Consider the following 56364-nt stretch of genomic DNA (forward strand, 5'->3'; position numbering starts at 1 on the left):
GTCAGCTGGGGATGTTTTTTTTTATTATGCGCATGGGGTAGCTGCGTTGGGGTGCGGTTGTACGGGGCGATCACCGGACGGAGTGGGGGCGCCCGGTGAGCACCGGGCGCCCCTTCGCGTGTCTCCGCACCTGCTGCCGGTTCCTACTCCCGGTCCCGGTCGGGGAAGAGCGGGTTCTCCGGCTCCGTCGTCCCGCCGCCGCCCGTGGGCGGTTCGGTGGACGGGCTGTTCGACGGCGACTGCGACGGCGACTGGGAGGGCTCCTCGGTCGTCGGCGTCCCGGAGGACGGCTCCTCGGTCGTCGGCTCCTGGGTGGGCGACTCCTCCTGTGTCTCCTCCTGCGTCGGCGACTGGCTCGGCGACTGGCTGACCGACGGCGACCTGCTCGGCTTCACCGCGGCGCCCTGCTTGGTGTCGAGCTTGAACTTGGTGACCTCGTCCATGACGCCGAAGGTGTACGCCGCCCAGATCTCCGCGGGGAAGCCACCGCCGTTGACGCGGTAGTCGACGCCGCCGGCCTTGTACATCGGGACCTGCGGGTGCGGCGCCTTGTCGTCCTCGCCGAAGAGGCCGACCGAGGTGACCAGGTTGGGGGTGTAGCCGGTGAACCAGGCCGACTTGTTGTCGTCGGACGTGCCGGTCTTGCCGGCGACCACCTGGCCGTCGCGCAGCGGGTTCTCCCGTACGGACTTCCTGGCCGTACCGTCGTCGACCACGCCGGTGAGCACGGAGGTCACCGTGTCGGCGGCCTCCTTACTGATGATCTGCTCGCCGATGGCCTCGGGCATCTCGATGGTACGGTCCTTGTGCTCGACCGACTTGACGATCTGCGGGGTGACCTTCTTGCCGTGGTTGTCGAGGGTGGCGTAGACGCCGGCCATCTCCAGGGGGCTGGCCCCCATACTGCCCAGGGTCTGGGCGGGTACGGCCTGCTCGCCCTCAGTGTCCATGCCGAGTTCGCCCGCGACCTTCATGACCTCGGTCATGCCCACGTCGATGCCCATCTGGGCGAAGACGGAGTTGACGGACTTGTTCATCGCCTCCTGGACGTCGATGTCGCCGTAGCTCCTGTCGTCCTCGTTCGGGGGCGCGAAGCCGACCTTCTGGTCGCCGTCCATCACGGGGCGCCTGCTCGTGCCGTCGTACATGGTGTTGGCGGTGATCGGCACGCCGTCCTGGGTCTCGGCGTCCTGGTCGACGGCGGCGGCGAGGATCACCGGCTTGAAGGTGGAGGCGGGCTGGTAGTCGTCGCGGGTGGCGTTGTTCGTGTAGTGCTTCACGTAGTCCACGCCGCCGTACATCGCCAGGACCCCGCCCGTCTTCGGGTTGACGGACACGGCGCCGGCCTGGACATCGGCGTCGACGTCGCGCTTCTTCGGGTCGAGCTTGCTGGTGAGCTTGGCCTTGACCGACTTCTCCAGCGCGGCCTGCTTCTTCTTGTCGATGTTGAGGGTGACCGTGTAACCGCCGAGGTCCACCAGGGCCTTGGCCTGTTCCATGTCCTCGGCGGCGCCCTGGGCGACGAGCTGCTTCTTGAGCGAGTAGTTGGCGGCGTCCACCAGATATCCGGTCTGGCCCTCCATCCCGGCGGCGGCCTTGGGCTCCTTGGGCACCGGGAAGGTCATGCCCTTCCGCTCGCTCGCGCTCAGCCACTTCTGCTCGACCATGTTGTCCAGCACGTAGTTCCAGCGCTCCTGGGCCAGCTTCTTGCCGGTCTCGCTGGCGATCGCCCAGTCGTACTGGTTCGGGGCCTGGAGCAGCGCGGAGAGGTAGGCGCCCTGTTCGACCGTCAGGTCCTCGGCGTCGACGCGGTAGTACGCCTGGGCGGCGGCCTGGATGCCGTAGGCGCCGCGGCCGTAGTAGCTGGTGTTCATGTAGCCGGCGAGGATGTAGTCCTTGGACTTCTCCCGGTCCAGCTTCAGGGAGATGACCAGCTCCTTGAGCTTGCGGGAGACGGTCTGCTCCTGGGACAGGTAGTAGTTCTTGACGTACTGCTGGGTGATCGTCGAGCCGCCCTGCGCGCCCTTGCCGGAGAGCGTGTTGAGCACGCCGCGCGTGGTCCCCTTGAGGTCGACGCCCGCGTCCTCGTAGAAGGTCTTGTTCTCGGCGGCGACGAAGCTGCGCTGGACGTCCTTGGGCACCTTGGCCAGGTCGACGATCTCGCGGTTGCGCTCGCCCGTGCGGGCCATGACGCTGCCGTCGCTGTACTTGTAGACGTTGCTCTGGAGATCGGCCTCGGGGTTGCCCTCGGGGATGTCGATCACCATGTACAGCACGATGAAGGCGCCCATGCCGAGCAGGCAGAGGCCGAAGAACGTGCCGACGATCTTCTTCCAGGTGAACAGGCGGCGTATGCGGCCCTTCCCGCCGGCGCCCCCGCCCGCGCCCGACGAACGGCGGCGTTTGGGCGCCGCGCGGCGGCCACCGCGCTGTCGCGCTTTTCTCTCTTCCGCTCGTCCCATGGGTCCGATCCGCTCCGCTTCGGTCATCCGTGTGCACGTCTCGCTCACGCGTCACACAGGTTCGTCGCTCAGGTCAGCTCAGAAAGCTAACACCGGGAGATATGACAAACGGCTACCGATCCGGCCTTGTACGGACGTGAGAATCAGCACCCGTTCCCTAGGAACCGACGTACGAAGGGGGTTCAAGGTTGCTGTTCTCGGGTAAAGTGATATCACTTAGCTAGATCGAAGATAAGGGGGACCACCCATGTCCACGCACGATGCCCCGCAGGTCACCGCGGATGTGCCCGAGATGCCGGCACCTCGCGTCCGGGAGACCCAGGCCCACAGCATCGGCGGCGGCTTCGCGCTGCTGCTGGGGCTGGTCGGACTGCTCGTCGGCGCCGGCCTGATCGCCTCCGCCACGGCGGTCGGCTCCGCCGGCGGGAAGGCCGCCCTCATCATCGGGGGCGTCGTGATCGCCCTGGCGGCCTTCCTCGCGATGTGCGGACTGAACATGGTCGCGCCGGGCGAGGCCCGCGTGGTGCAGCTCTTCGGCCGGTACCGGGGGACGATCCGGCAGGACGGCCTGCGCTGGGTGAACCCCTTCACCTCGCGCACCAAGATCTCGACCCGGGTGCGCAACCACGAGACGGCCGTGCTGAAGGTCAACGACGCCTACGGCAACCCGATCGAGCTGGCCGCGGTCGTGGTGTGGCGGGTGGAGGACACCGCGCAGGCCACCTTCGAGGTGGACGACTACATCGAGTTCGTCTCCACCCAGACCGAGGCGGCCGTGCGGCACATCGCCATCGAGTACCCGTACGACGCCCACGAGGAGGACGGCCTCTCGCTGCGCGGCAACGCGGAGGAAATCACCGAGAAGCTCGCCGTCGAACTGCACGCGCGCGTGGAGGCGGCCGGCGTGCAGATCATCGAGTCCCGCTTCACGCACCTCGCGTACGCGCCGGAGATCGCCTCGGCGATGCTCCAGCGGCAGCAGGCCGGCGCGGTGGTCGCGGCGCGGCGGCAGATCGTGGACGGCGCCGTCGGCATGGTCGAGGCCGCGCTGGCCCGGATCAGCGAGCAGGACATCGTGGAACTGGACGACGAGCGGAAGGCGGCGATGGTGTCCAACCTGATGGTCGTGCTCTGCGGGGACCGCGCCGCCCAGCCGGTCCTGAACACGGGGACGCTCTACCAGTGACGGCCCCGTCCGAGGGCTCGCCGCCCGAGGGCCCCCCGTCCGGGGGCCCCCCGTCCGGGGGCCCCGCCCCGAAGCGCCGGCCGCAGCAGCGCAAGCAGGTACTGCTGCGGCTGGACCCCCAGGTGTACGAGGCACTCGCCCGCTGGGCGGGCGAGGACCTGCGCTCGGCCAACGCCCAGATCGAGTTCCTGCTCCGCAGGGCACTGGCGGAGGCCGGCCGGCTGCCCGGCGACGCGGGGCCGCTGCCCCGCAGGGGCCGCCCGCCGAGAGGCGGCCCGGGGGCGGCGCCACCGCCGTGACCGACCCCGACGCCCTGTGACAGACGCCCTGTGACAGACGCCGGGAAGCCGCGCCGCCGCACCTCGCGGAGGCGCGGCTTCCGTCGTTTCGGAACCGTGACAAACGGCTCCGACCTGCGGCCCCGTACCCCCGGGCACGAACTCTCCACAGGGCGTATACATGCGGCGTATACACCGTGTGTAGAGTGCTCCGCATGTCCATCGGTCACACCCTCCTGGGGCTCCTGGAGTCGGGGCCGCGCCACGGTTACGACCTGAAGCGCGCCTTCGACGAGAAGTTCGGTCACGACCGGCCGCTCCACTACGGCCAGGTCTATTCGACGATGTCCCGCCTGCTGAAGAACGGCCTCGTCGTCGTCGACGGCATAGAGGCGGGCGACGGTCCCGAGCGCAAGCGGTACGCCATCACCGACGCGGGGATCACCGACGTACAGCGGTGGCTCGCCACGCCGGAGAAGCCCGAGCCGTACCTCCAGTCGACGCTGTACACCAAGGTCGTCCTCGCGCTGCTCACCCACCGCGACGCCGCCGACATCCTCGACACCCAGCGGTCGGAGCACCTGCGCAGCATGCGCATCCTCACCGACCGCAAGCGCAAGGGCGACCTCGCCGACCAGCTCGTCTGCGACCACGCCCTGTTCCATCTGGAGGCCGACCTGCGGTGGCTGGAGCTGACCGCGGCGCGTCTCGACAAGCTCCGTGAGGCGGTGGCCCGATGACTCCCCCCGCAGGTTCCCTGCTCTCGGCCGAACAGCTGCGCAAGGCGTACGGCCCCACCCTCGCCCTCGACGGCGCGGAGTTCTCCATCCACCCCGGCGAGGTCGTCGCCGTCATGGGCCCCTCCGGCTCCGGCAAGTCGACGCTGCTGCACTGCCTCGCCGGCATCGTGCCGCCCGACTCGGGGACGATCACGTACAACGCGCGTGAGCTGTCCGCGATGAGCGACTCCGAGCGCAGCGCCCTGCGCCGCTCCGACTTCGGGTTCGTGTTCCAGTTCGGCCAGCTCGTGCCGGAGCTGACCTGCGTCGAGAACGTCGCCCTCCCGCTCCGCCTGAACGGCACCTCCCGCAAGGAGGCCGAGCGGGCCGCGCTGTCCTGGATGGAGCGGCTGGAGGTCGACGACCTGCGCAAGAAGCGGCCCGGCGAGGTCTCCGGCGGCCAGGGCCAGCGGGTCGCGGTGGCGCGGTCCCTGGTCACCAACCCCCGCGTGCTCTTCGCCGACGAGCCGACCGGCGCGCTGGACTCCCTCAACGGCGAGCGCGTGATGGAGCTCCTCACGGACGCCGCGCGCTCCACCAACGCGGCCGTGGTCCTGGTCACGCACGAGGCGCGGGTGGCGGCCTACTCCGACCGCGAGATCGTCGTACGGGACGGCAAGTCCCGGGACATGGAGCGCGTCGTATGAACCTGCGCCAGTGGGCCGCGGACCTGATGCTGGGCGTCCGCTTCGCCTTCACCGGCGGCCGCGAGGGGTGGACCCGGGCCGCGCTGACGGCCGTCGGCGTCGGCCTCGGCGTGGCGCTGCTCCTGCTGACGACGGCCGTCCCGAACGCGCTCGAGGTCCGGCACGAACGGGAGAGCGCCCGTACCGACTTCAACTTCTCCCTGGAGCGGATACCGAAGGCCGACGACACCCTCGTGGTCGCCGACGTCGACACCGACTTCCGGAACGACGACGTGCGGGGCCGGGCGCTGGAGCCCGAGGGTCCGCGGGCACCGCTGCCGCCGGGTCTGGAGGAGTTCCCGGCCGTCGGCGAGATGGTGGTCTCCCCCGCGCTGAAGGAGCTGCTGGAGTCGGACTCGGGCGCGCTGCTGCGTGAGCGGCTGCCGGACCGGATCGTCGGCACCATCGGGGAGAGCGGGCTGATCGGCTCGAGTGAACTCGCCTTCTACCGGGGCGGCGACGAGCTGGCTCCGCGGATCGACGGCAGCATGGTCACCCGTATCGACCGGTTCGGGGACCCGGATCCGACCGAGGAGGAGTCCGACCCGGTGCTCCTCCTGCTGATCCTGGTCGTCTTCGTGGTGCTGCTGATGCCGGTCGCGGTGTTCATCGCCGCGGCCGTGCGGTTCGGCGGCGAGCGGCGGGACCGGCGCCTTGCGGCGCTCAGGCTGGTGGGTTCCGACAGCCGCATGACCCGGCGGATCGCCGCCGGTGAGGCACTGGCGGGCGCGGTGCTCGGGCTGGTCTTCGGCGCCGGGTTCTTCCTGGTCGGGCGCCAGCTCGCGGGCTCGGCCGAGGTGTTCGACATCAGCGTGTTCCCGAGCTATCTGAACCCGTCTCCGCTGCTGGCGCTGCTGGTCGCGGTGGCGGTGCCGGCGGCGGCGGTGCTGGTGACGCTGCTCGCGCTGCGCGGGGTGGTCATCGAACCGCTCGGCGTGGTCCGCTCGGGGCGGCCGGCCCGGCGCCGGCTGTGGTGGCGGCTGCTGCTGCCGCTGGCCGGACTGGCGCTGCTCTACCCGATGATCGGCAACGGGCGCGAAGGCGGTGACTTCAACCAGTACATGGTCACCGGCGGTGTGGTCCTGCTGCTGGTCGGCGTGACCGCGCTGCTGCCGTGGATCGTGGAGACGGTCGTGGCGCGGCTCGGCTCCGGCGGGGTGGCCTGGCAACTGGCCGTGCGCAGGCTGCAGATGAGCAGCGGTACGGCGGCCCGCATGGTCAACGGCATCGCGGTGGCCGTCGCCGGGGCGATCGCGCTGCAGATGCTCTTCACCGGCGTGGACGGCGACTACACCAAGCCCACCGGGCAGGACGTGTCGCAGGCGCAGATGGAGGTGCAGCTGCCGAGCGACGTGCCGGTGGCCCCGGCCGCCGAGAAGCTGCGGGACACCAAGGGCGTGAAGGCGGTCTACGACTACTCCGAGGGCTGGATCGGCGACCGTGCCCGGGAACCGGAGAACGGCACCACGCTGACCGTGGGCAACTGCGCGTCGCTGCGGGAGATCGCCCACGTGGGCTCGTGCGCGGACGGGGACGTGTTCGTCGTCCAGGGTGCCGAGTGGGACGGCGACGTGGACCCCACGAAAATGGCCGTGGCGGGCCGGAAGCTGTACGTCGACCCGTCCTACGAGGGCGGCCCGAAGAGCAAGGAGGTCCCCTGGACGGTGCCGCAGGGCGTGAAGACGGCGAAGCCGCGGGTCGGGCTGCTGGCCGGGATCGACCGGGGCGGGTTGCTGCTCACGCCGAAGGCGATGACGGCCGCGATGGCTCCCGCCCTCAGCGGGCACGCCTATCTCCGGCTCGACGAGTCGGTGCCGGACGTGAAGGACTACGTCCGGAACACCACGGAGGCCGTCCATCCGCTGGCCGACGCCGTGACGTGGTCCGCGACGGAGCGCACCGACCGGTTCGACGCCATCCGCACCGGGCTGTTCGTCGGGGCGAGCTGTGTGCTGGCGCTGATCGGTGCCAGTCTGCTGATCTCGCAGCTGGAGCAGTTGCGCGAGCGCAAGAGGCTCCTGTCGGCCCTGGTCGCCTTCGGCACCCGGCGCCGCACACTGAGCCTGTCGGTGCTGTGGCAGACGGCGATCCCCATCGCGCTGGGCCTGCTGCTGGCCTCGGTGGTCGGCCTGACCCTGGGCACCGTCCTCCTGAAGATGACGGACACCCCGGTCCGCGTCGACTGGACCGGCGTCCTCTCCATGACCGGCATCGGCGCGGCGGTCGTCCTGGCGGTGACCCTGTGCAGCCTGCCTCCGCTGCTGCGGCTGATGCGGCCGGAGGGGTTGCGCACGGAGTAGCTGCGCGGGCTGGGCGGGGGGTCCGTGTCCACGGGGCACGGACCTCACGCGTGCCCGGGCCCGCACGACGTACGGGATGCGCGGGGCCTCAGGCGGCGACCGTCCGTACCGGCAAGTCCCCCATCGCCTCCCTCAGTGCCGCGGCCAGCTCCTCGTACTCCGCGCTGCGGGCCGCGCCCGTGCGCATGGTGAGGGCGATGCGGCGGGTCGGGGCCGGGGCGGTGAAGGAGGCGGTGAGGAGCTGGGTGGAGCGGGAGGTCTCCACGCGGACCGCGGTGCGGGGCAGCAGGGTGACTCCGAGGCCGCCCGCCACCAGCTGGACCAGGGTGGACAGACCGGCGGCCGTGGTCGTCGCGGGGACACCCGCGCGGCCCGCCTCCCGGCAGATGTCCAGCGCCTGGTCGCGCAGGCAGTGGCCCTCGTCGAGCAGCAGCAGGTTCAGCTCGCGCAGCACCGAGCGGTCGATGCCCTCCCGGCCGCCGAGCCGGTGGTCGAGCGGGGTGACGAGGACGAAGTCCTCGTCGAAGAGGGGGAGTTCCGTGACGCCGGGCACGCCGAGCGGGACGGCGAGCAGCAGCAGGTCGAGGCGGCCGGTGGTGAGGCCGTCCAGGAGGCTCGCGGTCTGCTCCTCGTGGACCTGGAGGTCGAGGTCGGGGTAGCGGTCGTGGACGAGGCGCAGCACCGTCGGCAGCAGGTACGGCGCCACGGTCGGGATGACGCCGAGCCGCAGCGCGCCGGTGAACGGCGCCCGTACCGCCTCCGCCTCCTCCAGCAGCGCGCCGACCTCCGCCAGTACCGCCTTCGCCCGCACCGCGAGCCGTGCGCCGGCCGGCGAGAGCAGCACCTTGCGCGTCGTACGCTCCAGGAGCGTGACACCCAGTGCCTCCTCCAGCGCGGAGACGGCGCCCGAGAGCGCGGGCTGGCTCATCCCGATCGCCGCGGCGGCGTCGCGGAAATGCAGGTGCTCCGCGACCGCGTCGAAAGCCCGCAGCTGGGCGAGGCTGGGCTGCCTCTTCTTACCGGACACTAATAGCCACCTCCGATCAACTCGACCGAGTGTAGCTATTTCACTAATCAATGCACCCTGTGCCAACATCAAGAACGTCCAACCCATGGGAAACACCAGTAAAACGGGTGTTTCCTCGCTGCAAGGAGAGCGCGTGCTCACTGTCGGTGACAAGTTCCCCGAGTTCGATCTGACCGCCTGCGTCTCGCTGGAGAAGGGCGAGGAGTTCCAGCAGATCCACCACAAGACCTACGAGGGTCAGTGGAAGGTCATCTTCGCGTGGCCCAAGGACTTCACCTTCGTGTGCCCGACCGAGATCGCCGCCTTCGGCAAGCTGAACGACGAGTTCGCCGACCGCGACGCCCAGGTCCTCGGCTTCTCCGGCGACTCCGAGTTCGTCCACCACGCCTGGCGCAAGGACCACGACGACCTGCGTGACCTGCCCTTCCCGATGATGGCGGACTCCAAGCACGAGCTGATGCGCGACCTCGGCATCGAGGGCGAGGACGGCTTCGCCAAGCGCGCCGTGTTCATCGTGGACCAGAACAACGAGATCCAGTTCTCCATGGTGACCGCCGGCTCGGTCGGCCGTAACCCCAAGGAGGTCCTGCGGGTCCTCGACGCCCTGCAGACCGACGAGCTCTGCCCGTGCAACTGGAGCAAGGGCGACGAGACCCTCGACCCGGTCGCGCTGCTCTCGGGAGAGTGAGCTGACATGTCCCTCGACTCCCTGAAGTCCGCCGTCCCGGACTACGCCAAGGACCTGAAGCTCAACCTGGGCTCGGTCATCGGCAACTCCGACCTCCCGGCGCAGCAGCTGTGGGGCACCGTGCTGGCGACCGCCATCGCCTCGCGCTCCCCCATCGTGCTGCGCGAGCTGGAGCCGGAGGCGAAGGCCAACCTCACGCCGGAGGCGTACAAGGCCGCCAAGTCGGCCGCCGCCGTGATGGCGATGAACAACGTCTTCTACCGCACCCGGCACCTGCTGTCGGACCACGAGTACGGCACCCTGCGCGCCGGTCTGCGGATGAACGTCATCGGCAACCCGGGCGTCGACAAGGTCGACTTCGAGCTGTGGTCCTTCGCGGTGTCCGCCATCAACGGCTGCGGCATGTGCCTGGACTCGCACGAGCAGGTGCTCCGCAAGGCCGGTGTGGACCGCGAGACGGTCCAGGAGGCGTTCAAGATCGCCGCCGTGGTCGAGGCCGTCGGCGTCACGCTGGACGCCGAGGCGGTCCTGGCCGACCAGTAGTCCCGCCACGCGGCACACACGCGACGGGCCCCGTCCACCTTCCGGTGGGCGGGGCCCGTCGCGTCGTCGGGACCGTCGTGCCGCCGGGACCTACGCCGGGGAGGCGTCCGACTGCGGCTCCACCTCCGGCGGCGGCGGCTTCGGCGGCGGATCCGTCGCCGGTGAGGCGTCCATGGCGGTCGCCCCGCGCGGCTTGGGCGCCTGCCGTACGGCGGCCTCGCGGGAGTACGCCCGCAGGTAGCCCACGACGGTGTTCGTCACCGCCACCAGCGGTACGGCGACCACCGCGCCGCCGATGCCGGCCACCATGCCGCCGGCGGCCACGGACAGCACCACGGCCAGCGGGTGGACCCGCACCGCGCGCCCGAGGATGAACGGCTGGAGGATGTGCCCCTCGATCTGCTGCACCGCCAGCACCACCACGAGGGTCATGACCGCCGCGAACACGCCCTGCGTCACGAGCGCCACGACGACCGCGAGCGCCCCCGAGATCACCGCGCCGACGAGCGGGATGAAGGCGAACAGGAAGATGAACACGGCCAGCGGCACGGCCATCGGCACGTCGAGGAAGTAGATGCCGAGGCCGATGAAGATGGCGTCGATCAGCGCCACGATCACCGTGCCCCGCACGTACGCCGTCAGCGTCCGCCAGGCGCGCGGGCCGGCCCCGGCCACGCCCGGCCGGGCCGCCGCGGGCACCAGCTTCAGCGTCCACTGCCAGATGCGCTTGCCGTCGTAGAGCAGGAAGAGCGTCGAGAAGGCGGCCAGCAGGATGCCGGTGAGCGCCTCGACGACGACCGTGACGCCCTCCAGACCGGCGGACGTTATCTGGTCGGTGTTGGCGCCGACCGCCTCGCGCAGGTTCGCGGCGATCTCGTTGATCTGCTTGTCGGTGACGTGGAAGGGGCTGTTCAGCAGCCAGTTGCGCAGTTCGTCGATGCCGTCCTGGACCTGGTCGGAGAGGTTGTCGATGTTCTCCATGACCTGCCAGGTGACGAACCAGCCGATCAGACCCATCACCACGAACCCGAGGATCGCGGTGAGGGCGGTGGCCGGCCCGCGCGGCACCCCGTGGCGGCGCAGCCACGCCACGGCCGGCTGGAGCAGCGCCGTGATCAGCAGGGCGGCGACGAACGCCAGCACCACCAGCTGTACGGCGCTGATGACCCGCATGAGCACCCACACGGTGCCGGCCAGGACCAGCAGCCGCCACCCGGCCTCCGCGGCGACCCGTACGCCCCAGGGCACGGCCTGCGCGGGGTCGGGGCGGTCACGGACCACGACCGCGTGGTGCGTGGCGGCGTACTCCTGCGCCGCGTCCTCGAGGGACGGGGACTCCTGGTCGGAGGCCGCCGCCCGCCGGTCGTCGGCGGCGTCCCGCCGCGCTTCCTGGCGGCGCTGCTCCAACCGCCCGCTCATCTGCGTCAGTCCGGCCCCGAGCCGGCCGAGCCACCCTGGCACTCGCGACATGATCCGTCCTCTTCCCCCGTCTTTCCCCACCACTCCCCCCTGGAGTCGTCCGGTCCGACCGTACAGGGCGGCAACGCGAAAGCCCCTCACCGTAGGACGGGGAGGGGCTGCGCGAGGTTGAGCGGTGTCCGCGCCGGGCGGACGGCGGGCTCAGTACCAGTGGTTGGCCTGCCAGAAGGCCCAGGCCTCACACGGGCTGCCGTAGCGGTTGTCCATGTAGCTGAGGCCCCACTTGATCTGGGTGGCCGGGTTGGTGCGCCAGTCGGCGCCCGCGGAGGCGTACTTGCCCGCGGGGAGCGCCTGGAAGAGACCGTAGGCACCGGATGAGGGGTTGACGGCCTGGTAGTTCCAGCTGGACTCGTGGTCCACGATGTTGCTGAAGCACTGGAACTGGCCGCTGGGCACCATCTGACGGGCCATCGCCTGGATCTGGCCGGTGCTGTAGGAGCTCTGGACGGCGAAGCTGCTGGAGTCGCGCTGGGCGTCGCGACTGGCCGCCTCCTTCTCCTCCTCGCGCTTCTTGGCGGCTTCCTCGGCCGCCTGCTTGGCCTTCTCCTGCTTGGCCACGGCGGTCTTGGCGGCTGCCTTGCGGGCGGCTTCCTCGGCGCCCTTCTTGGCGCTCGCGTCCGCGGCGATGGCCTGCACGTCGGCCTGCTGAGTCAGGGACGCGGTCTGCACCTGCGCCTGCTCACCCATGGGGATGTCCGCGAGCAGCGTCGTGCCGGCTGCCGTCGCCTCCGCGTCGTTGTTCTGCGCGGTGCTGCCCGAGGCAACTCCGACGACGCTTCCGACAGCGGTGACCGCCGTGGCCGAGGCCACTGCGAATCCCCGGACCGAGATCCGGCTCACACGGTTTCCTTCCAGCATCGCCCGCTTCGGTGACCCTCGCGGACGCAATCGTGCCCCTGGCGCTGGCCTCCTCAACTACTGGTCACGGGAGGCACGGGCCCGGTGGACAACTCCCCTCGCGGAGAGCGCCGTGTGGTGCTCGGGCGGCATACGACGCTGCTATGGAGTTGAGGCTGGTGCTTCTGTGGTGCCGTACCGCTGGGGGTACAGGTGTGTCGTATGCGGGGCCTGACAGGAATGAGACTCTGCCGTAACCCGACGGGGTGAGGCAATTCTGCGTTGCGTGTGAAAGCTCACATCCCGTTTGGCTCAAGGGATTTTCGGAAACGCACACACGCCACGGCGCCGCCCGGCTAGGCTCTTGGCCTTTCCGGACGGCGCCGACTGTCGGGTAACCGGCCCGTGTCGGGTCGGAGTTCTCGGATGGGTCAGATGTGACCGTCCTCCAGCATTTCGGTCACAAGCGCCGCGATCTGGGACCTCTCGGAACGCGTCAGGGTGATGTGCGCGAAGAGCGGATGCCCCTTCAGCTTCTCGACCACGGCGACGACTCCGTCGTACCTCCCCACCCGCAGGTTGTCCCGCTGGGCCACGTCGTGGGTCAGTACGACCCGTGAGTTGGCGCCGACCCGGGACAGCACGGTCAGCAGGACGTTCCGCTCCAGGGACTGGGCCTCGTCCACGATGACGAACGCGTCGTGCAGCGAGCGCCCGCGGATGTGGGTGAGCGGCAGGACCTCCAGCATCCCGCGCGCGGTGACCTCCTCGATGACCTCGCGGCTGGTGACCGCCGACAGCGTGTCGAAGACCGCCTGTGCCCAGGGGCTCATCTTCTCGGCCTCGGACCCCGGCAGATAGCCGAGCTCCTGCCCGCCGACCGCGTAGAGGGGACGGAAGACCATCACCTTCTGGTGCTGCCGGCGCTCCAGGACCGCTTCCAGCCCCGCGCACAGCGCCAGCGCCGACTTGCCGGTGCCGGCCCGGCCGCCCATCGACACGATGCCGACGTCCGGGTCGAGGAGCAGGTCGAGCGCGATCCGCTGCTCGGCGCTGCGGCCCTTGATGCCGAACGCCTCCCGGTCGCCGCGCACCAGCCGGACGTTCCCGTCGGGCGCGACCCGGCCGAGGGCCTTGCCGCGCTCCGACTGGATGGTCAGACCGGTGTGCACGGGCATCTCGGCGGCCTCGGGGACGTAGACGTGCCCCTCCTCGAAGAGGATGTCCACCTGCTCGCCGGGCAGCGTCAGTTCGGACATTCCGGTCCAGCCGGAGGCGTCCGTGATGGCCAGCTCGGCGCGGTACTCCTCGGCGAGCAGACCGACGGAGGACGCCTTGATCCTGAGCGGGAGATCCTTGGACACGACGGTGACGTCGAACCCCTCCGCCTGCAGATTGCGGGCGACCGCGAGGATGCGGGAGTCGTTGTCCCCCAGGCGGTAGCCGGTGGGCAGCACGCTGGGGTCCGAGTGGTTGAGCTCGACACGGACGGTGCCGCCGAGGTCCCCGATCGGAATGGGGGCGTCGAGACGACCGTGCCGGACCCGGAACTCGTCGAGCAGGCGCAGGGCCTGCCGGGCGAAGTAGCCGAGTTCGGGATGGTGCCGTTTGGCCTCCAGCTCCGTGACCACGACGATGGGGAGCACGACCTCGTGCTCGTCGAAGCGGTGCAGAGCGTTCGGGTCGGCCAGCAGGACGCTGGTGTCGAGAACGTAGGTGCGCCGATCTGGCTTGTGGCGCTTTGTGCTGGTCACCACGGAAGGACGTACCCCCTCGGATGAGGTCGGGGAGCGACGGAGTGGACGCTGGGCCGGGAGGGCGGTAACGAGCCGACCGGTCGAGGGCCTGCGTCCGGCAGGCCCTTGGGGCCGCCCTGCACTGGCGCGGACCGTGGGCCGGTCCTCCGCCGCGTCTTCCGTGCCGTGACCGCACGGTGGGGCTGGTGCAAAGGGCCTCCCGGGCGGACGGCTCCGTGCCGTCCGCTGAGGATCCGACACCCGTGGTTCGGGCGTCGACCTGCTTGCCTTATGCCCTGGAAAGAGCGCCGCCATGCCACGACCCAGGAGGGCGCACCGGTGAACTCCTCGTTACGGGAGTCCCGCAGGGAGCGCGCAGGGAGCCCGCGACGGGAGCGCGGCCGACGGGCAGAAAAAAACGGGCCGGTCCGTGGGGGGGATACGGACCGGCCCGAGGGGGGGTTTCCACCATAACCCTTTGTAAGTGATGCTGCGTGCATCGGCGTGCCACAACTACTCTCCGGAGTCGGCCAGCGACGCCAAGATGCCCCCGGAAGCGCTCATTCCGCCCTGAATCATGGCCAAAACACAGCCGCCCCCCGGGCGCACACCGGATACACAGCGCATACACCACGGATTCACAGGTGAGCGGAGTGACGAGAGGGCCGACCCCAGGGCCGCCCCCCCCATCCCCCGACCGGGTGACGCGCGGGGCGCGCGCCCGCTTGACCCGGCACCGCGCAGCCCCCTCCTCTGCGCGGTGCCACACGCGCAGCTTTGCTCACGCGAATTACCTGGCTCGAATTTACGTGACCCGGCCGTGCGGAACGGACCCGAGGAGGACAACGATGAATAACGATGTGGACACCCTGTGGGGATCGGCGGGCGATTTCGTACCCTCGCTCCGGCCACCGCGACCTTTGCGAAGGCACGCCCCATACGCCCGGATAGCTCCCACCCCACCCCGACCCACTGGGACGAGAACCGTCCTACTACTCCCCTAACGTCACCTCATGACGAAGACGACGCGGATCACTTGGGCCGCCGCGAGCGCACGGCGCCTCGAACGACAGTTCCTGGCCAAGTCCGCCCGGACGGGCACCCCGGCCGCCGACGTGGCCGCCGCGATGCTCGGCGTCCACGCCCAGGTCCTGTCCGCGGCCGAACTGTCGGTCGGTCTGCGGACCGAGGACATCACCCGAGTGGACGTACGGAACGCCTTGTGGCCGGCCGCCCCGCCCACCACGCCCGGCCCGGCGGCCCCGTCACTGATCAAGACGCACGGCCCGCGCGGCACGGTGCACCTGCTCCCGGCCCGCGACCTCCCGATGTGGTGCGCCGCGCTGCCCGCGATCCCCGACGGCTCGGGTTCCTTCGCGCCCGACGTACGCCTCACCGACGACCAGGCCGAGCAGGTCGTGACGGCGATCGGCGACGCGCTCGACGGCAGGTTCCTGACCATCGACGAACTCGGCGAGGAGGTCGTCGCCCGCACCGGTCCCTGGGCCGGCGACCTGGTGATGCCGGCGTTCCAGACCATGTGGCCGCGCTGGCGCCAGGTCCTGCACCGGGCGGGCCACTGCGGCGCCCTCTCCTTCGGCCCCAACCGCGGCCGCAAGGTGACGTACACCCGCCCACCGCACTTCACCCCGCTCCCGCCCGAGGAGGCGACGCGCCTCCTGGTCCGCCGCTACCTGCGGGCGTACGGCCCCGCCACACCCCAGTACTTCGCCCGCTGGCTGGCCGCGCCGCCCGCCTGGGCGAGGGGCCTGTACGACGAGCTGGCCGGCGCGGGCGAGATCGAGGAGGTCGACTTCGAGGGAACGCCGGCGTGGGTCGCGGCCGGCGACACCGACTTCCCGGCCGCCCCGGAGCGGGACGACCTGGTACGCGGGGTACGCCTGCTCCCGTACTTCGACGCGTACGTCATCGCCGCCCAGCCACGGGAGCTGCTCTTCCCCGGCGCGGCCTACGAGCGGGCGCTCGCGGGCGGGCAGGCCGGCAACTTCCCCGTACTGCTGGTCGACGGCGTCGCTGCGGGCGTCTGGCACCAGCTGCGCCGGGGCCGCCGGACGACGGTCACGGTGGAACCGCTCGGCCGCCTGACGGCACGGCAGGAACGGGAACTGGCGGTGCGGGCGGAACGGGTGGGGGCGGTCCTGGAGGCGCGTGCGGAGCTGGTGATCGGAGAGGTACGGGTGGGAGCGCACGCATGAAGGCGGGCGCAACGGCCGTCGAAGATGAACTCACTCGAAGATGAACTCAACTGGCGTGCGGCTTGCGCAGGTCGAAGAGGTGCCGGGCGCTGTGCGCCACGAAGGGCCCCTCGGCCTCGATGCGCTCGTGCAGGTCGCGCAGCCGGTCGCGGTACTCCTCGACGGTGAAGCCGGGGACCATCCAGACGACCTTGCGCAGGAAGTGGACGACGGCGCCGACATCGAGGAACTCCATCCGCAGCCGCTCGGCCCGCAGACCGACGACCTCGAGCCCGGCGGCCTCGGCGTCGGCACGCTCGCGCTCGGGGTCGCGGTGGCCGTAGCTCTCCTGGGGCAGCGGCCCCAGAAAGTACTCGATCAGCTCGAAGACACTGGCGGGACCGACGTGCTGGGCGAAGTACGTACCGCCGGGCGCGAGTACGCGGGCGATCTCGTCCCAGTGCGGCTGGACCGGGTGCCTGCTGACGACGAGATCGAAGGCGCTGTCGGCGAAGGGCAGGGGCGCGTCGTCGGGCGAGGCGACGACGGGGACACCGCGCGGCCGGAGCAGCCGGGTGGCCTTGGCGACGTTGGGCGCCCAGCCCTCGGTGACGACGACGAGCGGGGGCCGGCGCTCGGCACCGCTCTGCTGGAGGGCGAAGTCCAGTACCTCCCCTCCCCCGGTCTGCACGTCCAGCACCGCGGTGGCCTCGGCCAGCCGCCCCGCCATGGACGACGCGTACCCCCACGACGGCCGCGCCTCGGTGGCCCGCCCCTCGAACCAGGAGAAGTCCCACCCTTCGGTGGACACGGAGGCGCCTTCGTCGAGCAGCTCGTCGAAGGTACGGGGGTGAGGCTGGGAGGACATGCGGGCGAATCCGTTCAATGAGCTGGGGACAATTACGAAGATTGGGCGGAGAAGGCGGGCTACTTCACCAGGGGCCGGACATCCTCGGCGGCGAACCGCACGAACGCCTCCGGGTCGGGCTCGTCCCCGGTCGGCTGGAGGATCACGGTGTCGGCCCCGGCCTCGGCCAACCGCCGCACGGCCTCGGCAACGGCCTCCGCGTCCCCCGCGACCCCGAGACCGGGCACGTCGACGTCGCCCTCGGCGACCAGTTCGGCCCGCAGCCGCTCGGCCGCGCCGGACCCGGTGGCGGTGAGGAGATAGACGACGACCGTGTGCGCGTCCGTCCGCCCGGCGGCCTCCCGCCCCTCGTCGATGAGCCGCCGGGCCCGTCGGACTCCGTCGGGCGGGGTGGACGCCGTGAGCACGGTCCCGTCGGCGGCCTCACCGGCCAGCCGCAGCGAACGGGGCCCGGTGGCGCCGGCGAACACGTCGACGGTTCCGGCGGGCGGCCAGTCGAGCGCGACGTCGTCGAGCCGGACGTAGCGCCCTTCGGTCGTCAGCCGCTGTCCGTCCAACAGGCCCCGAAGAGCGAGCAGATACTCGCGCAGCAGAGTCACGGGCGACTCGACCCGCGCCCCCACCTGCCCCATCCAGTCCTGCACCCCGTGCCCGACGCCGAGAACGGCCCGGCCGGGGAACATCCGGTGCAGGGTGGCGGCCTCCATCGCGGTGATGGCCACGTTGCGCAGGGGCACGGGGAGCAGTCCGACCCCGACCCGGACCCGCTCGGTCCACGCGAGCGCGGCGGCGACGGTGGAGATCCCGCCCTCCCGGAAGCAGTCCTCCCAGAGCCACAGCTCCTCCAGCCCGGCCTCATCGGCGACACGCGCCACGGAACGCAGCCGCTCGGGGGCGAGCTGGGGGCGGAATACGGCACCGAGTCCAGTCATGCCCCTCTTCCTACCTGTGCCCCGCCCCACCGGACAACAGCATTACGCCTCCGCCGCCAGCGGGTCCGCAAACCTGACGGTCTCGACAACCTGCCGCAGAATCGCCCGGTACTCGCCCCGACGCGCCGACACGGTGGTACTCAACGTGAACACGGCCACGCGTTTGCAGTCGGGGTGGGGGATGTGGGCGTGGACTTGGAGGAGGGGGAGCTGGGGGAGGCCGCTGCCGGGGGTGGGGCCCGCCGTGGTCTCGCTGAGGGTGGCGGGACCGCTGGGCAGGTCGACGTACTCGATGCGGCTGTGCCCGACGGCTGCGGTCACGGCACGGGCCGCGGTCGCCGCTCGGGGGGCGGCCGCGGTGGCGTGCCAGGTGATGGTGAGGAAGGAGAGCAGAGGGCGGGGCCTGCCACCGATGTCGTCGCGGTGCAGACCGACGGAACAGTGAACAGTTCCGAACTCGCGTAGGGCCGCGAGCATCTGCTGGCCTGAGGCGACCAGCGCGATGAACTCCTGCCGAGCCATCTCGCTGGATGCTGATGCGAGCAACCGTGCCATCGCCTCGCGCAGGCTGTCCGCGCCCGGTGTGCCCGGCTCGGCAAGCAAGGCTTCCCACGGCAGAGCCGTGAAGCCGGCCGGTTCGGCGAACCAGAGTTCCGCGTGTGGGTCGTGGACGGATTCGTGAACAATGATCGCTGCGGGAGTCACCACGCGCCTCAGGAATTGACGGGATGGACGCCGACTCGGCGTCCGCGCTCGATGTCATCGTGTGTGGCCCCCCAGTCGGCGAAGCTCCAACCGCTCCGAGCGTCGATTCGCTGCTCAATGACATGCAGGCGACGGGGGGCAGTTCCTTTGCGATTAGGTGCGGCGATCACCCCGATGAAGCGCGGATCACCGGCGAACCAGACGGTTTCGATATCAGCCTTCAGATGCGCCCGAGCACGAGGAGCCATTCGGCGGGCCCACCACTCCATGCGGAGATGCCGAGAGAAGACGAGCGGCAATTTCTGATCCTGTTTTGCCGGATTAGGGAACTCGAACCACCCGTAATGCTTGCTCATCACTTCGGGGCGCTTCGTCAATCCGCGAGGAGCGCCCTGCTCCACTTGCCAGGGATACGTGCGGAGAATACGCAACATCAAAAAGGCCGCCGGAAAGTACTTCAACTGCGTCAGGACGCGATAGGGGCCATAGATGAAGTACGGCATGAACACCCACACCACCCAATTCGGCGTGTAAGTCGAAATTCCCAGGAGGGCGACCCACCCGCCGGCCCAGCAAACAAGGCCGAGGACGTTCATGACCATGTGTGAGAACCATGACCATCGCGTGGCCGGATGCGCCCAAGCCCTACTGCAGGAGACAGGGTCCATAATTCGCACCTTCCTGTGTGACGTCAAAAGACATGACGAACAAGACCGATGATTGCCCCGTTGTCCAGAATCAAGCGAGAGCCGTCGATGGCCGCCACCGCACCATCCTTGATGCCATCGTCTTCTGCGTCCACGGCTTTGCTATAGAGCGCGAATCCGCCCGTCGCAGTCCCTGTCAAACCTGATGCTGCGGCCGCAACCTTCGCAGCCTTCTCTGGATTGCCGAAACCGCGCACAGCCCGCGCGACCAGACTGTTCTCCAGCCCGGAGATATGACCGGCTTCATCGAGCGACCTCGAGCCGAAGGTGGCTGCCTTCTGCCAGAAGCTGAGCGACGACGTACTCGTCCGAGTAGCGTGCAACGCTTCGATACTTCCTTTGGCGACGGCCCCCACTCCGGGCAATGCACCGGCGAAATCCGCCCCCACTGAAACGGCGTTGCTCCAGAAGTCGGCATCGAGTTCACCCTTGGTGATGCCGTCAAAAATGGATGCCCGCACCTCCGGGTCCATGAGTCGCAGCGCAAGCGCGCCCGAGCTCAGACCCGAGGCAGTCAACAGCAGCGCGGCCAAGGTCGCGACCCCCCACCCCATCGGCCCCGCCAGAAGCAGCGCCGCCACCCCCACCAGCCCCGCCGTGAAGCTGAGGATGTCCGGCAGGTTGTCGCCCAGCCAGTCGAGGGCCTCGTCGAACCACCCCGGCTCATGCGGCACCAGCTTCTTCGTGGCGTCACGAATTTTGCGCGCCCGGTACCCGGCCTTCTCCTCATGCTCGCCGGCCAGCCTCTTCGCCTTGCCGATGACCTTGTTCAGCTCGGCCTGGGCATCGTCCAGGTCACCGTTCGCACGCGTGAGGACCTTCTGGTCGGGGTCGTCGCCCACCTTGTCCACGCGCCCCTGCGCCCGCTCCACCGCGGCCCGCGCGTCCCTCGCGTCCTCCTCCAGCTTCCTGGCCCGCCGCTGGAAGTCACCGAGTTCGCCCTCCCAGCGGTCGAGTTGCCGGGCCGCCTTGCGGATGGAGTGCGCCGCGTTCTTGAGGTTCAGCGGCAAGGGCCCGCCGTCGAGCTGCTCCCGGAAGGCGACGGCGGCGTCGCCCTTCCAGTAGCTGCCGTCGAGCAGCTTGGTGACGAGGTCGTACGCCTCTTGGAGAACCTTGGCGCACCCGCTGAGCTTCTTCTCCAGCCCCCGCACGGCCTCCGTTTCACCCGGCACCGGATCGAACCCGAGATGCGGATAGCTCGGGTTCGGCATGCGCGGCGCGGACTTCAGCCCCTGCGGCTTGTCCAGATCCGCCCGGGACCGCGGATCGAGCGCGGCACCGTATGGGTCGTTCTCGGCCGTGACGGTCACTTCGCGCCGCCGCCCTTGCCGTCGCGCGACGCCCGCACCGCCTCCTCGAGCGCCTTGTCGACCTCGAGGTAGCTGTCCCTGCTCTTGCCGATGATCTCGGCGAGGTCCTCCGTCTGCTTGCCGATCTCCTCGGAGCCGTACTTCCAGTCCTCCTGGAAGGACTCGCACGCGGAGTCGAGATCATCCGTACCGAGCCCGACGATCGTGGCATCGGACAACGCCTTGCGCACACCCCTGAGCGAGCTCGATGACCGCTTCAGCGACTTCATGAACCGCCCGAGCTCGTCCCCATCGACAACCAGCCGCTCCGCCACGTACCCCGTCCCCTCTCACCGGCCCACCCGCATCGATGTGAGGAACGACGTCATCCGAGTTTCGTGGCGCGGTTACGCCCGTCGCCCCTCGCCGGGGGACCACATTGCGCACTGACGGTTGTCGACGCGGGTGCGCGGTTGACGGTGGGGGGCGTGCGTGAACGGCGTGGCACCTACCGGCTTCCGAGGTCCGGCAGGGCCGCGCTCACCGCCGACGCCCCGCGTCGAGAGGATCTGGGAGGTCTGACAGACACCGTCGGAGTTCTTGTCGCCCCGCGCTTGAGCTGACCATCCGATCGAAGCACTGCACCTCAGGCGAAGGGCGGGGAGACACCGACGCGCCGTTGCCCGTGTCAGCCCCCGCCTTCTCGCCCTTCTCATGCGATGCACTGTCGCCGACGTTGCTTCGAATCAGCGGTTGACGGCCTGGATCTCCTGGACGACGACGTCCTGCGTCGCGCCGAACGATCCGTCGGGGAGATCGCCTCCCGCGCCGTCGCTGCCGGTCCAGTGGATTTCCCACGTGACCGTCGCCTGAAGCGGGAATGTGCCGTCGCCCGAGGAACGCAGGTACTTCACTCCGCACGGTGGCGCGGCGTCCGCCTTGCCCTTCGCGTACGGCTCACCGATACGACCGTTGTTGATTTCGCATACGCCCGAAGCCGGGTAGGTTTCGGCATCCGGGGTGCCCGGCTTGATCTCCAGTGAGACCGGCTCCGCCGTGGCCGTCGCATTGATACCGAGGACCTCCACGGACGCGGTGACCGAAACGGGCTTGAACTCGGCAGCGTCCAGCCACGCCCACGTCGGCAGGTTCACCTTGGTCGCCTCCGCGGGCGCCAGTGTCACCTCGGTGCCCGGGACGCGGATCTCCGCGTAGGCGAGTTCGGCGAGGACCTCCGGGGTTACGGCGTTCTCGATGTCGGCGGGCGGGGGATCGCCGACATCCACCCAGAAGTAGTCTTTTTTACACGAGTCCCAGCCCGGCGGGTAGCTCTTGTCCACGTACGAAGCCCACCAGTAGCCCTTGCCGGTCTTGTCCTTGTTGAAGCCCTTCTTCTCGTCCTTGGCGTTGTACTTCTCCCGCTGCTTGGCGTCCCACTCGTACCCCGTAGAGCCGACCTCCCAGATCGGTTCCAGGTAATCTTGGAGCTGCTTCGGCGTGTACTTGGGCGCGTACCAGCATGCCGGCGGGGTCCAAGACGTGGACGAGGTCAACGCCCCAGCAGAACCGCCGCTGCCGTTCTTCGAACGGTCGAAAACGACGCCAGCGACCGATACCCCGACTGTGCCGTCAGGGCCAGTCTCCGCGCTCTGTTCCGTTTCCCCGTCCGTTCCGCCGAAGCCCTTCTGCGCGTGGGCTGGGCCAACAGCGCAAAGGATCAGGGTGGCCAGGCCAACAGGCAGGACCAGGAATTTACTTCGGTTCATGGCTGGCACTTTGAGCTCCCCCGCTCCGAAACCAATCGCTCGGTAACCCAGACACCGCTGCCATTCTTGCGCAGAGTGCCTGCATATAGGACGTAGCTGTCTTTCGTCGCCGAGGTGACGTCAGTCTTCCCCGTCTTGAGGAACTTGTTGAACGCCTTGCTCTGGTCCTCGCAGTACACAAGTGAAGCGGTGCCGTCATCCTTGGCGTTCACGCTTTCACCGTAGTAGCGAGTCACGCCGGTCGTACGCGCCTTGTGATCAACGAACTCCTGGATGTACTTCTGGCTCCCGGCGGCGGCTTCGCCTTCGGAGTAGAAGCGATAGGCCGCGTGAAGCGCGTCCTGCTCCGCAATGGCCATGTCCACGGCCCTGATGCGCTGTTCGGCATCATGCAGCACGGCATCCTTGACTGGATCGCCGGTCTTGCCCCACTCGAACTTGTACGTCACATCGGTCGGCAACTCGATCTTCGGTCGGTCCGCCGTCGACGGTTCGGACGTGGTCGGTGAGGCCGACGGGGTCGAACTGCCCGTGTCCGCCCCCGCGATCTTGTCCTTCTCGTCGGAGGAGCTGTCGTCGCCTCCGCATGCGGACAGCGTCAGGGCCGCAGCGGCGGTCAGCGTGAGCGCTGCGAGTAGGGAGGGGCGGCGGCGAGTCACGGTGGGCTCCTGGGTGGGACGAGGGTTCTCTTCAGCGAAGCAACGCTATCCACCGGGCTCCGGTGGCACCAGGGTGAAACCGGTATGCCCACGGTGCCCTATGGGTCCAAATCAGCCTTACGTGTGGCTTCTTCGGCCATAACGGTTCCGTAACACGAGAGGGTCCGCACTCCGGTTGCAGGGTCCCCGTGTTGTTCCAGAACATTTCGTAGAGGAAGCAGCAAAGACTCAGGACGTGGCGGCGGGGAGGCGTGTCGGGATGGGGCGGCGGCTATGGCGGGACGGGGCGGGTGTGTTGGTGGTGGAGGGGGTGGACGGGAGACCTGGCGTGCGGGTGCCGCTGGAGGTTGCCCGGTCGTACCGTGCGCGTGCCCGCGGGCTGCTGGGGCGGGACTCCCTTGACGGGGCGATGCTGCTCACTCCCGCCAACAGCGTGCACACCTTCCGGATGCGGATGCCCATCGACGTGGCCTACCTCGACCGGCGGTTCCGCGTCATCGCCGTACTCACCATGCGGCCGGGCCGGCTGGGGTTGCCCCGGGTGCGTTCCCGGCATGTGCTGGAGGCCGAGGCCGGGGTGATGGCCGGGTGGGGGGTGCGGGCGGGGGCGCGGGTGGAGGTCCTGGGGGGTGTGGTGGGGTAGGTAGGGGCTGGTTCAGGGGGTCACCACGTGGAGGGTCGCCGTGCCGTCCGCGCTCGTCGTTGCCTGGATGACCACCGCGTCCTGCTGTGCGGCCGGGCGGGTGTCCCTCAGGGGGCCGCAGGAGTTGCCGCTGCCGTTCGCTCGCAGGACCGTGAGGCAGCCCTGGCCCTTTCCGCTCGCGCCGCCCTTCGACTGGCCGTTGCCCGACTTCACCTCGTACTCGATCTTGTTCGGGCCTACCTCGGTGACCGACAGCGTTGTCGGGCTGCCGTCCGGGCCTTCAAGGCGGATCGTCACGGGCTTGGTCACCGTGATCTCGCAGTTGCCGTCGGTGCAGGCCGCGACGTCGGCGGCGGAGGCGGAAGCGGAGGGTGTCTCGGGGGCCGGGTGGGAGCGGGTCGACGTGGGCGGTGCGGCGGAGGGCTCCTCGGACGAGTTGCAGGCGGGCAGAGTCAGGATCGTCAGGGTCGTGAGGGCTAGTGGCCATCCCCTGCCCAGGTACTTCTTGGTGCGGTTCGGCATCGGGCTCTCAGCCCTCCGTGCGGGGGAAGGAGACCTCTACCCTGCGGTTCTTCTTGCGGCCGGCCTCGGTCGCGTTGTCGGCGATGGGGTACTGCTCGCCGTAGCCGCGGACCTCGTAGGTGATGCCGGCGTCGTTCAGGGTCTGGGACAGGACGTCGTGTACGGCGTTGGCCCGCTTCTTGGAGAGGACGTCGCCGTGGGCGGAGGAGCCGAGGTTGTCGGTGAAGCCGAAGACTCGGACGCGGGTCGCGTTCTGGGTCTTGATCTCCTCGGCGATTCCAGTGATGCGGGACTTCGACTGGGCGCCGAGTTTCGCGCTGTCCTTGCCGAAGAGGACCTCCGCCTGGAGCGCGAGGGTCACGCTGGTGTTGGTGTCCTCGCGGCGTTCGTCGCCGCTCTGCTCCTCCACGACGGATTTGATGTCCAGCACCTTCGCCTGCGCGAGCGTGGCGCCGTCGGGGATCTTGAGGTCCGGGTCGGCGGGGTCGACCTCCACGGGGGCGGAGGGGGAGGCTTCCGTGCCTGGAGGATCGTTCGGGTCGTCATCGGCGGATGCCGCATTGGTGGCGTAGATGGTCGTGGCGAACATGAGGGTGACCGTGGCCAAGGTGCGGGTGATGCGCGGGGTTGGGGTCATGGTGCACCTCACCCGGAGATGGGGATGGTCGCGCTGGCGAAGGTGGGGAGTTGGAACGTCACCTCGGTGATGCTCGCGGGCGGAGAGGGAAACTGCATGAAGACAGGAACAGAGTCGCCGGCCTTGATCCTCGGCATGTTCGTAGTGGTGAGGGGACGGCCATCCGTGTCACGAAGCACGTAGTAGCGCTTCTTGCCCGTCGAATCCACGAGTGTCGCGCCACCCAACGATGACCCGTGCCTGATGATCTCCGTTTCGTCGCCCGCGGTGCGTACGGATACACGGGCCGGCTCGTCACCGTCATTCTTCAACTCACCGCTGACGGTGACAAACCCCCCAGCGTCTCTCTGGGCCGAAGTGAGCTTCAGGATGAGCCCCTCCTCCCCCTTGAGCTCAGCCAGCGGTTCGTCCGATCCCTCCTGAGCACTTGGATCCGAGCCACCGTCCTTGGAAGCAGACGCCGAGCTTTCCGACTTTCCGTCTTCGCCGTCGCCACCGCTGCAGCCGGCCACGCTCAGGGCAAGGCCAGCCCCGACGACCACTGCGATCACCCCTCTGCGGGCCTTCATGGTGAACCGCATGTTCATGCCCCTGCTTTCCTCGTCCTTGTCGATAGCTAGTCAGTCGGCCAGATGGACGTCAAACAGTTCCGCTGCTGTCGGCAGGTCTTCCAGATTCTCCGGATCCAGGTCCCATTGCTTGTCCTGGCAGGTGAGCTGGGGCAGCACGTCGTCCTCTGCGCCTTCCATGGGAGGTTCAAAAGTGCACGCGGGTTCGATCACGGCAGTCGCAGATTCGCGGGACTTCTTGTCCTCTGTGCCGGGCACAATGGAGTCCCCGACAGGCCTGTTCGTCTCCACGTCTACCGTGAAGCCGAGCCGTCCTTCCGGATGGCAACTCAACACACGGGCGTTGTTCTGCGCGGCGAGCTGCTCGCCGCGCCAGCACGAAGGCAGGAGGCCCGCCACATCACCATCGAAAATGCCTCGCCACCTGGCCGGATCCCGGACGTCGTCGATCCACATGGCCGCGAGTTGATCGCGCGTGTCCTGCGCTGCCGCGAGGGCCGCCGCGTCGGCGGCCGTCTGGGCGCCGTTCCGATTTGCCGAGGCCTGGCCGACCGCGAAGTACGCGAACGCCAGAAAGAGCAGGCCCCCCACCACCGTGATGTAGATGGGGAACGCCTGCCCCGCGTCTCCGCACGTCGGACGGCGCATCAGCCGCCGGTGACCTCGTCGATCTTGTCCACGATCGCGTCGTAGATCGACTGCCCGATATCCGTCCCCGTGATCGCCAGCACGATCGCCACCACCACCGCGATGATCCCCAGGTACTCCACAGCCGTCTGGCCCCTGTCGTTGCGGGCGGCGGCGCGGGAGTGCAAGTAGGCGGCTGTGGTGTGGAGCCAGTTGGTCATGGTGTTCCCCTCCAGGGTGGACGGCTGCTGTGGGTCGGTCCATCGAGGTCGCCCCGGGTGCGCGGCTGATGTGGGGAGCGGGCCGCCGGCCGGTCGTGCCGGGTGTCGTGTTGTCCACGAACTCCACCCCCCTCGCGCTCCGTTGGGACCCCGACCTGTCGGGAGTACCAGACAACGACTCTCCCACAGCAGATTGCAAGTGCGAAAGGTATTGCACGGAAGTAGCCCGACTGGGCCATAGATCATTGGTTGTTGACGTCATCGCTTCGTGTGCAGTCGCACCGTGATGGTTTACGCCGCCCCCTTTCACCGGCTGCGTGTTCGACATGACGTCCTCCTCCCTCCCTACTCGCCCGTGATCGTTCCGAAGTCCGTCCCCGAGCCCAGGATCAGACCCGCGCCGAGGAGGATCATCGTGGCCGGGACCATGAAGGTCGTGATCATCATCGTGGCCTTGGGAACCGCTCGCGCGGCCTTGCGGCGGGCGTTCTGGGCGTCGGTGCGGCGCATGTCCTTGGCCAGGGAGACCAGGGTCTCGACGATGGGGGCGCCCAGTTCCTCGCCCTGCTGGAGCGCGGTCACGAACATCGCCACCTGTTCGGAGTCGTTGCGCCGGCGCAGCTCCGCGAAGGCCTGGCGGCGGCTCATGCCGAGGTCCATCTGGCGGAGCGTGATGCGGAGTTCGTCCGCCCAGGGGCCCTCGTAGCGCATCGCCACGCGGTCCAGGGCCTGGCGGAAGCCAAGGCCCGCGCTCACCACGACCGCCAGTACGTCCAGGAAGTCCGGGAGCGTGCGCTCGATGACGTCCTTGCGGATGCGGATCGCCGACCAGATGCCGACCTCCGTCCAGAACGCGCCGAAGGCCAGCAGGAGGAGGGCGACCACGAACTGACCGCGCAGGAGGAAGACCAGGAATCCCAGCGCGCCGAGGAAGCCGTAGACCGCGCGGCGGGCGGCGTAGCGGTCGATGGTCAGGCCGCCGGGGTTGCCGGCCAGGTCGATCCTGCGGCGGTACTTGGCCACCAGGGCCGGGCCCATCAGGCGCAGGACGGCGGGGGCGTAGCGCATGCCCATGCGGTCGATGAGGGAGTCCACCGGGCCGGTGCGGGTGGAGCCGACCTCCAGGGCGAGGGCGAGGTCGTCGGGGAGTTTGGCCTCGGCCCGGTACATGCGGATCCCCGCGAAGACGCCCCACACGGCCACGCCCATGAGGAGGGCGAGGAGCAGTTCGATTCCCGGTCCCGTATCCGGTCCCATATCCGGTCCCATTCCCAATCCCGGCCCCGATCCCGATCCCATTCCAGCCCCTCAGACGTCGATGCGAGAGAGGCGGCGGATGAGGACGAAGCCCACCGCGTAGAGGGCGAAAGCGGTGATCACCGCCGCCTGGCCGATCGAGGAGCCCGTCATGCGTTCCAGGGCGCCGTCCTTCACGCCGTTCATCAGGAACAACGAGCCGACGCCCAGGACGGGGACGGCGTACGAGGTCATGTTGACCTGGGAGAGTTGCGTACGGACCTCCCGCCGGGTCTCTTTGCGCTCCTCCAGCGTCTCCGTGAGGTTGCGCAGCGCGCTGACCACTTGGCCGCCCGCGCGGTTGGAGAGGACGAGGGTGGTGACCAGGACGACGAGTTCGCGGGACGGGAGGCGCTCGGCGAGTTCGCCCAGGGCGTCGTCCATCGAGGCGCCGATGGCGAGTTGGTCGGCGACCTTGCCGAGTTCCTCACCGGCCGGGGCCTCCAGTTCCTCCGCCGCCATGCCGATCGCGGTGCGCAGGGCGAGGCCGGCCTGGGTGGCGTTGGCGAGGATGCGGGCGAGTTCGGGGAGCTGGTTGATGAACTTCTCGATGCGTTTCTGGCGTTGCCAGTTGAGGAACTGGACGGCGGCGCCGATGCCCAGGAGTCCCGCGAGCGGGCCGAAGAAGGGGGCCAGGACGGCCTGGCCCACCAGCCACAGGCCGGCGACCGCCGCGACCATGTAGGCGAAGAACTCGCCGGGCGTGACGTCCAGGCCGGTGGCGGCCAGGCGCAGTTCCAGCTTCCTGCCGAGCTTGGTACGGCGCAGGCGGCGGTCCAGGGTGGGGAAGCGGCGCCGTCGGCCGGTGACGGGTATCTGCCCGGTGGCCGCGAGGCGGTCGACCAGGGCGGCGCGCTGGGCCCGGCCGGCGGCGTAGGAGTGCAGGCCGACGACCGCCAGGACGCAGGTCAGCAGTGTGATGCCGGTGGTGAGCGTGACGAGCGTTTCCAGTTTCATCGGGCGGTCCTACCTGGGTCCATCGGGCGGTCCTGTCCGGCTTCCGACCGGCGGTCGTGTCCGGCTTCCGTTCGGCGGTCGTGTCCTGCTTCCATTCGGCGGTCCTACCTGGCCTCTCGGGTCGTGAGCTGGTCCAGGGAGTGGGCGACGCCGAAGGCCTGCGGGACGGGCTGGTTGGCCATGTAGAGGCGCTCGGCGGTGCGGTGCGGGAGGGGGAAGTACTCGTACGCGCCGTGCACGCGACCGTCGGCGGTCATCGGGCGGGCGTTGAAGCGGGCGACCGTGGCCAGGCGGTACGGCTCGCCCCCGTGGCTGGCCAGCAGGGCGATCTCGGTGATGCGGCGGGCGCCGTCGGCGAAGCGGGTGAGCTGGACGACGACGTCGACGGAGCTGTTGATCTGGTCGTGCAGGGCGACGAACGGGATCTCCACGTCCGACATTGAGGCCAGGGTCTGGAGGCGCATCAGGGCGTCCTCCGCGCTGTTGGCGTGGACCGTTGCGAGCGAGCCGTCGTGACCCGTCGACATGGCCTGGAGCATGTCCAGGGACTCGCCGCCTCGGACCTCGCCCACGACGATGCGGTCGGGGCGCATACGGAGGGAGTTGCGGACCAGGTCGCGGATGGTGACGCGGCCCTGGCCCTCGACGTTGGGCGGGCGCGACTCCAGGCGGATGACGTGGGCCTGCTGGAGCTGGAGTTCCGCCGAGTCCTCGATGGTGATGATGCGGTCGGACTCGGGGATGAGGCCGGAGAGGGCGTTGAGGAGGGTGGTCTTTCCGGTGCCCGTCGCGCCGGAGACGATGATGTTGAAGCGGGCCTGCACGAGGCCGGCCAGCAAGTACAGCATGTGTTCGTCGAGCGAGCCGAGGCCGATCAGCTCGTGCAGGGTGAAGGAGCGCGGGAAGCGGCGGATGGTGAGGGTCGCGCCGGTGAGGGAGAGCGGGGGGATGATGACGTTGACGCGCTCGCCGGAGGGGAGGCGGGCGTCGACCATGGGGTTCGACTCGTCCACGCGGCGGTTGACCGTGGAGACGATCCGCTCGATGGTCTGCATCAGCTGGTCGTGGGAGGCGAAGCGGAGCGGGAGCTGTTCGACGCGGCCGCCGCGCTCGACGAAGATCGCGTCGGGGCCGTTCACCATGATCTCCGTGACGGACGCGTCCTCGAGCAGCGGTTCCAGGATGCCGAGGCCGAGGGCCTCGTCCACCACCCGGCGGATGAGCTGGGAACGTTCAACCGTGGACAGGACCGGGCCCTCACGGCTGATGATGTGGCCGAGGACCCGTTCCAGCCGGGCCCGGCGTTCGGCCATCGCGAGGGAACTCATCTCCGCGAGGTCGATCTCCTCCAGGAGCTTGGCCCGGTAGGAGGCGACCAGGTGTCCGTCCTCGCCCCGGCCGCCGTGCTCCTCGGGCGAGTGGATGCGTGCGCGCAGGCTCATGCGTCCTCGGCTCCTCGGTCAGTGGTCCAGCGGCATGGTGGCCGTCCGGGTGGCGGGGTCGAAGTCCCAACCGGGGACGATCGAGGGGATGTCGACGGTGGCGGTGACCGTCACCTCGTCGCCGCCGTACGAGGGCGGACAGTCGGTACCGTCCGCCAGCCAGCTGCTGACGGCCGCCGCGCAGGCGCCCTGGGCGCTCTCCTGGAGCGAGGCGCTGCGGGCCCCGGCGCGGGCCGCGGTGCCGGCCTGCTGGGCGGTGTAGGCGATCAGGCCCAGCTGTACGACGGCCATGCCGACGATGATCAGGATCGGGACGAAGCCGAGGTACTCGATGGCCGCCTGGCCCCGGTCCCTGCCCCAGCCCCGGTTCCGGTCCCGGCCCCTCGCTCGCCCGCCGCCCGAGCCCCTGGAGCACGCCATCTCAGTCGTCCTCCTCCTCGACCGCCCCCGCGTGCCCGTGCACGGTGAACGGGAAGCTGACGGTGCCCGGGAAGAGGATGGGGACCTCGATGCGCACGTCGGCGGTGACGTAGCCGCCCGCGGTGCCGCAGTCCACTCCGGCGCCCCCCTCCCACGCGCCCGGCAGCTTGTCCCGGCCCGCGTCCTGGCAGGCTCCCTGCCTCGCCCCCCGGTCGGCCGCCGTGGCCGCCCGTACCGCTTCGTCCGCAGCATTCCCCGCGAGCGTGTACGTGTATCCCACGAGGACTAGCTGCCACAGCACCACCAGCGTGGCGACGATCGCCGGGATCATGCCGAGGAACTCGATGGTCACCTGACCGGAGTCCCGGGATCCGCACGATCCGCACGATCCGTCTGATCTATCCGATCCGCCCCGTAACCCGCTCATCCCGCACCGTCCTTCCGGCGCCGGAAGCTCGCCGCACCCCGGTCGCCGCGGAAGCGGCCGTGGCCCTTGCGGGCTTCCTCGGGTGCGCTGACCAGGCCCAGTTCGCCGGCGAGGGCCCACAGGGCCTGTTTCACCGTGCTCCGGGAGTCGAGTTCGTGGACGCGGCCGGCGTCCACGGCGCCCTGGAGTTCCTTGAAGTTGGCGGGGACGGCGGTGCCCGCGATCGCGGTGCCGGTGATCCGCTGGATCAGCTGGGGCTGGATCTCCGTACCCCGCGTGTGCCGGTTGACGACCACGGTCGTCTCCTCCGCCTTGCGGATCTGGAGCCGGTCCCACATCCGCACCGCCCGTTTGGCGCCCCGTACGGCGACCACGTCCGGGGTGGTGACCAGGAGCGCGGTGTCGGCCATCTCCACGGCGGCCGCGCCGGCCCCGCCGAGCTGGGCGCCGCAGTCGATGACGACGACCTCGTAGCGCTGGCGCAGGGCGCCGACGATCTGGCGGGCGGCGCGGTCGGTGACCTCCTCGCCGCGTTCTCCCTCGCCGGGGGCCAGCAGCAGGGCGAGGCCGCTGTCGTGCCGGAAGACGGCGTCGGCCAGGACACGCGGGGAGAGGTCGGTGATGGCGGCGAGGTCGGCCACGGAGCGGCGGAACTGGACGTCCAGGAAGGAGGCGACGTCGCCGGCCTGGAGGTCCATGTCGAGCAGTGCGGTGGGGCGGCCCGACGCCTGTGCGGCCAGGGCCAGTTGGATGGCGGTGAGAGTGGTGCCCACGCCGCCCTTGGCGCCGCTGACGGTGACGACGGTGCCGCCGGCGCCGGTGAACACGTCGCCGCCGCTGCCGAGGTGCCGGCGTACGCCCACCGACCACTGGGCCACCGCCTGGACGCGGCTGGCGAGTTCCTCGTAGCCGAGCGGGAGGGCGACCAGGCCGCGGGCGCCGTAGTCCATGGCGGCCTGGAAGAGGCCGGGGCCGGGGTCGGAGGTGACGAGGATGACGCCGACGGCGGGGAAGCGGAGGGCGACCTCGCGGATCAGTTCCAGGGCCGGCACCGGGCCGATGCGCTCGTGGACGATCACGACCTCGGGCAGTTCGTCGACCGACTCGGCGGCGAGGCGGGCGAGGGTGTCGACGAGCTGGGTGGAGTCGGCCACCGGGGCGACCGGTTCGGCGTCCGGGAGCTGGCTGAGCAGGGTGGTGAGGGACCGTACGGCGTCCACGTCGCCGACTGCGGGGAGGATCCTCGTGGCCATACGGGCTCTCACTTGTCCTTCGCGAGTTCGTACGTCCGGTCCTTGTCCGGGACCGTGGTGTCGCTGCCGGGCGCGACCAGCGCGAGCCGGACGCGCTGGGCGAACGACTCGGCGTAGGTGATGCGCTGGGCGTCGATGGTGGACAGTGCGAAGGTGATGGGGACGGCGTCGGTGGGCTCCCGGTCGCGGCTGTTCTCGTCGGGCTCCAGTGAGGTGAGTTCGCCGACGTCGATGACCCGGGCGTTGGTGACGATGATCTTCGACTGGTCGGGGGCGCCCTCGCGCTCGCCCTCGAAGGTGGCGTACACGTTGACGGCCGAGCCCGGCGTGATCTTGCCGGCCACGCCGGTGGCCGCGTCGATCATGATGGCGACCTCCTGCTGCCCGGGCCGCAGGGCGGGCTGGTCGACGATCATGTCGGTCTGGAGCAGCGAGCCCGCCTTCAGTCTCGTCACGGCGATCTTGCCGCGGACCTGGTCGAGGTCGGTGACGGCGTTCTTCGACAGCCAGCGCTCCGGCATCTCGATCTCCTCGAACTGCCCCTCGCTCAGCGGCGTGTAGGGCTCCACGTCCGACTTGAGCCGGTACGCGGCGACCTCCGGTCCGACCTTGGACTTCACGTCGTTCACGACGGACAGCACGCCGGCGAACGCGCCGAGGGCGCAGAGGACGGAAAGGATCAGCAGGATGATGCCGCGGCGCTGACGGGAGTTCATGAGCCGTGCAACCTCATTGGGGGAATCGGTCGGACCGGATCGGATGGCGGGGCGGACGGGGCGCTGGGGACCTACCCGGTGAGAGCCCGTCTCTCACGGCGGCGGCCGAGGGCGGGATCGCGGCGGTGGCCGAGGGCGGGATCGGCGCCGCGGCCCAGAGCCTTGCCGCCGGGGGCGTCGTAGACGGGCGGGGTGGCCGAGCAGAACACGCAGCGGTCGCCGATGACGTCGATGCCGCACCAGTGGCAGACGCTCTGCCGCACCGAGGTGACCAGCTGGTAGAGGACCGAGAGGTCGGGCAGGTAGGCGCAGAACTCGGTCAGCCGGCCGGTCCCCCACCAGCCGGGCGACTCGGCGGGCAGCGGCATCTCGCGCAGTCCCTGCACGCGCCAGGACGGGGCGAGGGTGCCGGTGACCCAGTCGGCGGGGTGCTGCCCCTTGGCGACCAGCAGCCAGGTGCCGAACTCGGGTCCGTCCAGGCCCGCTTCGGGTCCGATCCTCACGAGCTGCGGCACGGGGTGGGCCACGACCCCGAACTGGCTGCCGGGCATCCAGGACCTGGCGTGCGTCTTCAGGCCCACCGGGACGCGGTCGAGCCGGGCGACGGAGCCGAGCAGGGCGCCGGCGTGGATGTAGTGGGTGAGGAGGCGGCCGGCCGAGGCGAGCACGCCGGGACTGAGGTCGCAGGAGGCCAGTTGGCGCAACTGCCGGGCCAGCACGGCGAGTCCGAGCGGTGGCAGGGACGGCCGGAACAGGGCGATGCGGTCGCTCTCCAGGAGGCCGCGGACGGTGTGCAGCCGTCGCTCCACGCTCGCCGGGGCGGCCTGCGAGCACACCACGATGACGTGCCCGTACTGGTCGAGGAGGGACTGGAACTCGGCCAGCACGTGCTCCAGGGGGCGCTGGTCGACGTCCTGGAGCACGACCGCGGGCAGGGTCCGTTCGTCCTGCGGCGGCAGTGCCATGTCGGCACTGGTCACGGCGATGGCAGTTGGCACGCCCGGCTCCCCGTCTCCCATGCCCGTCGGGCCGCCGGCGTTGCCCCGGCACACCCGGATGACTTCACTGCGTGACTACGTGAGCACTGTATCCACGCGTCTGTGACCGGAGAACAGCGTTTCCGTTGCTCTGGAACAACTTATGTTGCACAAGGTGCAGTAAACCGGGGCAGGTTGAGCATTTCCACAGGGCGGCGAGGCTGGTCCGGACCTACCTCTTGACACCTCAATTGGTCTGGACCAACTTGTACGTCAACGTCCCCACTCCCCCACCGGAGGCCCCAGTGGAGCCCGTACGCAGACCGCTCGGCAGACGGCTCGGCAGACGGACGAAGTTCTGGGCGGGAGCCGTCACCGCCGCGCTCGCCCTCTCGGTCACGGCCGTCGGCCAGGCGTCCGCCGCCGACGTCAACAACGCGAAGAACGCCGGTTTCGAGGCCGGCCTTTCCAACTGGACCTGCTCCGCGAACAGCGGTACGACCGTCTCCTCCCCCGCCCGCACGGGCTCCGCCGCGCTGAAGGCCACGCCGGCCGGGCAGGACAACGCACGCTGTTCGCAGAGCGTCGCGGTCAAGCCCAACTCGACGTACAAGCTGAGCGCGTGGGTGCAGGGCGGGTACTCCTACCTCGGCGTGACCGGCACGGGCACGACGGACGTGTCCACCTGGACCCCGGACTCGGCCTCCTGGAAGCAGCTGACGACGACCTTCACCACCGGCTCCTCGACGACCTCGGTCTCGGTGTACACGCACGGCTGGTACGGGCAGTCGGCCTACCACGTGGACGACCTGTCCGTCTTCGGCCCCGACGGAGGCGGCGGCACGGACCCCGACCCCACGGTCCCGTCGGCCCCGGCGGGCCTGAGCGTCTCCGGTACGACGTCCTCGACGGCGTCGCTGGCCTGGAACGCGGTGTCGGGCGCCACCGGGTACAACATCTACCGCGGCGGTACGAAGGTGACGGCGGTGACCGGCACGTCGGCGACGGTGACCGGCCTCGCGGCGTCGACGTCGTACTCCTTCCAGGTCACGGCGGTCAACGCGGCCGGTGAGTCCGCGAAGTCGGCGGCGGTGACGGCCCGGACCACGGAGCAGGGCGGCGGGGGCGGCGACCTGCCCAAGCACGCGGTGACCGGCTACTGGCAGAACTTCAACAACGGGGCGACGGTCCAGAAGATCTCCGACGTGCCGGCCGCGTACGACATCATCGCGGTGGCCTTCGCCGACGCGACCACGACGCCGGGCGCGGTGACCTTCAACCTCGACTCGGCCGGGCTCGGCGGCTACACGGTCGACCAGTTCAAGGCGGACGTCCGCGCGAAGCAGGCCGCGGGGAAGAAGGTCATCATCTCGGTGGGCGGCGAGAAGGGCACCGTCTCGGTGAACGACTCGGCCTCCGCGACCAACTTCGCGAACTCGGTGTACGCCGTGATGCAGGAGTACGGCTTCGACGGCGTCGACATCGACCTGGAGAACGGCCTCAACGCGACCTACATGACGCAGGCCCTGCGCGCGCTGTCGGCGAAGGCGGGCCCGGACATGATCCTCACGATGGCCCCGCAGACGATCGACATGCAGTCCACCTCGGGCTCCTACTTCCGGACGGCGCTGAACGTGAAGGACATCCTCACGGTCGTCAACATGCAGTACTACAACAGCGGCACGATGCTGGGCTGCGACGGCAAGGTCTACGCCCAGGGCACGGTGGACTTCCTCACCGCGCTGGCCTGCATCCAGCTGGAGAACGGCCTCGACCCGTCCCAGGTCGGCCTCGGCCTCCCGGCCTCCACCCGCGCGGCGGGCGGCGGCTACGTCGCCCCGTCGGTGGTCAACGCCGCCCTGGACTGCCTCACGAAGGCGACCAACTGCGGCTCCTTCAAGCCGTCGAAGACGTACCCCGCCCTGCGCGGCGCGATGACCTGGTCCACGAACTGGGACGCGACGGCGGGCAACGCGTGGTCGAACACGGTGGGGCCGCATGTGCATGGGCTGCCCTAGGGGCGGCTGACCTCTCACCCTCGCCCGCCGGGAGGTGGGCGAGGGTGAGACACAGGGCCGTCGCAGAGCACCCTCGAGCCGCCTTCTTTGTCAGACGGGTACGTTTCCCATGGTCAGATGCCCGTCGTGGAGGTACTCGATCAGCACACCCTCGTCAGCGGCGAACAGCCACACGTCGTCGCTGGTGTACAGGATCTCTTCGGCGTGTGCGGCTGCGCTTGCCGAAGTCATGGCAACAGCGGGCACCGCGAGATTCCCCCACAACGCCACCACCAGAGACCTCTGTGCCGACACCCGGGACAGCCAGGTCGCGATCAGTTCCGCAGCTTCCGATTCTCCCGAAGTGAAGGCCTCCTCCACATTCCCGCAACGCCCCCAGTCGATTCCAGCCCAGGCCGAACGCGGGAACCTGCGCAGACTCAGGCCCTCAAATACTTCGTTCTCTGCTTCGTCGAGCACCATGAACGCACGGCGCTCGTCGGGGTCCAGGCTTTCCAGCAGGTCTGCCAGACGAGCCTTCCCCGTTCCGTACACCGTGGACATCCCCACTAGGAGTTTTCCTTCAGGATGCGCTGGCCCCTTCACCGGATCGTAGTCCACACGGAACTGCTTCCACTCCCCGCCGACCCGCGTCTCGAACCCGACCACTCGACCATGGGCTGCGGAATTCCCGAGACGACTGACATAAGGAACGCGTGTGTGCGGATCTATGTCACCGAGAATGTCCAGGGCCCTGTTTCTGGCTTGCTCGTAGGAATCGAAGGGTACTTTGCCGTCCTTGTCCTTCCCCACGTTGATCTCAGGAAGGCGCTTCCCAGCTTCATAGGCCGGCGCGAGACCCAGAGGATCGACCCACGTATGTGGGTTGTGGACGTAAGTAGCCGGGTTGGGGGCAGGTTCGAGACCCAGGGGGTCGAAAGTGACGTATCGAGCCGTCTCCGGATCGTAGTGCCGCAAGAAGTTGTAATGGAGCCCGGTCTCCGGGTCGTAGTACTGACCAGGAAATCGCAGGGGCGTGTAAGCGGTACTGTTCACGGGCCAAGCGGTTGTCCCCCAGAGCGTGCTACGTGCGCGCCAAGCGACCTCGCCCTGCTCATCGATGAGTTCGGCGGGAGTACCGATCAGATCGGTGATCACTGCATAGAAGCGTTTGTCAATCTCCTCTTGCGGTGCGTCCGCCGCTGTGATGCGCTCGGCCTGGGCCACGGGGTGCAGCCCCTGGTGCATCCAGGTGAGCGTGACGGGATTCGGCGCCTCGGCGGATGTCGTCGTCTGCTCGCACAGCGTCGTACCGTCCCATGCGAAATCGACGCGCTCCACGACCGTCGCGCCGTCATCGGAGAGTCGGATTTTGGCCGTACGGCGGCCCAGTGGATCGTACGTGTACTGCCAGCGGGTACCGTCAGGAGTGACCACCGACGTCAAGCGGTCCTCTGCGTCCCATTCGTAGCGCCAAGTGTCCGGTCGGCGCGACAATCGGGCCTTCTGGCGGAGCACGATGCGGCCAAGGGCGTCGTGCGGGTTGAGTCTCAGGCGTTCGAACGCGGCGCAGTTCAGCTTGAGGCCCTTGCTGAGCTTGGCCAGGTCGGCGGGCTTGAGGGCCTTCAGGCCCTTGCCGAGAGCCTCGCCCCGCTCAGCCCTTCTTCGCCCGCGCCGCGGCCGTCAGTAGCACGTCCAGCAGATCGAAGGCGTCGGAGACGTCGCCCATGAACTTCGCCTCCGTCTCCCACTCCTCGTCCAGCTGTTTCGTCAGCTCCGCCAGGGTGGTCATGCCCTCCTCGATGTCGCCCTTCGCGCCCAGGAGCGAACCCAGGGCGCCGAGGGCGGACAGGTCGTGCGACGCCGACTCGAACTCCTGCAACGGTTTCGCCGTGTGGTGCCCCACCGCACGCAGCCCCGACGCCGCCTTGTGCAGCGACGCGGCCTCTTTCGCCAGGTCCGCCATGCGGGCCCCTCCCCCGTGATTCACCCTGTGCAGATGCCAACTCGTCGACCGTAGTGAGGGCGGGTCTGCGGAAGGTATGGGCATCCTCAAGGGCGAGTAAAGATCGACTGTGACCTACGTCGTCAAGGCGCCCCGTACGCCGCCGGGCTCCCTCGCCTCGCCGAAGCCCCATGTGCCGTCGCAGGCGCGGCAGACGCAGGCCAGGAGGCGGAGGGCGGCGCGGCGGCGGGTGTCGCAGGCGGTGGCCAGGTGGGGGGCTGGTGTGGCGGGGGGTGGAGTTCGCCGACCGTTTGCAGTGCCGGGTTCAGCATGTCCGCCAGGCCGTGCGCCCGCAGGACCTCCCGCGTCGTCGCCCGCGCCAAGGCGGGGCTCGCCAGTGCGGCGGGGAGCGTGAAGCTGTAGGCCAGGGTTTCGGGGATCGGGGGTGTCGGATCCGCCGGATAGGCGGGGGCGGCGGGGCAGCGGTGTGCGGGCATGGTGAGGCCTTCGTCGGGCGGGCGGTCGGTGGCTCCGTGCCTAATTTGGCACCCGTCGGTAAAAATTGCGCTCGTTCGTGGGTAGCGGGTCGGCCCGGCGGCAGACTTGCCCACTGCGAAGTGGAGGGAGCGGCATGGGAGCGAGGGCGTCTGCCACAGCACGTCAGAAGCGGCTGGGGATCGAGGTCCGTCGCGTGCGCACGTCGGCGGGCATGTCCGCGGAGTTCGCCGCAGGGCTGCTGGGAGTGGACCGGGGCACGATCTCGCACATCGAGTCAGGAGTACGGGCGATCAGCCCGGAGGGGGTGCGCACCCTGGCCTGCAACTGTGACTGCCCGGACGCGGAGTACGTCGAGGCCCTGGTGAACATGGCCGCACCCGGCCGGCGGGGGTGGTGGGAAAGGTATCGCGGGTCCCTGCCCCAGGGGATGCTGGACATCGCGGAGTTGGAGGCGCACACCGTGCGCATGCGTGCTGCCTACTCCATGCACATTCCGGGGCTGTTGCAGACCTCTGACCACGCCATGGCCGTCTTCCGCGTCGTCATCCCGCAGTTGCCCGAGCACGAGGCTGCCCTGCGTCTGGCCCACCGCGTCGCGCGTCAGCGCGTGTTGGAGGGCGCCGACGCGACGCCGTTCGTCGCCATCGTGCACGAGGCGGCACTCCGGATGCAGTTCGGTGGGCGCGAAGTTGCCAAGGCGCAGTTGCGTCACGTGCTGGGGGTGTCTGAGCAGGACCACGTGACCCTCCTGGTCATCCCTTTCGCCGCCGGTGCCTTCCCCGGCGCAGGACAGACCGTGTTGTACGCGGAAGGGCCGGTGACACAGCTGGACACGGTGCAGGTCGACAGCTCGCACGGGCCGGACTTCCTCCACGCCGAGGCTCAGTTGGCGAAGTACCGTGCCCACCTGGACTGGATGGACCGCATCGCCCTGTCGCCGGCGGCGTCGCGCGACTTCATCCGCGCAATCGCCAACGATCTGTGAGGAGATGCTCGATGAGCAACGCCATCTGGGAAGAGCCCTTCTGCGGCGAAGGAAATTCCTGCTTCCGCCTCGGTACCGACGCCACCGGCAACGCCTACATCGCCATAGCCGGTGAAGAGGACGCCGCCCTTACCGACAGCCGGGAAGCCCTCCGACGCATGATCCTCGACATCAAGGCGGGGAAGGCCGACCACCTGCTGTGAGATTCGTATGAAACATTTTCCGGGGTTCGCCGCATCAATGAGGTGAAGGCAGTTCACTACAGCGGTGGGCCGGGGGAACGTGTTCATGAGGCAGGGGCGGGCGGACGAGTACGCCGAGTTCGCGGGGGCGCGGGCCGGGCATCTGTACCGGTCTGCCTGTCTGCTCACCGCCGGGGACACGCATCTGGCCGAGGACCTGGTGCAGGAGACCCTCGGCCGGCTGTACCTGCGGTGGGGGCGGGTGGCGCGGGTGGAGAACCCGGCCGCGTACGCGCAGACCGTGCTCACGCGGGCCTTCCTCGCCCATCAGCGGCGGCGCAGCAGCGGGGAGCGGGCGACGGATGTCTTCCCCGATCTGCCGGGCGCCGGTGACGGGGACGCGTCGCTGCGGCTGACGCTGCTGGACGCGCTCGCGCGGCTGCCCGCCAAGGACCGGGCCGTCGTCGTCCTGCGGTACTGGGAGGACCGGTCGGTCGAGCAGACCGCCGACGTACTCGGCGTCAGTTCGGCGGCGGTGCGGACCCGGTGCTCGCGGGCGCTCGGGCGGCTGCGGGAGCTGCTGGGCGAGGACCTGTCGGAGTACGCCAGACCTTGAGAGCCGCGACGGCTGCCGTTCGGTTCGTCTCACCTCGTGGAAAGGGTGGTTTCGCCATGCCCCAGGAACATGGCCGGGATGCGTTCGAGGACCGGCTCTCCGCCGCCCTGCGCGACGCCGGTGACGGCTTCGAGACCGATCGGGGCGCCCTCGTCACCGCCGGGCGGGTGCGGGGGCGGCGGGCGCTGCTGCGACGCAGGACGGCCGTGGTGGGCGGAGTGGCCGGGGTCGCCCTGGCCGGGGTGGGCGGGGTTCTGGTCCTGCCCGTGGACGAACCGGCCGGGCCCGCGCGGTCCAGCGTCGCCTCGAGCGGCACTCCGACCGCCGCCACGACCGCCTACTCGGGCGACGCCCTGCTGCGGGAACTCAAGGCTCAGCTGCCCAAGGGCGTGACCAGCCAGGAGGAGGCCAGGGGGACGCACGACTGGCCCGGACCGACCGCGGCGCTCGTGTTCGACGACAGCGCCGGGGCCGCCGCGATCTCCCTGGGCGTCGAGCGGCTCCGGCCGGGGAGCGACCGGGTCCGCGACGTGGGGAAGTGCCCCGACAAGAAGCTCAGGGACTACGACGACTGCGTCACCGACCGGCTGGCCGACGGCTCGCTGCTCCGGTTGTACCGGGGCTACGAGTACCCGGACCGCCGCGCGGACACCAAGCTCTGGACCGCCGAACTGGTCACCGCCGAGGGGCACTACGTCACCCTGTCCGAGTGGAACTCCCCCGCCCAGAAGGGCGCCCCGGTCAGCCGTGCCGAACCTCCCCTGACGACCGCGCAGTTGCGGGGGATCGTCACCGCCGGGGTGTGGCGCCAGGTGGCCGACGCCATCCCGGAGCCCCGCAGGCCGTCGGCCGCACCGAGCACCGAGCGGCCCCGGGCGGCCTCCGGGAAGGCCGTCGCCGGCACCCTCGCCCGGCTGCTCCCCAAGAAGCTGAACGTCGTCGCGCAGGGCGGGCAGGAGTCCGGCTACGCGTACGTCGTCGTGGACGACGGACGGGGCGAGAGCCTCGTCCAGATCAACGTGCAGCACGGCATGGGCAAGGCCGCCGACGAGCTGTACGGCGACGGCGAGACCCTGCCCGACGGCACCCGCGTCGCCACCCGGCAGAGCCCCGGCGAGAAGGGCGGCTCCGGCGTCGTGATGTGGACCGCCGACACACTGCGCGCCGGGCCGGACGGCTTCCGCGTGGTCATCAGCGCCTTCAACACCGGCGACCAGAACGATGCCGCCACCCGCGACACTCCCGCGCTGTCCATGGAGCAGCTGCGGGAGATCGCGCTCAGCGAGGAGTGGGACGGGCTGCGCTAGCGGAGGTGCGTGTCCGGGGATCGAGGAGGGCAGCCGACCCTGCCCTCCCCCATGCCCCGGAACCGCTTGCCGGCCGCCCGACGCCACGGACAATGAGCGATTGACTCCCGGCCCCTGTGGAAGGACCCGCCGTGCACAGCCGTGACGAACACCTCTCGCAGAGCTCGGGCCAGACGCGCGGCCGACCGGCGGGCAGCCGACCGGCGGTCCGGAGCGACGGTCCGCAGGCCCTCCTGCGGACCTTGCAGAACGACGCGGGGAACGAGGCGGTGGCACGCACGATCGCCTCCGGGGCCAGTGAACGGCAGTTCGCCGGTTCCGCGTTACCGCTGCAGAGGGCGGCCACACCGACGGTGCAGCGGGCCCCGCAGGTGCTGAACACGCCCGTGGGCCAGACAGAGGGCTTTGGCGGCGGGCTCAGCGACGACGATGTCCGGCTGCTCGGTGAGACCGCCGTCCGGGTGAAGGAACTCATGGCGCAGGCCCAGGACGCGGGCAAGCAGGTACTGCTGTTCATCGGCGTGGGCACGGGCAACCCGCAGGCCGCCTGGGGCAACCCGACCGGTTCGAAGGCCGGCGGGATCACGGACGCGGACCAGCAGTCGCCGGGCTTCCTCGCCCAGGCTGAGCAGCAGAGCTACCAGGTCATCTCCGTCAACTTCAATGTCGGAGACGGCGCGGCGGTCTCGGAAACGGGTAGCAGCGGCTCCGTGGCGAGGCTTTCGGTGCCCGCCAAATTCCCGCTCGACGCGGACGGGAAGAAGAAGGCGGAGCGCGCCGTGGCCGCGCTCCACGAAGCGGCCGGGAAGGCCGACCGCTTCGCAATCATGAACGCGGTCACGCAGGCCGACTACCAGCCCCTGATCGACCTGGCGAACGCCAAGAGGAACGGGCAGTCCGCCTACCTGAAGTCGTACATGGCGGACGGAAAGACCAGCGCGTTCTCTCCGATGACCAAGAAGAAGGGCATGCAGTCGGAGGGCGGTAATTTCTCCTCGATGGGTGAAGTCTTCGGGGCGGACATGACCATGGAATAGGAGCCCCCTGCGCCGCCTCTAGAAGAACTCCGCCCACGGCTGGTCCCAGACCTGCTTCACGCACAGGACCAGGAACAGCAGGCCCGCGATCGCCAGCATGCCGTTGCTCAGCCAGCCGTTGCGCCACTCGCGGGGGGTGCGGGCGGAGTTGAGGAGCCACAGGAGGGTCAGGGCGAGGAAGGGCATGAAGGCGGCGCCCAGGACGCCGTAGATGATGATCAGGCGGAAGGGCTCGTCCTGGAAGAGCAGGACGATGGGCGGGAAGGTGAGCCAGAGCAGGTACGCGCGGAACGCCCAGGAGCGTTCGCGGCGGCCCGAGGCCAGTTCGTCGCCGCGTGCCTCGCGCTCGCCGCGCTGCCGGGCCAGGAAGTCGGCGAACATCAGGCTCACGCCGTGCCAGACGCCGATCAGGGAGGTGAAGGAGGTGGCGAAGAAGCCGATCAGGAAGAGCTTGCCCGTGGCCGTGCCGTACTCCTGCTCCAGGATGTCGCCGAGCTGGATCAGGCCCTTGTCGCCGCTCGCGATCGCGATGTTCGCCGAGTGCAGCAGTTCCGCGCCGACGAAGAGCATGGCGATGACGAAGATGCCCGTCGTGGCGTACGCGACCCGGTTGTCCAGGCGCATGACCTTCATCCAGCCGGTGTTGGTCCAGCCCTTGGCGTTGACCCAGTAGCCGTACGCGGCCAGCGTGATGGTGCCGCCCACGCCGCCGATCAGGCCGAGGGTGTTGAGGATCGAGTCCTTCTCGTCCGGGAGGACCGGGAGAAGGCCGGCGAAGGCGTCGCCGAGGTTGGGGGTGACGCGGATCGCCAGGTAGACGGTCACGACGAACATGACGCCCACCAGGACCGTCATGACCTTCTCGAACACGTTGTACTTGTTGAACCAGACGAAGACCAGGCCCACCAGACCGCAGGCGATACCCCACCATTCGAGGTCCATCACGTCCGGGAAGAGGGCCTGGAGCGGCAGCGCGCTGGACGACATCGCGGCCGCGCCGTAGACGAAGCCCCAGATCACGGCGTATATCGCGAAGAACGACGTGGTCCAGAGGCCGAGGCTCGCCCAGCCCTCGAAGATCGTGGTCCCGGTGGACAGGTGCCACCGGCCGCACGCCTCGGCCAGGGAGATCTTGACCAGGCAGCCGATGACCGCGGCCCACAGCAGCGTGTAGCCGAAGTTGCTGCCCGCGATGAGGGTGGCCACGAGGTCGCCGGCGCCGACCCCGGTCGCCGCGACGACGATGCCGGGGCCGATGTAGCGCCAACTGGACTTACGGGGAGCCGAGTCGGCCGCGCCCGCCACGCCTGTGTCTCTGGTGTTGCCCGTGATGTCCGCCATGAAGGTCAAGTAAGCCCATGGCCGCCGGTCGGACAAGAGGGCGTGCGCGGATCTTCACTCGATGCGCTTACTCCTCGGCGTCCGCCGCGGGCTTTCCGTCGGACTTGGAGTCCGGCTTGGCGTCCGACTTGGCGTCCGACTTGGCGAGGGACGTCTTCGCGTCCGGCTCGGCGTCCTCCTTCGCCTCGGACTCGGCCTCGGACTCCGCCTCGTCGTCCTCGAAGTACGCGTCCAGGACCTCGTCCAGGGCCGACTCCCACTCCGCGAACCGGCTCCGGGACGTCGCCTCGATCTCGATCGGGTACCAGCGGCGGTCCGGCGTGTGCACCGTGACGGTGAACCGCTTGCCGAAGCGGCCCGTCTCGGTCTCCACGGCGCCGACCTCGTCCCAGCGGAACTCGCAACTCTGGTCGTCGAGGGAGAGACGTACGCCCTTGTGGTCCGCGACGATCCGGGCGCGGCGGTCGGCGGCCTCGAAGACGGGGCCGTCCACGGGGGCCGCCGCCTCCTCCTCGTCCGTTTCCGCGGAGTCCTCGGCGGATTCCCGGGCGGGCGGTACGGCGTCCGCGACGCCGTCCGCCTCCACCCCGGTCTCCGCGCCGGCGTCCGCGTCCGCCTTGTCGCGTCTCACGTCCTCCGGCTCACCGGACACGGGCGCGGTGAGCCCGGGGATGAATGCCGGGTCGAATCCGGCGCCTTCCAGGGGCTGGCTGCTCGATCCTCTGCGCTGCTCCACAGCGGGCAGTATGGTCGACAAACCTGTGCCGGACACAGTCGGCCCCGACTTCGTTATCAGACGCCTACACGAACAGGCTCAGGACCGCGGCGACCGCGAAGCCCGCCAGCGACAGCACGCTCTCCAGGACGGTCCACGTCTTCAGGGTGTCCCGTTCGCTGATGCCGAAGTACTTGGCGACCATCCAGAAGCCGCCGTCGTTGACGTGCGAGGCGAAGATCGAGCCCGCCGAGATGGCCATGATGACCAGCGCGACGAACGCCTGCGAGTGGTCGCCCTCCGCCAGCAGCGGCGCCACGATGCCCGCCGTCGTGACGATGGCCACGGTCGCCGAGCCCTGCGCGACCCGCAGCACCAGGGAGATCAGGTACGAGAGCACGATCACCGGGAGGCCGACGTCGTTGAAGGTGTCGGAGAGCGCCTGGGCGACGCCGCTGCCCTTGAGGACGGCGCCGAAGACCCCGCCCGCGCCGACCACCAGCAGGATGTTGCCGACCGGCTTCAGCGAGGCCGTCGAGACGGTCTCCAGGGACTTGCGGGACCAGCCGCGCCGGATGCCCAGCAGGTAGTACGCGAGGAGCAAGGCGATGGTCAGAGCCACGAAGGGGCTGCCGAAGAACTCGATCACCGAGCGGAGCGTGGACGGGTCCAGGGCGATGGAGGAGAAGGTCGCGGCCAGGATCAGCACCAGCGGGGTGCCGATGATGCCGAGGACCGTGCCGAGCGCGACCGGGCTCTCGTGCGGGACGACGCCGGACTCGCGCTGCTCGGCGATGACGGCCTGCTTGGCCTCGTCGGCGGCCTCGACCATGTCCTGCGGGACGGGCACGAAGATGCGGCGGCCGATCCAGGCGGAGAACACCCAGGCGGCGAGCACGGCGGGGATGCCGCAGACGATGCCCATGAGGATCACCCAGCCGAGGTCCACCTTCAGCAGCCCGGCGGCGGCGACCGGCCCGGGGTGGGGCGGCAGGAAGGCGTGGGTCATCGACAGGCCGGCCAGCAGCGGCAGGCAGTAGATCAGCACCGACTTGCCGGAGCGCTTGGCCGCGGCGTAGACGATCGGCGCGAGGACGAAGATGCCGACGTCGAAGAAGACCGGGATGCCGAAGATGAGACCGGTGAGGCCCATCGCGAGGGGGGCGCGCTTCTCGCCGAAGAGGCCCAGCAGGCGGGAGGCCAGCACCTGCGCGCCGCCGCTGACTTCGAGGATCGCGCCGAGCATGGTGCCCAGGCCGATGATGATGGCGACATGCCCGAGGATGCCGCCCATGCCGGACTCGATGGTGGAGACCGCGTCCGATTTCTGGACGGTGCCGAAGAGTTCGGTGACCGAGAGGCCGGCGAGCAGGCCGACGGCTATGGAGACGGCGAGCAGCGCGACGAAGGGCTGCAGCCGCACCTTGATGATCAGGAAGAGCAGCAGCACGATGCCGATCGCGGCGACGGTCAGCAGGCCCGCCGTGCCGTCGATCAGGGTGAGCAGACCGCCGGTGTGCGGTGGGGTCTCGGCGGCGGCGAGCTGGAGGGACACATGGGACATTCGGGGGTCCTCTGGCTAAACACATGGTGCTTTCGGGCAGGGCGGGGCGCGGCACGGCGCCCCCTGGGGTCGGGGAGCGCCGTGCCGTGCGACAGGCGGTTCGGGAACGCGGAGGGCCGAGGGGGAGGGTCAGCCCAGGACGGCGAGCGCGTCGATCTCGATGAGCAGGCCCGCGGGGAGGCCGACGTAGACGGTCGTGCGCGCGGCGGGCGGCTGGGTGAGGCCCTGCTCCGCGAAGTACGCGTTGTAGATCTCGTTCATCTCGGCGAAGTGGTCCACGTCCGTGAGGTAGACGCGGATCATCATCACGTCGTCCCAGGAGGCGCCGCCCTCCTCCAGGATCGCCTTGACGTTGGCGAGGGTCTGGAGGGTCTGCTCGCGCAGGGTCGGGCCGGCCGGGGTGGGGGCCTTGCCCTCCTCGTGGGGCAGGAAGCCGACCTGGCCGGCGACCTGGAGGATGTTGCCCTTGCGGACACCGTGGGAGAACTTGGCCGGCGGGGTGGTGTGGGTGGCCGGAGTGAGGGCGATCTTGTCGGTCATGTGGTGACTTCCTTGACTGGGGTCCTGCCGGAGTACTCGCCGCTGATGGCGTCCGCCGTACGGCGCACCAGCGGGAGCAGGGTGAGAAGTTCGTCGGCGGTGACGACGACGTTCGGTGCGGAGACCGACATCGCGGCGACCACTCTGCCGTCGGCGCCCCTGATGGGCGCGGCGACGCAGTTGATGGACTCCTCGTGGCCACCGAGGTCGGTGGCCCAGCCCTGTTCGCGCACCTTGGCCAGCTCCTTGAGGAAGCCGTCGGCGTTCGGTGTGGAACGGGCCGTGTACATGGGGTAGTCGAGCTGCTCGACCACGGCTCGGCGCTCGTTCTCGGGGAGGTCGGCGAGGAGCAGTTTGGCCACGGCGGCGACGGTGATGGCGACGGGCTTGCCGATCCGGGAGTACATGCGGACCGGGTAGCGGCTCTCCACCTTGTCGATGTAGAGGACCTCGCCCTCCTCGTGGACGGCGAGGTGGACGGTGTGTCCGACCTGCTCGTTGAGGCGTACGAGGTGGGGGTGGGCGATCTCCCGGACGTCGAGGTTCTCCATCGCCTCCTGGGCGAGGGAGATGAGCCGGGCGCCGAGGCGGTAGCGCTGGTCGGACTGGCGGTAGACGAAGCCGTGGTCGTGCAGGGTGCGCAGGAGGCGCAGCGCGGTGGACTTGTGCACGCCGAGGCGGTCGGCGACCCGGCCGAGGTCCGCGGGGCCCTCGGCGAGCAGCGGCAGGATGCTGAGCGCGCGGTCGACGGTCTGACTCATGGTGTGCGTGCCTCCTCGTCGGCCCTGTCGCCGGCCTGGGTCCAGCCGGGGCCGAGACGCAGTCTCCCCCACGCCGCGTCGTCGAGGGCGGCGAGGCGGTCGGCGTGGTCGCGGGCGGGGGGCGTGGCGAGGTCGCCGGGGACGGTGAGGGCGGCGGCGGCCATGAGGTGGCCGTGGCGCAGCCGCTCGCGCACGGGCAGTCCGCGCAGGGTGGCGGAGAGGAACCCGGCGGCGAAGGCGTCGCCCGCGCCGACGGCGGCGACGACGTCGACGGTGAGGGCGGGGACGGAGGTGACCTCCGTGCCGTGGAAGGCGGTGGCGCCGGTCGCGCCCTGTTTGACGACGAGGAGGCCGGGCTCGGGCAGCGCGGCGCGCACGGCCTCGGGACCGCCCAGGCCCCAGGCCTCGTCCTCGCCGACGAAGACGATATCGGCGCCGCGGGCCAGTTCGAGCAGTACTTCGGGGCCGTCCCCGGACTCGCGCCACAGACCCGGGCGGTGGTTGACGTCGAACGAGACAAGGGGGCCGAGGGAGCGGCCGGGGCGCCGGGCGGTGAGTTCGCGCATCAGGCCGAGGCAGTCGGCGGAGAGCGCGGGCGTGATGCCGGACACGTGCAGGACGCGTCCGGAGCGGAGCGCGTCGAGGTCCATGGTGTGCACGGACATCGCGGAGGCCGCCGAGCCCGCCCGGTAGTACGCCACCTCGTGGGCGTCGGTGGCGCGGTCGCCGGCGGTGCGGAAGTAGATCCCGGTCGGGCGGTCGGGGTCCCGGCGGACGAGGGAGACGTCCACGCCCCAGGCGCCGATGGCCTCGACGAGGTGGTCGCCGAAGCCGTCGGCGCCGACCCGGCCGGCCCAGCGCGTGGCGTGTCCGGCGGCGGCGAGCACGCAGGCCACGTTGGACTCGGCGCCGCCGATGGCCCGGTCGAAGGAGGGGACGTCGGCGAGGCGCCCGGCCCGCGAGGGCAGGAAGGTGACCATGGACTCGCCGAGCGCGACGACGTCCACGACGTCGGGGGCGGTGCTGGTGGGTCCGGTGGCGGTCACGATGGTGGGGGCTCCCTTGCGGCTCTGTGGGTCTCGGGGGATCCGTTGACCCCGCGTTGGCCGAGATGTTAGACACCAGTAAGCGACATACGCAATGACCGTTGCACACAATGCAACACTGCAACTCATGGAGGCTCCATGGCCCTCGAAACCGGCACCGATGCCCTCGCCCGTCTGGCCGAGGAGCACGTCGACCACCGCTTCAAGGGCCTCCCGCCGGACGCCGACGGCCTGACCGTCGCCGAGCTGGCCGGCCAGCGCCGCAACCTCTTCACCGACGGCTTCGCCACCCCCGTGCTGGCCCTCTCCGCCGAGCGCCTGGAGCACAACCTCGCGCTGATGGAGACGTACGCGGCCCGGCACGGCCTCGCCTTCGCGCCGCACGGCAAGACCTCCATGGCCCCGCAGCTCTTCCACCGCCAGATCGAGCACGGCGCCTGGGGCATCACTCTGGCCGTGCCGCACCAGGTGCGGGTGGCGCGCGCCTTCGGCGTCGGGCGGATCTTCCTCGCCAACGAGCTGGTCGACGCCGCCGCCCTGCGCTGGATCGCCGCCGAGCTGGACGCCGACCCGGACTTCCGCTTCGTCTGCTACGTCGACTCCGTGCGCGGCGTCGAGCTGATGGACGCGGCGCTCACCGACGCGGGGGCCGCCCGCCCGGTGGACGTCGTGGTCGAGCTGGCCGCCGGTGAGGGGGCCAGGACCGGGGCGCGCACGGAGGCGGACTGCGCGGCCGTCGCCGACGCCGTGGCCGGCACCCGGACCCTGCGGCTGGCCGGGGTCGCCGGGTACGAGGGCGAGGTGCCCGAGGCCGACCCGGAGCGCGTGCACGCCTGGCTGCGGCGGCTGGTCGCGCTGGCGGCGGACTTCGACAAGGCCGGACGGTTCGGCGCGGGCGGCCTGGACGAGATCGTGCTGAGCGCGGGCGGCAGCGCCTGGTTCGACGCGGTGGCCGACGTGTTCGCCGAGGTCCCCGGCCTGTCCCTGCCCGTACTGAAGCTGCTGCGCTCGGGCGCCTACGTCTCCCACGACGACGGGCACTACCGGGAGGTGACCCCCTTCAACCGCGTCCCCGCCGAGGGCACCCTGGAGCCCGCGTTCCGGCTGTGGACCCAGGTGGTCTCCCGCCCCTCCCCCGAGCAGGCCTTCGCCAACGCCGGCAAGCGGGACGCGGCGTACGACCTCGACCTGCCGTTCGCCCAGGTGGTACGCCCCGCGGACGGCGGGCCCGAGCGCCCGGCCACCGGCATCACGGTCACCGGCCTGTCCGACCAGCACGCCTGGCTGCGCACCGCCCCGGAAGCGGAGCTGGCGGTCGGGGACTGGCTGGGCCTGGGCCTGTCCCACCCCTGCACGTCCTTCGACAAGTGGCAGCTCATCCCGGTCGCCGAGGCGGACGGGACGGTCGTCGAGTACATCCGCACGTTCTTCTAAAGGAGGGCACATGGAAGAGCTGGTCATCCGGGACGCGGAGGTCGTGGACGGCTCCGGCGCCGCCTCCTACCGCGCCGACGTCGTGGTCGACGGCGGCCGTATCGTCTCGATCGTCAAGGAGGCGGCCGCCGCCGGCTGCCAGCGCCCCGAGGCGCGCCGCGAACTGGACGCCGAGGGCCTGGTCCTGGCTCCCGGCTTCATCGACATGCACGCCCACAGCGACCTGGCGCTGCTGCGGGACCCCGACCACAGCGCCAAGGCCGCGCAGGGCGTCACCCTGGAGGTCATCGGCCAGGACGGGCTCTCGTACGCGCCGGTCGACGACCGCACCCTCGGCGAGGTGCGCCGCGCGATCGCCGGGTGGAACGGTCCCGGCGACGACATCGACTTCGACTGGCGGTCGGTCGGCGAGTACCTGGACCGGCTCGACCGGGGCATCGCCGTGAACGCCGCGTACCTGATCCCGCAGGGCACGGTCCGCGCCCTCGCGGTGGGCTGGGACGACCGGGACGCGACCGACGCCGAGCTGGAGCACATGCGGCGGCTGGTCGCCGAGGGCATGGAGCAGGGCGCGGTCGGCATGTCGTCCGGGCTGACGTACACGCCCGGCATGTACGCGAAGGACGCGGAGCTGACCGAGCTGTGCCGGGTGGTCGCCGGGTACGGCGGCTACTACTGCCCGCACCACCGCTCGTACGGCGCCGGGGCGCTCCAGGCGTACGAGGAGATGGTGGAGCTGACCCGGGAGGCGGACTGCCCGCTGCACCTGGCGCACGCCACCATGAACTTCGGCGTCAACAAGGGCAGGGCCCCCGAGCTGCTGACGCTGCTCGACGAGGCGCTGGCCGCCGGGGCCGACATCACGCTCGACACGTACCCCTACACCCCCGGCTGCACCACCCTCGTGGCGATGCTGCCGAGCTGGGCGAGCGAGGGCGGCCCGGAGCAGATCATGAAGCGGCTGTCGGACGACGACACCGCCGAACGCATCCGGCACCACATGGAGGAGATCGGCGCCGACGGCTGCCACGGCGTGCCCATCGAGTGGGACAGGATCGAGATCTCCGGCACCGGCGACCCGGGGCTCGGGGAGTACGTCGGCCGCACGGTCATGGAGTCGGCCACCGTGCGCGGCGAGGCCCCGTGGACGGTCGCCAGGAACCTGCTGCTGGCCGACCGGCTGGCCCCGACCATCCTCCAGCACGTCGGTCACGAGGAGAACGTGCGCGCGATCATGCGGCACCGCGTCCACACCGGCGGCTCGGACGGCATCCTCCAGGGCACCAAGCCGCACCCGCGCGCCTACGGCACCTTCCCGCACTACCTCGGCCACTACGTGCGCGAGCTGGGCGTGCTCTCCCTGGAGGAGTGCGTCGCCCACCTCACCTCGCGCCCGGCCGCCCGGCTGCGGCTGCCGGACCGGGGTCTGGTCCGCGAGGGGTACCGGGCGGACCTGGTCCTCTTCGACCCGGCGACGGTCGCGGCGGGCAGCACCTACGAGAACCCGCGCGTGCTGCCGACCGGCATCCCGTACGTGCTGGTCGACGGGCGGTTCGTGATGGCGGAGGGGAGGCGTACGGACGTATTGGCGGGGCGCTCGGTGCGGCGGAGTCCCCGGTGAGTGACCAAACCCGCCCATACCGCCCGTCTCAAGTGGCGGATAACACGACCCATGGAACGTAACCGGGTCGTAAGCTCACGGACATGCAGGTGATCCAGTCGACCAAGCTCGCCAACGTCTGTTACGAGATCCGGGGCCCGGTGCTCGAGGAGGCGATGCGGCTGGAAGCGGCCGGTCACCGCATCCTGAAGCTGAACACGGGCAACCCGGCGGCCTTCGGTTTCGAGTGCCCGCCCGAGATCCTGGAGGACATCCTCCGCAACGTCTCGACGGCGCACGGCTACGGCGACGCGAAGGGTCTGCTGGCCGCCCGCCGCGCGGTCGTCATGCACAACCAGACCCTCGGCATCGAGACGGACGTCGAGCACGTCTTCATCGGCAACGGCGTCTCCGAGCTGATCGTGATGGCGATGCAGGGGCTGCTCGACGACGGCGACGAGGTCCTCGTCCCGGCGCCCGACTACCCCCTGTGGACGGCCGCCGTCTCGCTCTCCGGCGGCACGGCGGTCCACTACCGCTGCGACGAGCAGTCCGACTGGATGCCGGACCTCGCCGATGTGGAACGGAAGATCACCGACCGCACCAAGGCGCTCGTGATCATCAACCCGAACAACCCGACGGGCGCGGTCTACGACGAGGCGATGCTGCGCGGCCTGACCGACATCGCGCGCCGCCACAACCTGCTGATCTGCTCCGACGAGATCTACGACAAGATCCTGTACGACGAGGCCACGCACACCCCGACCGCCGCGATCGCCCCCGACCTGCTCACCCTCACCTTCAACGGCATGTCGAAGGCGTACCGGGTGGCCGGTTACCGGGTCGGCTGGATGTCGATCTCCGGGCCGCGCGCGCACGCCGAGTCCTACATCGAGGGCCTGACCGTGCTGGCGAACATGCGACTGTGCGCCAACATGCCGGGGCAGCACGGTGTGGTCGCGGCGCTCAGCGGGCGGCAGACCATCAACGAGCTGGTGCTGCCGGGCGGGCGGCTGCGGGAGCAGCGGGACGCCGCGCACGCGGCGCTGACCAGCATTCCGGGCGTGACCTGCGTGAAGCCGAAGGGCGCGCTGTATCTCTTCCCGCGGCTCGACCCCAAGGTCTTCAAGATCAAGGACGACCGGCGGATGGTCCTGGACCTGCTGCGGCAGGAGAAGATCATGGTCGTCCAGGGCACCGGCTTCAACTGGCCCGAGCCGGACCACTTCCGGGTGGTGACGCTGCCCACAGCCGGTGACCTGCGCGAGGCGGTGGACCGGATCGGGAACTTCCTGGAGGGCTACAGCCAGCCCTGAGTTCTCTCAACTTTAGATTGATTCCAATGTAGGATGGCTTCCTGGAGCAATCAGGAGGCCGTCCCATGTACGAAGCGATCCGCAGCAAGTCGGTCCACAGCACGACGGCCGGCACCACCTCCGACTTCCCCCACCGGTCCCGGGAGGAAGAGCTGGACATCCAGCTCGCCGGCCACCTCGCGGCCCTGCTCGCCGTCACGGACGAGCTGCGCGCGCTGGCCCCTGCCGCCGACCTGGACGCCGCGGCCGAGCGGCTCGCCGAGCAGGTGACCCGGCTGCGCGGAGGCCGGGCGCCGGTCCGCGTGCCGGTGACCACCGCCCGCCCCGAGCCGCACCCGCCGGTCCTGCACCGCCGCGCGCACACGCTGGCGGGCCGGGCCCTGGTGGTGGCGGCCTCCCGTGCCGACACGGCGGCCGCGATCCTGACCGCCGAGCGCATGGACGCGCACGCCGCCGCCCTCGCCCCGCGGTACGCGTCGGCCTCGTAACGTACGCCGAAGGGCCGGGTCCATCGCACGCCGTTGTGCGGGGACCCGGCCCGAGCGGGGTGTCCGCCCGGCTCCAGGACATCGAGCTACAGGAGCGGGAAGAACCCCATCGCGGCCGGCTTTCGTGACGACTTCACTGGTCAGGGCTAGTCGAACCGGCCGCGAAGCAGGGAGGCGGGAGGTCAGCCCAGGCGCTGCACCAGCGCCCGGTACTGGTCCCACAGCTCGGTGGGCGTGTGGTCGCCGAAGGTGTTGAGGTGCTCGGGCACGAGCGCCGCCTCCTCGCGCCACACCTCCTTGTCGACGCTGAGCAGGAACTCCAGGTCGGCGTCGGCGAGGTCGAGGCCCTCGGTGTCGAGGGAGCCCTTGGCCGGCAGCACGCCGATCGGCGTCTCGACGCCCTCCGCGCGGCCCTCCAGGCGCTCCACGATCCACTTCAGGACGCGGCCGTTCTCACCGAAGCCGGGCCAGACGAACCTGCCCTCGTCGTCCTTGCGGAACCAGTTGACGTAGTAGATCTTCGGCAGCTTGGACTGGTCCTTGTCCTTGGCCACGTCGACCCAGTGCCCCATGTAGTCGCCCATGTTGTAGCCGCAGAACGGCAGCATGGCGAAGGGGTCGCGGCGCAGCTCGCCGACCTTGCCCTCGGCGGCGGCGGTCTTCTCGGAGGCCACGTTGGCGCCGAGGAAGACGCCGTGGTTCCAGTCGAAGGACTCGGTGACCAGCGGTACGGCGGTGGCGCGGCGCCCGCCGAAGAGGATCGCCGAGATCGGCACGCCCTTGGGGTCCTCCCACTCCGGCGCGATGATCGGGCACTGCGCGGCGGGGGTGGTGAAGCGGGCGTTGGGGTGCGCGGCCGGGGTGCCGGACTCGGGCGTCCAGTCGTTGCCCTTCCAGTCCGTCAGGCGGGCGGGCGTCTCCTCGGTCATGCCCTCCCACCACACGTCGCCGTCGTCGGTCAGGGCGACGTTGGTGAAGACGGAGTTGCCCCACAGGGTCTTCATCGCGTTGGCGTTGGTGTGCTCACCGGTGCCGGGCGCGACGCCGAAGAAACCGGCCTCGGGGTTGATGGCGTACAGGCGGCCGTCCTCGCCGAAGCGCATCCAGGCGATGTCGTCGCCGATCGTCTCGACGGTCCAGCCGGAGATCGTGGGCTCCAGCATGGCGAGGTTGGTCTTGCCGCAGGCGGACGGGAAGGCGGCGGCGACGTATTTGGGCTCGCCGGTGGGCGGGGTCAGCTTCAGCACCAGCATGTGCTCGGCCAGCCAGCCCTCGTCGCGGGCCATGACGGAGGCGATGCGCAGGGCGTAGCACTTCTTGCCGAGCAGGGCGTTGCCGCCGTAGCCGGAGCCGTAGGACCAGATCTCGCGGTCCTCGGGGAAGTGCGAGATGTACTTGGTGCTGTTGCAGGGCCAGGGCACGTCCTTCTCGCCCTCGGCCAGCGGGGCGCCCAGGGTGTGCACGGCCTTGACGAAGAAGCCCTCCGCGCCCAGTTCGTCCAGGACCGGCTGTCCCATGCGGGTCATGGTGCGCATGGAGGCGGCGACGTACGCGGAGTCGGTGATCTCCACGCCGAGCGCGGAGAGCGGGGAGCCGAGGGGGCCCATGCAGAAGGGCACGACGTACATGGTGCGGCCGCGCATCGACCCGCGGAACAGGCCCTTGTCGCCGCTGAAGATCTCCCGCATCTCGGCGGGGTCCTTCCAGTGGTTGGTCGGGCCGGCGTCCTCCTCCTTGGCGGAGCAGATGAAGGTCCGGTCCTCGACGCGCGCGACGTCGGAGGGGTCGGAGGCGGCGTAGTAGGAGTTCGGCCGCTTGATGGGGTCGAGTTTGCGGAAGGTGCCCTTCGCCACGAGCTCCCCGCACAGGCGCTCGTACTCGGCCTCGGATCCGTCACACCAGACCACGTCGTCCGGCTGGGTCAGTTCGGCGATCTCGTTCACCCACGAGATCAGCTCCTGGTGGGTGGTGGGGACGGGGGGAGCAGCGATGTCGCGCGCCACGATTGCTCCTAGATGAGGGGTTTTTGGTTGGAGGCCCCGTGGGGGCTGCGACCCGGACGCGTGACGTTGACCTCTTGGGCGCTCATCCGGTGTCGACCGCACTCATTTGATCATCCGACGTGAGCGCCCATCTGTCCAGAGGGCGTCACACTTGAGCGGAGTGAGGATCGCCACGTGCACGCGGCGGGGGTGCGGGGCAGGGGGGCCCGTGAGACGATGGCCACTCGCCGTTCGTCATACGTCCGTACTGATACGTAACTTACGGAACCGTAGGTACGATGCGCTCATGACTGCGTCCGTCCCCGACGAGCCCAGGGACACGCCGGCCGACGGCCGCGGCCCTGTGGCGATCTCCCTGCCGCATCCGGTCAAGCCGAAGCTGCGCGGCTGGCTGCACCTCGCCATGTTCCCGGCCGTCCTGGTCGCGGGCCTGGTGCTCACCGCCCTCGCCGAGTCGACCCAGGCGCGCGTCGCCTGCGGGATCTACGTCCTGACGGCCTGTCTGCTCTTCGGCGTCAGCGCGCTCTACCACCGGGGCGACTGGAGCCCGCGCATGGACGGCGTGCTGCGCCGCCTGGACCACGCCAACATCTTCCTGATCATCGCGGGCACGTACACCCCGCTCACGATGCTGCTGCTGCCCGGCGCCAAGGGCGAGTGGCTGCTGTGGGGCATCTGGGCCGCCGCGGCCGCGGGCATCGTCTTCCGCGTCTTCTGGGTCGGCGCCCCGCGCTGGCTCTACACCCCCTGCTACCTCGCCATGGGCTGGGCGGCCGTCTTCTACCTGCCCGAGTTCATGCGGGCCGGGGGGATCGCCGTGCTCGTCCTGGTGATCGCGGGCGGCCTGCTCTACAGCGCCGGCGGCGTGATCTACGGCCTCAAACGCCCCAACCCCTCCCCCCGCTGGTTCGGCTTCCACGAGGTCTTCCACTCCTTCACCCTGGCCGCGTTCATCGCCCACTACGTGGGGATCTCGCTGGTCGCCTACTAGGGCCTGTCCGGCGGATCAGGTCGCAGGAAAGCAACGGCACCTGATCAGCGCCGGTGAGCGGGGTCTGGTGCGTGCAGCTGCAAGGCGGAGGAGGGCGACAGGGCGGAGCCCTGGCAACCGACGACAACGCCGCTGGGGGTACCTCCCACGCCTTTAAGGCAGTGGGGGA

General features: G+C 70.0%; 54 protein-coding genes and 1 pseudogene. 20 read left to right on the plus strand and 35 right to left on the minus strand.

Translation table 11 applies throughout. The features are described from left to right. Window positions 1-143: 143 nt before the first annotated feature. Window positions 144-2462 (minus strand): transglycosylase domain-containing protein, encoded by a 2319-nt coding sequence (locus ACFC1X_RS36455; protein WP_376362687.1) that lies wholly within the window; start codon window positions 2460-2462, stop codon window positions 144-146. Between the two features lie 247 nt (window positions 2463-2709). Here ACFC1X_RS36455 and ACFC1X_RS36460 point away from each other — a divergent pair, with 247 nt between their 5' ends. The 5 genes from ACFC1X_RS36460 to ACFC1X_RS36480 all read left to right on the plus strand — a co-directional run bounded on the left by ACFC1X_RS36460 (window position 2710) and on the right by ACFC1X_RS36480 (window position 7691). Further along, window positions 2710-3648, plus strand: coding sequence for an SPFH domain-containing protein (locus ACFC1X_RS36460; protein ID WP_376362689.1), 939 nt, complete (start codon window positions 2710-2712; stop codon window positions 3646-3648). Further along, window positions 3645-3947, plus strand: coding sequence for a hypothetical protein (locus tag ACFC1X_RS36465; RefSeq protein ID WP_376362691.1), 303 nt, complete (start codon window positions 3645-3647; stop codon window positions 3945-3947). The genes ACFC1X_RS36460 and ACFC1X_RS36465 overlap by 4 nt, the downstream gene beginning before the upstream one ends. Before the next feature lie 194 nt (window positions 3948-4141). Continuing rightward, window positions 4142-4666, plus strand: a complete 525-nt coding sequence (locus tag ACFC1X_RS36470; protein ID WP_376362694.1) for a PadR family transcriptional regulator — start codon at window positions 4142-4144, stop codon at window positions 4664-4666. Beyond that, a complete protein-coding gene (locus ACFC1X_RS36475; protein WP_376362697.1) occupies window positions 4663-5352 on the plus strand; it encodes an ABC transporter ATP-binding protein in 690 nt (229 codons plus the stop codon). The genes ACFC1X_RS36470 and ACFC1X_RS36475 overlap by 4 nt, the downstream gene beginning before the upstream one ends. Continuing rightward, window positions 5349-7691 (plus strand): ABC transporter permease, encoded by a 2343-nt coding sequence (locus ACFC1X_RS36480; protein ID WP_376362700.1) that lies wholly within the window; start codon window positions 5349-5351, stop codon window positions 7689-7691. The genes ACFC1X_RS36475 and ACFC1X_RS36480 overlap by 4 nt, the downstream gene beginning before the upstream one ends. An 88-nt stretch (window positions 7692-7779) precedes the next feature. On the opposite strand, the gene ACFC1X_RS36485 is transcribed toward ACFC1X_RS36480, so the two are convergent. Then, a complete protein-coding gene (locus ACFC1X_RS36485) occupies window positions 7780-8718 on the minus strand; it encodes a LysR substrate-binding domain-containing protein (RefSeq protein WP_376362703.1) in 939 nt (312 codons plus the stop codon). 133 nt (window positions 8719-8851) lie between these two features. Between ACFC1X_RS36485 and ACFC1X_RS36490 the strand changes: the two genes are divergently transcribed. Both ACFC1X_RS36490 and ACFC1X_RS36495 read left to right on the plus strand, forming a co-directional pair. Next, window positions 8852-9406 carry a peroxiredoxin gene (locus ACFC1X_RS36490; protein WP_376362706.1) on the plus strand — a complete coding sequence of 185 codons (555 nt, stop codon included), beginning with the start codon at window positions 8852-8854 and terminating at the stop codon, window positions 9404-9406. Window positions 9407-9412: 6 nt separating this feature from the next. Continuing rightward, window positions 9413-9949: an alkyl hydroperoxide reductase gene (locus ACFC1X_RS36495; RefSeq protein ID WP_307014905.1), complete on the plus strand. Its 537-nt coding sequence runs from the start codon at window positions 9413-9415 to the stop codon at window positions 9947-9949. 90 nt (window positions 9950-10039) lie between these two features. On the opposite strand, the gene ACFC1X_RS36500 is transcribed toward ACFC1X_RS36495, so the two are convergent. The 3 genes from ACFC1X_RS36500 to ACFC1X_RS36510 form a co-directional block, all read right to left on the minus strand. Beyond that, window positions 10040-11419 carry an AI-2E family transporter gene (locus tag ACFC1X_RS36500; protein WP_376362709.1) on the minus strand — a complete coding sequence of 460 codons (1380 nt, stop codon included), beginning with the start codon at window positions 11417-11419 and terminating at the stop codon, window positions 10040-10042. A 150-nt stretch (window positions 11420-11569) separates the two neighbouring features. Further along, a complete protein-coding gene (locus ACFC1X_RS36505; protein ID WP_376362712.1) occupies window positions 11570-12268 on the minus strand; it encodes a transglycosylase SLT domain-containing protein in 699 nt (232 codons plus the stop codon). A gap of 428 nt (window positions 12269-12696) precedes the next feature. Beyond that, window positions 12697-14022 carry a PhoH family protein gene (locus ACFC1X_RS36510; RefSeq protein ID WP_376362715.1) on the minus strand — a complete coding sequence of 442 codons (1326 nt, stop codon included), beginning with the start codon at window positions 14020-14022 and terminating at the stop codon, window positions 12697-12699. Between the two features lie 992 nt (window positions 14023-15014). Here ACFC1X_RS36510 and ACFC1X_RS36515 point away from each other — a divergent pair. After that, complete coding sequence (locus ACFC1X_RS36515; protein WP_376362718.1) at window positions 15015-16217, plus strand: winged helix DNA-binding domain-containing protein; 1203 nt, start codon at window positions 15015-15017, stop codon at window positions 16215-16217. 46 nt (window positions 16218-16263) lie between these two features. Here the strand turns inward: ACFC1X_RS36515 and ACFC1X_RS36520 are convergent, their stop codons facing one another. The 8 genes from ACFC1X_RS36520 to ACFC1X_RS36555 form a co-directional block, all read right to left on the minus strand. Beyond that, entirely contained in the window at window positions 16264-17064 is an 801-nt protein-coding gene (locus tag ACFC1X_RS36520; RefSeq protein WP_376362721.1) for a methyltransferase domain-containing protein, read from the minus strand. 59 nt (window positions 17065-17123) lie between these two features. Further along, on the minus strand, window positions 17124-17996 hold the full coding sequence (locus tag ACFC1X_RS36525; RefSeq protein WP_376362724.1) for an LLM class flavin-dependent oxidoreductase: 873 nt from the start codon (window positions 17994-17996) through the stop codon (window positions 17124-17126). 42 nt (window positions 17997-18038) lie between these two features. Continuing rightward, window positions 18039-18704 (minus strand): hypothetical protein, encoded by a 666-nt coding sequence (locus tag ACFC1X_RS36530; RefSeq protein ID WP_376362727.1) that lies wholly within the window; start codon window positions 18702-18704, stop codon window positions 18039-18041. 5 nt (window positions 18705-18709) lie between these two features. Continuing rightward, entirely contained in the window at window positions 18710-19303 is a 594-nt protein-coding gene (locus ACFC1X_RS36535; protein WP_376362730.1) for a hypothetical protein, read from the minus strand. Window positions 19304-19392: 89 nt separating this feature from the next. Further along, entirely contained in the window at window positions 19393-20718 is a 1326-nt protein-coding gene (locus ACFC1X_RS36540) for a hypothetical protein (RefSeq protein ID WP_376362733.1), read from the minus strand. Beyond that, entirely contained in the window at window positions 20715-21032 is a 318-nt protein-coding gene (locus tag ACFC1X_RS36545; RefSeq protein ID WP_376362736.1) for a hypothetical protein, read from the minus strand. Before ACFC1X_RS36545 ends, ACFC1X_RS36540 begins: the two co-directional genes overlap by 4 nt. A gap of 411 nt (window positions 21033-21443) precedes the next feature. Further along, window positions 21444-22472 (minus strand): hypothetical protein, encoded by a 1029-nt coding sequence (locus ACFC1X_RS36550; protein WP_376362738.1) that lies wholly within the window; start codon window positions 22470-22472, stop codon window positions 21444-21446. Beyond that, window positions 22460-23122, minus strand: a complete 663-nt coding sequence (locus tag ACFC1X_RS36555; RefSeq protein ID WP_376362740.1) for a hypothetical protein — start codon at window positions 23120-23122, stop codon at window positions 22460-22462. The genes ACFC1X_RS36550 and ACFC1X_RS36555 overlap by 13 nt, the downstream gene beginning before the upstream one ends. A gap of 259 nt (window positions 23123-23381) precedes the next feature. On the opposite strand from ACFC1X_RS36555, the gene ACFC1X_RS36560 reads away from it, so the two are divergent. After that, window positions 23382-23765, plus strand: a complete 384-nt coding sequence (locus tag ACFC1X_RS36560) for a DUF192 domain-containing protein (protein WP_376362744.1) — start codon at window positions 23382-23384, stop codon at window positions 23763-23765. A gap of 12 nt (window positions 23766-23777) precedes the next feature. Here ACFC1X_RS36560 and ACFC1X_RS36565 read toward each other — a convergent pair whose 3' ends face one another. The 13 genes from ACFC1X_RS36565 to ACFC1X_RS36625 form a co-directional block, all read right to left on the minus strand. Then, a complete protein-coding gene (locus ACFC1X_RS36565; protein ID WP_376362747.1) occupies window positions 23778-24287 on the minus strand; it encodes a hypothetical protein in 510 nt (169 codons plus the stop codon). A gap of 7 nt (window positions 24288-24294) precedes the next feature. Continuing rightward, window positions 24295-24924 (minus strand): OmpA family protein, encoded by a 630-nt coding sequence (locus ACFC1X_RS36570; RefSeq protein WP_376362750.1) that lies wholly within the window; start codon window positions 24922-24924, stop codon window positions 24295-24297. An 8-nt stretch (window positions 24925-24932) separates the two neighbouring features. After that, complete coding sequence (locus ACFC1X_RS36575) at window positions 24933-25511, minus strand: hypothetical protein (protein WP_376362753.1); 579 nt, start codon at window positions 25509-25511, stop codon at window positions 24933-24935. A gap of 33 nt (window positions 25512-25544) precedes the next feature. Continuing rightward, a complete protein-coding gene (locus ACFC1X_RS36580; protein WP_376362756.1) occupies window positions 25545-26141 on the minus strand; it encodes a pilus assembly protein TadG-related protein in 597 nt (198 codons plus the stop codon). After that, on the minus strand, window positions 26141-26341 hold the full coding sequence (locus ACFC1X_RS36585; protein WP_361640732.1) for a hypothetical protein: 201 nt from the start codon (window positions 26339-26341) through the stop codon (window positions 26141-26143). Before ACFC1X_RS36585 ends, ACFC1X_RS36580 begins: the two co-directional genes overlap by 1 nt. A 345-nt stretch (window positions 26342-26686) precedes the next feature. Next, the gene (locus ACFC1X_RS36590) at window positions 26687-27598 is read right to left on the minus strand and encodes a DUF5936 domain-containing protein (RefSeq protein WP_376362760.1); all 912 of its coding nucleotides are present in this window, start codon (window positions 27596-27598) and stop codon (window positions 26687-26689) included. A 51-nt stretch (window positions 27599-27649) separates the two neighbouring features. Beyond that, the gene (locus ACFC1X_RS36595) at window positions 27650-28594 is read right to left on the minus strand and encodes a type II secretion system F family protein (protein WP_376362763.1); all 945 of its coding nucleotides are present in this window, start codon (window positions 28592-28594) and stop codon (window positions 27650-27652) included. A gap of 104 nt (window positions 28595-28698) precedes the next feature. Beyond that, window positions 28699-30036 carry a CpaF family protein gene (locus tag ACFC1X_RS36600; RefSeq protein ID WP_122615988.1) on the minus strand — a complete coding sequence of 446 codons (1338 nt, stop codon included), beginning with the start codon at window positions 30034-30036 and terminating at the stop codon, window positions 28699-28701. Window positions 30037-30054: 18 nt separating this feature from the next. After that, a complete protein-coding gene (locus ACFC1X_RS36605; protein ID WP_376362766.1) occupies window positions 30055-30456 on the minus strand; it encodes a TadE/TadG family type IV pilus assembly protein in 402 nt (133 codons plus the stop codon). A gap of 1 nt (window position 30457) precedes the next feature. Beyond that, entirely contained in the window at window positions 30458-30883 is a 426-nt protein-coding gene (locus ACFC1X_RS36610; protein ID WP_376362769.1) for a TadE/TadG family type IV pilus assembly protein, read from the minus strand. Then, complete coding sequence (locus ACFC1X_RS36615) at window positions 30880-32136, minus strand: CpaE family protein (RefSeq protein WP_376362771.1); 1257 nt, start codon at window positions 32134-32136, stop codon at window positions 30880-30882. The genes ACFC1X_RS36610 and ACFC1X_RS36615 overlap by 4 nt, the downstream gene beginning before the upstream one ends. An 8-nt stretch (window positions 32137-32144) precedes the next feature. Continuing rightward, window positions 32145-32852: a Flp pilus assembly protein CpaB gene (cpaB, locus tag ACFC1X_RS36620; RefSeq protein WP_376362774.1), complete on the minus strand. Its 708-nt coding sequence runs from the start codon at window positions 32850-32852 to the stop codon at window positions 32145-32147. A 71-nt stretch (window positions 32853-32923) separates the two neighbouring features. Continuing rightward, window positions 32924-33871, minus strand: a complete 948-nt coding sequence (locus tag ACFC1X_RS36625) for a hypothetical protein (protein WP_376362777.1) — start codon at window positions 33869-33871, stop codon at window positions 32924-32926. A gap of 263 nt (window positions 33872-34134) precedes the next feature. On the opposite strand from ACFC1X_RS36625, the gene ACFC1X_RS36630 reads away from it, so the two are divergent. Beyond that, window positions 34135-35847: a chitinase gene (locus ACFC1X_RS36630; RefSeq protein WP_376362780.1), complete on the plus strand. Its 1713-nt coding sequence runs from the start codon at window positions 34135-34137 to the stop codon at window positions 35845-35847. Between the two features lie 819 nt (window positions 35848-36666). On the opposite strand, the pseudogene ACFC1X_RS36635 reads toward ACFC1X_RS36630, so the two are convergent. Both ACFC1X_RS36635 and ACFC1X_RS36640 read right to left on the minus strand, forming a co-directional pair. Beyond that, a pseudogene (locus ACFC1X_RS36635) lies at window positions 36667-37365 on the minus strand (RHS repeat-associated core domain-containing protein); the annotation flags it as partial. 115 nt (window positions 37366-37480) lie between these two features. Continuing rightward, window positions 37481-37792, minus strand: coding sequence for a hypothetical protein (locus tag ACFC1X_RS36640; RefSeq protein WP_376362783.1), 312 nt, complete (start codon window positions 37790-37792; stop codon window positions 37481-37483). Between the two features lie 610 nt (window positions 37793-38402). Between ACFC1X_RS36640 and ACFC1X_RS36645 the strand changes: the two genes are divergently transcribed. The 5 genes from ACFC1X_RS36645 to ACFC1X_RS36665 all read left to right on the plus strand — a co-directional run bounded on the left by ACFC1X_RS36645 (window position 38403) and on the right by ACFC1X_RS36665 (window position 42396). After that, window positions 38403-39254: a helix-turn-helix domain-containing protein gene (locus ACFC1X_RS36645; protein WP_376362786.1), complete on the plus strand. Its 852-nt coding sequence runs from the start codon at window positions 38403-38405 to the stop codon at window positions 39252-39254. A gap of 11 nt (window positions 39255-39265) precedes the next feature. Beyond that, entirely contained in the window at window positions 39266-39457 is a 192-nt protein-coding gene (locus ACFC1X_RS36650; protein ID WP_376362789.1) for a hypothetical protein, read from the plus strand. A gap of 85 nt (window positions 39458-39542) precedes the next feature. After that, on the plus strand, window positions 39543-40052 hold the full coding sequence (locus tag ACFC1X_RS36655; protein ID WP_376362792.1) for a SigE family RNA polymerase sigma factor: 510 nt from the start codon (window positions 39543-39545) through the stop codon (window positions 40050-40052). A 56-nt stretch (window positions 40053-40108) separates the two neighbouring features. Further along, window positions 40109-41359, plus strand: coding sequence for a hypothetical protein (locus ACFC1X_RS36660; protein WP_376362794.1), 1251 nt, complete (start codon window positions 40109-40111; stop codon window positions 41357-41359). Between the two features lie 131 nt (window positions 41360-41490). Next, on the plus strand, window positions 41491-42396 hold the full coding sequence (locus tag ACFC1X_RS36665) for a hypothetical protein (RefSeq protein WP_376362797.1): 906 nt from the start codon (window positions 41491-41493) through the stop codon (window positions 42394-42396). A gap of 18 nt (window positions 42397-42414) precedes the next feature. Here the strand turns inward: ACFC1X_RS36665 and ACFC1X_RS36670 are convergent, their stop codons facing one another. The 6 genes from ACFC1X_RS36670 to ACFC1X_RS36695 all read right to left on the minus strand — a co-directional run bounded on the left by ACFC1X_RS36670 (window position 42415) and on the right by ACFC1X_RS36695 (window position 48363). Then, the gene (locus tag ACFC1X_RS36670; protein ID WP_376362799.1) at window positions 42415-43737 is read right to left on the minus strand and encodes an Nramp family divalent metal transporter; all 1323 of its coding nucleotides are present in this window, start codon (window positions 43735-43737) and stop codon (window positions 42415-42417) included. Window positions 43738-43804: 67 nt separating this feature from the next. After that, window positions 43805-44473 (minus strand): hypothetical protein, encoded by a 669-nt coding sequence (locus ACFC1X_RS36675; RefSeq protein WP_376362802.1) that lies wholly within the window; start codon window positions 44471-44473, stop codon window positions 43805-43807. Between the two features lie 64 nt (window positions 44474-44537). Further along, window positions 44538-46016: a GntP family permease gene (locus ACFC1X_RS36680; protein ID WP_376362804.1), complete on the minus strand. Its 1479-nt coding sequence runs from the start codon at window positions 46014-46016 to the stop codon at window positions 44538-44540. A 129-nt stretch (window positions 46017-46145) separates the two neighbouring features. Continuing rightward, window positions 46146-46556 carry a RidA family protein gene (locus tag ACFC1X_RS36685; RefSeq protein WP_114532128.1) on the minus strand — a complete coding sequence of 137 codons (411 nt, stop codon included), beginning with the start codon at window positions 46554-46556 and terminating at the stop codon, window positions 46146-46148. Continuing rightward, entirely contained in the window at window positions 46553-47317 is a 765-nt protein-coding gene (locus ACFC1X_RS36690) for an IclR family transcriptional regulator (protein WP_122615976.1), read from the minus strand. Before ACFC1X_RS36690 ends, ACFC1X_RS36685 begins: the two co-directional genes overlap by 4 nt. Then, complete coding sequence (locus ACFC1X_RS36695; protein WP_376362808.1) at window positions 47314-48363, minus strand: sugar kinase; 1050 nt, start codon at window positions 48361-48363, stop codon at window positions 47314-47316. Before ACFC1X_RS36695 ends, ACFC1X_RS36690 begins: the two co-directional genes overlap by 4 nt. Window positions 48364-48501: 138 nt before the next feature. Between ACFC1X_RS36695 and ACFC1X_RS36700 the strand changes: the two genes are divergently transcribed. From ACFC1X_RS36700 to ACFC1X_RS36715, 4 genes are all read left to right on the plus strand, one after another. After that, window positions 48502-49797, plus strand: coding sequence for an amino acid deaminase (locus tag ACFC1X_RS36700; RefSeq protein WP_376362811.1), 1296 nt, complete (start codon window positions 48502-48504; stop codon window positions 49795-49797). A gap of 10 nt (window positions 49798-49807) precedes the next feature. Beyond that, a complete protein-coding gene (locus ACFC1X_RS36705) occupies window positions 49808-51418 on the plus strand; it encodes an amidohydrolase family protein (RefSeq protein ID WP_376362814.1) in 1611 nt (536 codons plus the stop codon). Between the two features lie 83 nt (window positions 51419-51501). Then, on the plus strand, window positions 51502-52713 hold the full coding sequence (locus ACFC1X_RS36710; protein WP_122615972.1) for a pyridoxal phosphate-dependent aminotransferase: 1212 nt from the start codon (window positions 51502-51504) through the stop codon (window positions 52711-52713). A 65-nt stretch (window positions 52714-52778) separates the two neighbouring features. Further along, window positions 52779-53201, plus strand: a complete 423-nt coding sequence (locus ACFC1X_RS36715) for a hypothetical protein (protein ID WP_376362817.1) — start codon at window positions 52779-52781, stop codon at window positions 53199-53201. Window positions 53202-53383: 182 nt separating this feature from the next. Here ACFC1X_RS36715 and ACFC1X_RS36720 read toward each other — a convergent pair whose 3' ends face one another. Next, on the minus strand, window positions 53384-55204 hold the full coding sequence (locus ACFC1X_RS36720; protein ID WP_376362820.1) for a phosphoenolpyruvate carboxykinase (GTP): 1821 nt from the start codon (window positions 55202-55204) through the stop codon (window positions 53384-53386). Window positions 55205-55490: 286 nt separating this feature from the next. Here ACFC1X_RS36720 and ACFC1X_RS36725 point away from each other — a divergent pair, with 286 nt between their 5' ends. Further along, window positions 55491-56195, plus strand: coding sequence for a hemolysin III family protein (locus ACFC1X_RS36725; protein ID WP_376362823.1), 705 nt, complete (start codon window positions 55491-55493; stop codon window positions 56193-56195). Window positions 56196-56364 lie beyond the last annotated feature (169 nt).

The sequence above is a fragment of the Streptomyces sp. NPDC056128 genome (assembly GCF_042263835.1).
Taxonomy (GTDB): domain Bacteria; phylum Actinomycetota; class Actinomycetes; order Streptomycetales; family Streptomycetaceae; genus Streptomyces.

Excerpts from the sequence above, each read along its gene's own strand:
- ACFC1X_RS36455 (WP_376362687.1), bottom strand. The coding sequence starts at position 2,462 with ATGGGACGAGCGGAAGAGAGAAAAGCGCGACAGCGCGGTGGCCGCCGC.
- ACFC1X_RS36460 (WP_376362689.1), top strand. The coding sequence starts at position 2,710 with ATGTCCACGCACGATGCCCCGCAGGTCACCGCGGATGTGCCCGAGATG.
- ACFC1X_RS36470 (WP_376362694.1), top strand. The coding sequence starts at position 4,142 with ATGTCCATCGGTCACACCCTCCTGGGGCTCCTGGAGTCGGGGCCGCGC.
- ACFC1X_RS36475 (WP_376362697.1), top strand. The coding sequence starts at position 4,663 with ATGACTCCCCCCGCAGGTTCCCTGCTCTCGGCCGAACAGCTGCGCAAG.
- ACFC1X_RS36480 (WP_376362700.1), top strand. The coding sequence starts at position 5,349 with ATGAACCTGCGCCAGTGGGCCGCGGACCTGATGCTGGGCGTCCGCTTC.
- ACFC1X_RS36495 (WP_307014905.1), top strand. The coding sequence starts at position 9,413 with ATGTCCCTCGACTCCCTGAAGTCCGCCGTCCCGGACTACGCCAAGGAC.
- ACFC1X_RS36500 (WP_376362709.1), bottom strand. The coding sequence starts at position 11,419 with ATGTCGCGAGTGCCAGGGTGGCTCGGCCGGCTCGGGGCCGGACTGACG.
- ACFC1X_RS36515 (WP_376362718.1), top strand. The coding sequence starts at position 15,015 with ATGACGAAGACGACGCGGATCACTTGGGCCGCCGCGAGCGCACGGCGC.
- ACFC1X_RS36520 (WP_376362721.1), bottom strand. The coding sequence starts at position 17,064 with ATGTCCTCCCAGCCTCACCCCCGTACCTTCGACGAGCTGCTCGACGAA.
- ACFC1X_RS36525 (WP_376362724.1), bottom strand. The coding sequence starts at position 17,996 with ATGACTGGACTCGGTGCCGTATTCCGCCCCCAGCTCGCCCCCGAGCGG.
- ACFC1X_RS36535 (WP_376362730.1), bottom strand. The coding sequence starts at position 19,303 with ATGGTCATGAACGTCCTCGGCCTTGTTTGCTGGGCCGGCGGGTGGGTC.
- ACFC1X_RS36560 (WP_376362744.1), top strand. The coding sequence starts at position 23,382 with ATGGGGCGGCGGCTATGGCGGGACGGGGCGGGTGTGTTGGTGGTGGAG.
- ACFC1X_RS36565 (WP_376362747.1), bottom strand. The coding sequence starts at position 24,287 with ATGCCGAACCGCACCAAGAAGTACCTGGGCAGGGGATGGCCACTAGCC.
- ACFC1X_RS36570 (WP_376362750.1), bottom strand. The coding sequence starts at position 24,924 with ATGACCCCAACCCCGCGCATCACCCGCACCTTGGCCACGGTCACCCTC.
- ACFC1X_RS36575 (WP_376362753.1), bottom strand. The coding sequence starts at position 25,511 with ATGAACATGCGGTTCACCATGAAGGCCCGCAGAGGGGTGATCGCAGTG.
- ACFC1X_RS36580 (WP_376362756.1), bottom strand. The coding sequence starts at position 26,141 with ATGCGCCGTCCGACGTGCGGAGACGCGGGGCAGGCGTTCCCCATCTAC.
- ACFC1X_RS36585 (WP_361640732.1), bottom strand. The coding sequence starts at position 26,341 with ATGACCAACTGGCTCCACACCACAGCCGCCTACTTGCACTCCCGCGCC.
- ACFC1X_RS36590 (WP_376362760.1), bottom strand. The coding sequence starts at position 27,598 with ATGGGACCGGATACGGGACCGGGAATCGAACTGCTCCTCGCCCTCCTC.
- ACFC1X_RS36595 (WP_376362763.1), bottom strand. The coding sequence starts at position 28,594 with ATGAAACTGGAAACGCTCGTCACGCTCACCACCGGCATCACACTGCTG.
- ACFC1X_RS36600 (WP_122615988.1), bottom strand. The coding sequence starts at position 30,036 with ATGAGCCTGCGCGCACGCATCCACTCGCCCGAGGAGCACGGCGGCCGG.
- ACFC1X_RS36605 (WP_376362766.1), bottom strand. The coding sequence starts at position 30,456 with ATGGCGTGCTCCAGGGGCTCGGGCGGCGGGCGAGCGAGGGGCCGGGAC.
- ACFC1X_RS36610 (WP_376362769.1), bottom strand. The coding sequence starts at position 30,883 with ATGAGCGGGTTACGGGGCGGATCGGATAGATCAGACGGATCGTGCGGA.
- ACFC1X_RS36615 (WP_376362771.1), bottom strand. The coding sequence starts at position 32,136 with ATGGCCACGAGGATCCTCCCCGCAGTCGGCGACGTGGACGCCGTACGG.
- cpaB (WP_376362774.1), bottom strand. The coding sequence starts at position 32,852 with ATGAACTCCCGTCAGCGCCGCGGCATCATCCTGCTGATCCTTTCCGTC.
- ACFC1X_RS36625 (WP_376362777.1), bottom strand. The coding sequence starts at position 33,871 with ATGGGAGACGGGGAGCCGGGCGTGCCAACTGCCATCGCCGTGACCAGT.
- ACFC1X_RS36640 (WP_376362783.1), bottom strand. The coding sequence starts at position 37,792 with ATGGCGGACCTGGCGAAAGAGGCCGCGTCGCTGCACAAGGCGGCGTCG.
- ACFC1X_RS36645 (WP_376362786.1), top strand. The coding sequence starts at position 38,403 with ATGGGAGCGAGGGCGTCTGCCACAGCACGTCAGAAGCGGCTGGGGATC.
- ACFC1X_RS36650 (WP_376362789.1), top strand. The coding sequence starts at position 39,266 with ATGAGCAACGCCATCTGGGAAGAGCCCTTCTGCGGCGAAGGAAATTCC.
- ACFC1X_RS36655 (WP_376362792.1), top strand. The coding sequence starts at position 39,543 with ATGAGGCAGGGGCGGGCGGACGAGTACGCCGAGTTCGCGGGGGCGCGG.
- ACFC1X_RS36660 (WP_376362794.1), top strand. The coding sequence starts at position 40,109 with ATGCCCCAGGAACATGGCCGGGATGCGTTCGAGGACCGGCTCTCCGCC.
- ACFC1X_RS36670 (WP_376362799.1), bottom strand. The coding sequence starts at position 43,737 with ATGGCGGACATCACGGGCAACACCAGAGACACAGGCGTGGCGGGCGCG.
- ACFC1X_RS36680 (WP_376362804.1), bottom strand. The coding sequence starts at position 46,016 with ATGTCCCATGTGTCCCTCCAGCTCGCCGCCGCCGAGACCCCACCGCAC.
- ACFC1X_RS36685 (WP_114532128.1), bottom strand. The coding sequence starts at position 46,556 with ATGACCGACAAGATCGCCCTCACTCCGGCCACCCACACCACCCCGCCG.
- ACFC1X_RS36690 (WP_122615976.1), bottom strand. The coding sequence starts at position 47,317 with ATGAGTCAGACCGTCGACCGCGCGCTCAGCATCCTGCCGCTGCTCGCC.
- ACFC1X_RS36700 (WP_376362811.1), top strand. The coding sequence starts at position 48,502 with ATGGCCCTCGAAACCGGCACCGATGCCCTCGCCCGTCTGGCCGAGGAG.
- ACFC1X_RS36705 (WP_376362814.1), top strand. The coding sequence starts at position 49,808 with ATGGAAGAGCTGGTCATCCGGGACGCGGAGGTCGTGGACGGCTCCGGC.
- ACFC1X_RS36710 (WP_122615972.1), top strand. The coding sequence starts at position 51,502 with ATGCAGGTGATCCAGTCGACCAAGCTCGCCAACGTCTGTTACGAGATC.
- ACFC1X_RS36715 (WP_376362817.1), top strand. The coding sequence starts at position 52,779 with ATGTACGAAGCGATCCGCAGCAAGTCGGTCCACAGCACGACGGCCGGC.
- ACFC1X_RS36725 (WP_376362823.1), top strand. The coding sequence starts at position 55,491 with ATGACTGCGTCCGTCCCCGACGAGCCCAGGGACACGCCGGCCGACGGC.